This is a genomic window from Psychrobium sp. 1_MG-2023 (assembly GCF_030689115.1).
Classification (GTDB): Bacteria; Pseudomonadota; Gammaproteobacteria; order Enterobacterales; family Psychrobiaceae; genus Psychrobium.
In genome coordinates this window covers 1-57,671 of the sequence record NZ_JAUYVJ010000008.1, presented here as the reverse complement: position 1 = coordinate 57,671, position 57,671 = coordinate 1, and the positions used below count along the sequence as shown (strand labels likewise).

Genomic DNA, 57,671 nt, shown 5'->3' with positions numbered 1-57,671 from the left:
CTACTGTTTGGGTTGTCATGAAACTAAATATCAGCGTTATAATCGTATCGCTAAAGATTTAGATATTCCTGAAAATCTAATGAAAGAGAACCTTATTTTCACTGGTGTGAAAATTGGTAACTTAATTGAGAACGCTCCTACGGATGCAGCGTTAGGTAAATGGTTTGGTATTACGCCTCCTGACTTAACGCTAGTTGCTCGTTCACGTGGTACTGATTGGGTATATACTTACCTAAAAAGCTTCTATGTTGACCCAGAGCGTCCATTTGGTGTGAATAACACAATGTTACCTGGTGCGAGCATGCCGCACGTACTTCAAGGCTTACAAGGTGTTCCTACAGCAACGTTTGAGCTTGATGAGAACGGTGTTAAGCAAATTGTTAAGGATGAGAACGGTATCGTTATCACGACAACAGATGGTTCAGGCGAACTAAGTGTTGAAGAGTACGATAAAGCGGTTACTGATATCACTAACTTCTTACATTATGCTGGTGAGCCAAGCAAGCTTGAGCGTGAAAGCTTAGGTCGCTGGGTAATTGGTTTCTTATGTATCTTCTTCATCTTGGCTTACTTGCTGAAGAAAGAATACTGGAGAGATATTCACTAATTACTATTTCTAGTAATTAGCAAAATGGGAGCTTCGGCTCCCATTTTTTTGTCAAAATTTTATTTTTGCCAATTGCCCACATAGTTAACTGATAATGCTATAATCGGGAGGATTGTGATTATAGTACATATAAATTAAAAGATTTTGGAGAGTATCAATGGCCGTAACCGCCAATAAACGTTCAGTAATGTCACTCTACTCGGGTGTTAAAGACATGAAGAGTCATCAGGTTCGCATCGTGCTAGCCGAAAAAGGTGTTAATGTTGAAATTAAGCAAGTTGACCCTGATAACCTGCCAGAATCATTGATAGAAGTTAACCCATACAACAGCGTACCGACACTGGTTGATCGTGACTTAGTGTTATACAAAGCTGATATCGTGATGGAGTACCTAGATGAGCGTTTCCCTCATCCGCCGTTAATGCCTGTATATCCGGTAGCCCGCGCTAAAAGTCGCTTAATGATGCACCGCATCGAGTCTGACTGGTATTCTTTAGTTGAGTTAATTACTTTAGGCGGTTCTAAGTCTGAAGGTGCTCGTAAGCAACTAAGCGAAGAATTAACTGCGATTGCGCCAATATTTGCTGAAATGCCTTACTTCATGAGCGAAGAGTTCAGTCTAGTTGATTGCTGCCTTGCACCGCTATTATGGCGTCTACCAGAGTTAGGCATTGAACTTACGGGTAACGGTAGTAAAGAGTTACGTTTATATATGCAACGTGTATTTGAACGTGAATCATTCCAAGCATCATTAACTGATGCCGAGCGTGAAATTCGTTTAGGTTAATTACTATGGGTCCGAATCGTCCTTATTTGCTTCGTGCCTTTTACCAATGGTTACTCGATAACGATTGTACACCGCACTTAGTTGTTAATGCTGATATTCCCGGTGTTCAAGTGCCATTAGAGCATGTTAAAGATGGGCAAATTGTCTTAAATATTGCTCCTCATGCAATTGGTGATATTGAGATGAGTAATGAACGTGTGATTTTTAGTGCACGTTTTGGTGGTAAACCGTTTGAACTAATTATTCCAATGGCTGCTGTATTAGCTATTTACGCACGTGAAAACGGTGCAGGAACGATGTTTGAAGATGAACCTTTTTACCATCAGCAACTGGCAGAGGAAGTTGGTGTCAGTGATTTAGAGCCATTAACTGCGGTTTCTAGAGACTCTGATACTGAAGCTTCTGTAGATAAAAGTGATACTGATGAAGCGAAAAAAGAGCCGGTTAAAAAAGACCGCTCTTTTTTGAAAGTAATCAAGTAATTGTCATTACTCTAAACTATTCAAAGGAAGCGCTAAGCTTCCTTTTTTCGTTTAGACCACTGACACATAAACTCCCGCTTTAACAGCGCTAGTCGATTAGCAAAGTTTATAATTAGCCCTTTGATTGTGTGGCTATTACCAAATTGAACGCCAAATAAATCTTGTCGGTGGCTCATCCAGTCTGCTTTATATCGATCTGTGCCTGTAAGGAAGTCGATAGTGGTGACTTCATCTTTTTCAACGACATGCTCTGTTAAGAATGTGGATAAGATTGAGCCACACGAAAAAGCTTTATAAGCTTCGTCATAAGCAAGTTTATAGATATAGGCATGTTCATTAGCAACTAACCAGAGTTGCGCCGCCACAGGCTTCTCTTCAATACTTAATATACCTAAACGCAGCCAGCCTTGCTGTGAGGCAAGGTATATCAGTTGATTAATGAATTCGGGAAATGGCTCGCTCTTTTTCCAACTCTCGTTATAAACCGCGTGATACTGTGCGATCGCTTCATCTAATTGTTCGCCGCTTTGGTATAAATCTATTTGCCACTGATGTGATTTAGTAAGCTTTTTTGTTTTACGCTTAAGTGTGTTCTTTACTCTTGAAGAGCGACAGGTTAAATAATTGCTATATGTGGTGAGGTCAGGGTGATAATAGTTGTCTGTCAGCCAATAAGGTGTAGCGAAAAGGTTAATATTTGCAGCACTCTGCGAAAAGGCTTCCAACTGTGTGGGTTTTAGCGGTGAGATATCGATTAAATCCCAGCTAGTAAGCTTTTTTAATTCACCAAGTATTGCTGTTAATCCAGCAGCATGGTTGATCTGCGCATGGTTATAAATTAGATCATACTGCGGTGAGTAGTAATTGGTTAAGCTAGTTAGGGTGCGAAGCGTTAAACCATATTGCATTCGCGGTTGAGACAACAAAGGTAATATCGCAATAGTGTGGTTATTTTCGTCATTAAGGCAGGCAAAGTAGGGTTGTTGGTCTGCAGTTAATGCGTGCTCAGTAAGTACAGTAAACCAATCCTTATTGAGAAAAATATTGCTAGCCGTGTGCTGCTCAAGTAGCTCAAGTGCAGACGAAGAAAGTGCACTAAGATCATCGGCAAGCTGGAATGATAAGGGCGGGGCTATTACTGATGTGACGAGTGTATTGCTCTGTTGAAAACTATCTTCTATGCTCTTGTCACTGTCCATTTAGGGCCCTTAGTTTAATGTCTATTATTAAGGATTAGCACAAGAGTTGTACTCTAACAACTTATGGCAGAGTATTTAATGGATTTAAAGATATCAGCCGAACATAGGGTTCGGCTGTTAGAGAAGGGTTTGCGGTTTACTTATAGTCGTGTCCAATTTTGAATCTTATTCGCTTCTGGACTTAAGACCACCATTTCAGATCCCGACATGCGATCGGGTAAACTCATGCCTTCACTGTTTTTCGATAGTAGCCAAATGTTTCCTAAGCCAAAGAAGCTTGTACATAAACGGATAATGGCTTGGAAGGTTGTAATAGAACGGCCATCCATGCGTTGTACTTTTAAACGCCATGCTCGCATGCCAATTGTTTGACCGCCATGAGTCCAAAACCAAATAAAGAAGAAACATACTACAGCAATTAAATAGCCCGAGTAGACATCACTGGTGATCAAACAGCGTTGAATATCCATGGCGTCGTCACAGACTGTTGGGTTTAAGTTTGCCGCTAATGTTACAACTGCAAAACCAATAAAGTGAGCAATTGCATAAACTGCCATCGCAACTAAGAAATCATAAAGAAGTGCACCAAGGCGGCGCCCAAAACCGGCTCTTAAAAAGTCAGCGTGATCTTGATGTGTCATTGTTTTACAGCCTTACTGATAAATTTTGGCCATAGTTTATCAAAAGTACACGCACTTTGTTATAGCACAATAAGGATCAAGCGCTGGGAATGTGATAGTCAATTGACTAAATGCTGAGCATTTAACAATAATAGAGAAAATGATTCATTATTATTGTCTTAAGCCACTTGCCAAGATCAACATCGTGAGTATAATGCTTAGCCATACCGAGATAGTCTTATCTTGGTGCTACATGAAATGCCGGTATGATGGAATTGGTAGACATGACGGATTCAAAATCCGTTTCCTTCGGGAGTGGCGGTTCAAGTCCGCCTACCGGTACCATTTCGTGTAAGAACCTTGCCTAGTGCAGGGTTTTCTTGTTTTTATGCCTCTAAAAATTTTCCTTTTCATACCACTTCCTGTCGATATCCGGTAAAGCCATGTGCGGATTATGTGCGCATATAAATCCTACTTGATCCTAATCTATACCATAACCAACAATGTTAAGTGTTTACTCTTCTGGTCTTTCTCCGGTATTTTCCCTTTCTTTAGATACGCAATATACCAAATTACCCCAATTCGAATTGTAATCGAAGTGGGGTATTAAACTAGGTGAAACTGAGCAGTGTTCGTGATTTGCGCTAAGCAATGAGCAAGGAACGGCTCGAAGAAAGTCTCCAAAAATTCGGCTTATTGAAGACTAAAAAATAAAAAATTTCCTGTTCTATAATATTGTTAGTAAGCGCGGCGCTATTTTTGAGCTTTTTAGTTTTTGATTAAAAGCTAATAAAGACTCCTTGTTAACTTTTCTAACTACTTGCTCTTTCGTTATTGAACGTCGCTATACCTTACCACGTGAATTTGTTAGTTTCTTTGAAGCTCAGTTGTTCGTTAAACTTGAGCAGTAGTATAGATTTTTATGTTGTCGATGGTAGGTTAAAAGTTGTTGGGGGGTTCTCTTTGGTTGGTGGTTCTTGAGGCTAGTGCTACTTACATGTTTTGGTTATTTCTTGTTTGAGCGTTGCTGTCGGTCAGGGAGGTCTACGTTATAGCAGTATCGTAACCTTATATTTATCTTATGCATTGTTTTATAAAGGTTTTTAGTATGTGTGCGATAAGCTCGTATGGGATATACATATATTAATAGCTATTTTTACTATTGTAATACCCGTTGAAACAAGTTTAACTAAGTCAATTGGGACAGCAACATGAGAAAGGATTCGATATGAAAGTATATTACTTCGACTTTGAGAACTTGGGCTTTAAGGCTCTTGAGCCGCTCTCTGCATCCATAACCGACAAGGTCTTTGTCTTTTCAAATAATGAAGGCATTAAGCGCTACTGTGAGCGTTCTTTTTATCACTGCCTATCTGGTTACACAACAGGCCCTAATCAAGCTGATTTTTACATTATCGCCCATTTATCAAGGTTCCTTGAGTTAATGTCACAGAATGAGTTAGCTAATGTTGAGCTATTTATCTGCACGAAAGACAACCCGTTGGTAAGCGCCTTTGAGTTTCAATGTAACTTATATGGCGTTAATGCCATTGCTCCTTTTCAAATTGTTCCCGCTAATAATGTCGTTCAAATGACTACTGAAACGGGTGATGCTCAAGTTATATTATCTCTTTTAAATGAGCCGAAGTTAGGGGCTGAGTTAGAGCGTGAATCCAAACTGCGTCGCCCTGATTTTACCAAGTGCTTTAATCAGTTGATTGAAGAGGGGAAAGTTAAGCGTTCTACAAAGGATAAGAAGCATTGGGTTTTAGCCTCAAGTGCTTAGATATTTTACAGTAATTGTTATTTATCAAGACTATCTTGTGTCGATTAGGGAAATGGTAATGACATACCTAATGATTGACGCTTTAAATTAGCGATATAAAAACATTTACAGGCTCAAAAAGCCAGTATCGAAATACTGGCTTTTAAATAACAAGCTTAAGTTTGGCCTGTTTTAAGTCATCGATTACTTAGCAAAAACATTTGCTTCAGACACGGTGCCTTGAACTAAGCTAATGACTTCTTCAGATGTTTTAGTGACCACATCATAGGCTTCTTTAGTTGAAGCGGTTACTTTTTCTTGAAGTGCTTCAACGAAAACTTTCTGTGACTCAATAGCCGCTGCAAAATCAGTTTGCTCTGATAACGCTTTAGATTGAGCTACGCTGTCGTTCATGATTGTAGTCATTAATGCAGTTTGTTGATTAATCAGTTGCTCAACGGTTTTAGTATTCATTTCTACCAGGCTATTGAAAGGTTTCATAGCTGTTGTTACTTGATCTGCATTGTTGAAAGATTTAATTGCAGTATTAAATTGTTCAGTTAATTGTGTAAACATAATGAAGCTTCCTATAGTTATGCTGCGGTGCAGCATTTCGATTTGATGTAAGTATAGTTGGCTAAAAACTAATCGTCAATAGTTTTTTTGTTGCGGTGCAGCATTGTCGGTTGGAAGGACGTTTTCTTTAGGTTTATGTTGGTACTTTTCGTTGCATTTTTAGGTATGCTTTGTTGCGCACTCTTTGACGACAGAGCTACAAAGAGTGTTATAGATAGACTGGTATGAATTAAGTGATTTGAAATTAATTAATTTTTTTTATTCTGGTTTTGGTCGTTGTACTTGTTAAGAATTGTATAAACTGATCTGCTGGTAATGGCTTTGACCATAAATAACCTTGCCCAATTTGACAGTTTAAATTCGCTAGTTTGTTCATTGTCTTTTCATCTTCAATACCTTCAGCAACATTGATAATTCCTAGGCTTTCACTCATTTGGATGATAGCTTTAATGATATGGTAATCATGTTCTGATTCATTAACTTGGCGTACAAAAGATTGATCAATTTTTAGCGTTGATACATTAAATTTAGTGAGATAACCCAAATTTGAATAGCCAGTGCCGAAGTCGTCAATAGCAAAAGAGATCCCCTTGTTGTGTAACTCTTGCACTTGGGTTTGAATATGGTTGATATCATCGATTAACATTGACTCTGTTAATTCCAGTTCTAAAAAGTGAGCGGCTAAGCCTGCTTGATTTAGAGCTTTAAATATTAGTTGTGGGAGGTTGCCTCGCTTAAAGTCGCTGACAGAAAGGTTGATAGCGATACTTAAGTGTGGGAAGCCGAGGTTGTGCCATTCCTTGCAAGCTTTCGTTGCTTCAAGGCTGATCCATCGAGTAATCTCTGTGATGAGCCCAGACTCTTCAGCCAAAGTAATAAACACATCAGGTGAAACCATGCCGAAGTCGGGTCTATTCCAACGGATTAATGCTTCTGCACCAATGACGTCTCCATCTGTTAGGTCCACTTTAGGTTGATAATACAGTTCAAACTCTTGGTTCTTAATTGCTTGTTTTAAAGCCTTGGCTAATTGGTAGCGAGCTGCGGCAATGCTAGCCATTTCTTGTTCGAAGAATTGATAGCCCAAGTCACTGCTTACGTTATAAAGTGCAATGTGTGATTTCTTACGTAACGTGTCTAGATCACTGCCGTCAAAAGGTGCTGTAGCCACGCCGATGGCCCCTGAAACTTCGATATCGTACTCTGAGATTCTGAAGGGCAGAGTGATTGCTTGAAAGATTTGTTCGGTTATACCAATGGCTTCTTGATGGTCATGACACTCTTTTAAAATAACAAATTCATTTCCTTGAAAGTGGTAAACACTAGTACTAGCAGTTTCAAGAGTCCTAAGACGTTTGGCGATCTCAACAAGTAACTGGTTGCCAACACTATGGCCAAAAGTATTGTTAATTGAGCGTAAATGGTGAATATCTAATGTAATAAACGCTAAATCGTCACCACTTGCTGAGGCTTGTGCTATTAGGCCTGAAAGGTTCTCATTGCACAGTTGTTCATTTGGCAGTTCGGTTAATTGATCGTAGTTACCCCGCTGTCTTGCATTAGCTAGCTCGTTTGCAAGTGTTTTATTTTTTTTTGTTATTTTTCGCAATAATAGTTGAAAGTCATTTGCAAAAAACATTGCATTGAGAGTGAAAAATATAATAATCACCGACATATCGATAGATCTTGCCCAATAGGAGCCATCGTCGGTTTGTAACACGGGGGTAATTAAACCAACGGTTTTTGCATAGGATAAAAATACTAGCGTTGCAATGATAAATAACAACATAGGAATATATATAAGCCGACTGGTTAGCATGACTGAAATAACCATCAGGCAAGGCAGAACAATGATGGCAGAATTATAGAGTCCGCTATTATTCCATAAGATATAGACCGTTAAGATAATTAAGCCCCACAGCAGCATGGCGGTAATAATATTGGTTGTATCGGGCGTAATGAGATAATACAAGCCAATCACAACAACCAGAGAAGCGGTTAGAGCGTATGCGCTAGGAGTAATAACATCGGCACTGAAGCTGCGAATAGCTAATAATGAAAGTGCGATAAAGAGCAGCTTCATGACTAATCTGAGTTGATTAACTCGTTGTATAGAGCTGAAGAATGTTGATGACTTAATAAAGAATTGAGCTAATTGCTTATTCATCAGGCTAATCTTGCTCAGATGGAGTATCTTCATCGCTAAACGAAACGTAATGCTCAGCACTTTTTTTAGTTTTAGCTCGATACATTGCTTGGTCTGCACTTCTGATTAATGCTTCTAGCGTCGTTTGATCGTCAGGGAAGGCAGCCACCCCCATACTAGCACCAACACTAACACTCTTATTGGCGTTTGATAAATAATGTTGTTTTTCAATGTGCTGCTTTAGCTTCTTGCAGATTCCTTTAATGTCTTCATTTGATGTAACATTGGGTAGTACAACCACAAACTCATCGCCCCCCCAGCGTGAAGCAATGTCCTCTTTACGTAATGATTTAACTATCTGACTAGCGACATGGGTCAATATTTCGTCTCCAGCATCGTGTCCATAAATATCATTAATCGGCTTAAAACCGTTAAGATCAAGTAAGATGATGGCAAATGGCGTCCCATCGTTTATTAACTGTGTTAACTGATATTCAGCTGCTTGGCGGTTAAATAATTGCGTTAATTTGTCGTAATTAGCTTTATGAGAGAGTCGATCAATTTGCTGTTTACGCTTTGAAATGTCGTGCAGTGTTACCTGATTATATTCTTTAAAGTCTTTGCTAACCGTCGCGGTAATGACGGCCTGAACCCAAAAGCTCTTATCAGAGTTTTTGGCTTTTAGCTCAAACTCTCCCGTCGCCACTTCTTCATTGGAAAAGGCACTTTTTACGGTGAGTGCCAAAAGTTTCTTATCTGCGAATAAGTCTTGAAGGTAGGGGCCATAACTTTTCTTTAGTGGTAAACCTAACTTGGTTAGAAGTTCCCTAAATGATTGATTATATAGTAAAATGTTCCCGCTTGATTCAACAAGAGCAATCGGGTTTGTCGCGTTTTCAAATAACATTCGAAAACGATTCTCTAACACCTCAACTTCATTACGTAAGCTGCGCTCATTAAAAAACTGCTCTTCAGTTTTTTCTAGTAACTTATTTATATCATTGACTAAAACACCTAACTCACTTTGTTGATGGTTTTCTGGGGTTTTAATCCGTTGATCTGTACCTGGAACGGTATTATGTAACGATTTACCAATGCCAAGTATTGGACGAGTAATAACAAAAAAAGCAACCAAAATAGTGATAATACTGATAATGGTAACCTCGATCGTGAGGGCAACTGCATTATCAAAACTAATGGCATCCGCTTGGTCTCTGATATGCGTTAAATTAGGCATAATCGACAAACGGCCAACTTCTCTATCCTGTTCAAATGGGGAAAAGAGCCTAAAGGAGACGACATTTTCATTATCAGTATACCCTTTAGAGCTGATGTTAAGCTTTGAGGTGTTGATTGCCGCCCCATTAATAATATCATTGGATGTTAGCCCATTGATAACTTCGTTCGCCAGCTCACTATCTTCAAGGTATGTGGCTATCGATGCTGTCGCAGAAACTGTTTTATGCAGTTGTTCAATGGATTGATAACCGTCTGCTAAATTATTTTTGTAGTTGATGCTGTAAAAAAGTTGGGTCGATATAAGTCCTACTGCTGCTGCAGTAAAAATAATAACAATCGCTAAACGTAAAACGAGTCCACTTTTATTCATTTAATTCGTATACAACTTTTAAGTTTGCTGTTACTTGTGATCGAGGAAGGTATGAGATCGCCGACGTATCATTACTCATGTATGTTAATAAGCTCTCTTGATTGGGTTGTTCAATAGCGGCTCTTGCACGCCCAGTAAACTTTAATCTTGACCAGTACGCATTTATTCGGGCTAGTGACATACCCACGAGTTCTGAATAAAAAGCTTTTTTGATCTCTGATTTATTATTTAATTCAACTGGTGTGGCTTTATTACCATCAGGAAAAACAACATATTTCCCCATGAATAAGTCAATCACTTCCGAGTGATTCATTTTTTCAATAGGGTTGTTTTTATTAACGACAACAACTAGTTGCTCTGCGTGTGCAGGTACAGCCAGAACGAATGCAAAAATGATTGAGGTGATAAGTAATTTTTTCATTAAAACACAAAGCTCACATTAAACATTGTTGTATGAACAGTCTCTGCGGAACTATCCTGTGCTTTTTTTACCCATAAAGTGCCGCCATGCTCATTGATGTTGGTTACATTAAATTGCAATGTCGAAGCAATATTATTACTTAAGTTCCAACGCCAACCAATAGAACTGGTATCTTGGTTAGATGCGTAAAAATTGACTGCGTCAGTAAAAGCCATATATAACTCTGGAATTAGTGCAATATTGACATTGTCATCGCTGATATCAAATGCGTTAGAGCTAGTTGAGCTGTAAAGCATAAAGAAACTATGTTCATCATGCTGGTATGTTAGACCGGCGTACATACTAGAGATGGTAGGAATCAGTTTTACTTTGGCATCAATGCGTGAAAACTCAGCGGTAAAACGCCAGTTATCCCAATCATAACGGCCACTCACAGATGCGTAATTACTTTTTGCACCTTTAATCAATAACTCCTCACTGGTAGCGATACTGTTTGGCCAAATGAATTCGGGCATAAGAGCAACCTGAGTTGCAATAGCTTTATTTGAGTTTGCCTCATTAGCAAAGGTGACTTGACTGAAATTAGCGTTCAACGCCCAGTTAAACTTATCGTAAGATAATGATAACCCTAAGACATCTTTGATTTTTATTGTTTCGGTTACTGATTTCGAGGATATTTCTGCATCAGCCATTCCCGTAAAGAGCTTGGTCTTTAAGGTCCCATTATTAAGGCGATGTGTATAAGTGACATCGGCGCCATCGATACTGCGATAGGGGATTATTCCATAGACTTCATTTGGAGGGGTTGCCCAAGTATAGGCGAAATCGACATCTCTGAATTCAGTGAGCAAGAATAGATCGGGAGCTGTTCGGCCAATTCTAAAGGTCCATTGTGGGGACGCTTGGTAGCGAATGAATGCTAAGGTTAGAAAACGGTCAAAGCTAGGCTTGGTGACTTCTTTTAAAATGGTCTGCCCGATAAAATCAATATCATCGGAGATTGCCGCATCGACTTGTAAGCCTAATAGTGAATCTGTTTTAAAGTCTAATGAGCCAGAAAACGCTCCATCTTGACTACCAACATCTTTTCTATAGCCGTATAAGTCAGAATCAGAGTAAATAACACCCAGTGTACCAAAGCCACTAAACTTTATATTTTGGTTCTGTGCTAACAACGGTGCAGATAAAAGCACCGCATAGAGCGTAATGAATATAGTTCTTATTTTCATATAGATACGACTTTAATGCTAATGATATTTTTATATGATGCTAACCTAATAAAGGTCAAAAATCTAGCGTTCTTAATAACCCAAGCTATATAACTTATTACTGATTAGGTAAACACTTATTGGGATGGCTAAATTATAGTAGATATACCGCAGAGGTAAAATTTAATCACTCGGAGTTAATGGTTTCTTGGAATTAATTAGTTCTTCTTGAGCTCTTTAATAATGCACGTCTATCGACAGCTTTTATGATTTACATCAGGTTAATCTGCTGCTTATTTGACCATTGTTGTGGTTAAGTTGGCTATACTGTAGATGCGGAGTCTATTCAGAAGGTTGATGAGTTGTTAAATGTAAATATTTTAGTGCGCTACATGTGGCTAATTTCGGGTTGTTTTCTGGTTGCTTGTAGTGAACAAAATACGACGCCTAATACATCAAAAGAAGTCGTCATTGCGGTCTCCAAAACCCCGCTCTCAAGTCCGTTTTATGTCGCACAGAAGTTGGGCTATTTTGATAAGTTATGCGGTAATGTTGTTATTGATGATACTGTTGGAGGTAATAATTCGTTTAAAAAAGTCCTCGAAGGGCAAGCGGACTTTGCCACTAGTTCAGATTCGGTAATGATGTTCCAGGCCTTAAAGGGAACAGAATTTGTTAACTTGGCTACTTTTGTACAATCAGATAATGATGTGAAAATTTTGGCATTGCGCACTAGCGGCATAGTGACAGGAAAAGACTTAATCAACAAAAAAATTGGAGTGACAAAGGGGGCCGCAGGAGAGTATTTATTAAGTACTTATCTTGCGATGAGGGGGATTAAAGTCAGTGACGTTGACGTTATTGATTACGCCCCCAATGCATTAGTGTCGGCGCTGAATAACAACGATGTTGATGCCATAGTACCTTGGGAACCCTATGCTTATCAGTCAATAAGTTTACAACCTCAACAAATCAAGGCGATGAATACAAAAAACCTATATTCATTAACGTTCAATTTATTGTCACTGAAACTCCATGATAGCCAGCGTCAATCCGATGCGGCGTGTATTTTAAATGCTTTAGACAGAGCGATTCAGTACATAGCTAGCGAACCAGAACATGCCAAGCAAATTGTGATGGAACGCTTAAGTTTAACTCAAGATTTTATTGATTGGGTTTGGCAAGACTATATTTTTAAATTGAGCTTAAATCGTTCTTTGATTTTAAGCTTAGAGTCTCAAGCAGTATGGGCCATAGAGTCTGGGTTAGTCGACGTTAAAGTCGCGCCTAATTTTGGTTTGCATATTGAGACTAAGGTACTAGCGAAAATAAACCCACAAGCCGTCACAATACAGCATTAATGGATTAAATTATTAATATAATACAAGGTACTTATAAATAATGGGGCTAACGAAACGGTTATATTTATTAATCATTAGTGCTTGTGTATTCTTTGTATTTATTATTACAAGCTTATTGCTTTCTTGGCAATCAGTGAATCTCGCCCTAGAGCGCTTTAGTTATTCGCAGCAAGTGAATACGAGTGTAAATCTATTAGCACATAACATATTTACTAATAAGCTGCCGTCCTTTCGCGCTCAACCGCATTTTTGGGTTCAGAACCATAATAACTTTTCATTAATTTTAAATTCACCACCTGCTCTGTCTCCTAACATGCTCTCTTTACATAACAGTATTGTTAGCCAAAATCGCAGTATGTTAATTTTATACCAACAATTAATAGCGCTTGATGAAGGTGATATAACACAGGTTGTTAAAGAGCACCTGATTGAGCGCTTATTAATTCAAGTGGAGTCGATTAAAGAGGATTCACAACATCTCGCTAGTATTGTGAGTAACGATATTGAAGAAGTGACAACCCAACAGTTATTCATAAATGCAGTCGTGCTTACTTTTGGTGTTGCAGGCTTGATGTGGGCGGTACTGATAATTAACCGACTATTAAAAACCTCAATAGCAGATATACAGCGAGGTATTAATGAGATAAACATCGGTCAGGTCGCCAAGGTCGAACTATCATATAAGACGGAAGAGTTTGCGTTGTTCGCCGAAAAATTTAATCACATGAGTGAGCTATTAAATAAAACCACAGTATCAAGGGATAAATTACAAGAGCTTGTTGAACAACGGACAGAAGTATTAAAGCAATTATCTAATACCGACCAGTTGACAGGCGTTGCCAATCGACGAGCATTGTTTGAACGTGGAGTGATGGAATTTAATCGTGCTCGGCGACACCAATCGTCATTATCGATTTTGCTCTTGGATTGTGATTATTTTAAACAAGTTAATGATAATTACGGGCACTTAGTTGGAGACCAATTACTACAACACTTATGTCGTGTCTGTAAAAAAGAAATTCGTGAGGTAGACTTTTTGGGTCGATATGGCGGGGAAGAGTTTATCATTTTATTACCTCACTGTGATATCGCAGGGGCTGAAGAAAACGCAAGTCGTATCCAGAGTTCATTGAGGATTAATCGGTTCCATACCGACACGCATAATATTTCAGTAACGATCAGTATCGGAGTGGCAACGCTAGTTGATGGTTGTAATTCGTTTGATGAGTTATTACACAGCGCTGACAAGGCGATGTATTTAGCCAAAGAGAATGGCAGAGACCGGATTGAGTTAGCTAAATCATAATAGGCTATGTGTTTTGCTGACGATACTCATTGGGAGAGCGGTTGGTTTTTTGTTTAAAAGCACGAGCAAAAGTACTTGGCGAGCTGTAACCGAGTAAATAAGCTATTTCGGTGACACTCGCACTGGTTGTTGTTAGGTGTTGTTTAGCCAGTGAAACTCTCACTGAGGTCAATAAGCCTAGAAAAGACGCGCTTTCAGCATTTAATTTTCTTTGTAGAGTGCGTTTACTCATATTCATTCGGTAAGCCACGGCTTCCTCTGTAACACTTTCCTTGTCTAATCGCTCGGTAATAATATTAACCACCTCAACACACACCTGACTTTGTTTCATCGTTTTTAGATAGTTCTTTATCGCTATTTCGTTTAACTCAACCAACTCTGCATCATAGGTTGGAAGGAGCTCACTTAGTAATGATTTGGAGAATGCGATGCCGTTCATTGTACTGTTTGGGTATATCTTACATTGAAAAAATTCTTCATAAGCAGGTAATGAGTCAGTTATATCAAACGTAAAGTATACGGCAGTCGCTGGAATATTTTTGGATGCTGCTAGACGAAACATTTTTAAGAAAAATCCTACACCAAGCTGAATCGCACATGGGTGAGGGCTAACACGCTGTCTACTTTGTGGTGGAGAGTATTGGATGACTAATTCATCTTGTTTTTCGAGTAATTCTATTTGCATTGCCGTATTGATAAGTTGACTATTTTCAATAAAACGGCGTAAACCCTGTTCGAGATTGGCGCTTGCCATCCAAGCCATGCCAACCCCCTTTAAATAAGCTGGATGAAATAAAGAAGCAGCGATAAGTCCTAATTCAGGGTTATTCGTTGCTTTGACACAATGCTGCCATAACGTGGCCATATCCTCCATTGGGATGCGGTGATTTTTATCATCTATTGAATCAAACTCAATGCCGGCTTGTTTAAAAACGGCTCTAGCATCGATCTCATTCACCTCAAGTACTTGGATTAAAAGTTTTGGGATTGTAGACAATGTAGTTTGGCTCATAATTTATTTAACTTATTGAATAAATTGGTTTTGATTAGTTTTCTTGTTCAGTATACAAGGAATTCTATTAAGTTGTCGCATTTAGCACAACGTTTGGCATAAATTGTGGCGTAGTTATTTTATGGATTTGACATCATACACTCACAAAGCGAGTAGAGACTCTCTCTATTCGATATATTTACTGTTAAATAAAGGAGCTAGGTGATGAAATATATAATTAAAGTGATGATGATATTATGTGTGTCTGTAATGGTAAGTCAGGTAGCGCTTGCTCATAATAGTGGTGAGCGCCGTCAAGACAACCGCCAAGAGGCTCGGTATGATCATCGTGATGTGAAGCATCGTGCCATTCCCCACCGAGGTCATAAAGTGATTGTCGCTCCACGACATCGCAGTTTTCGTAATATTGTGATTATTAGGCCTCACGGTCATGCTTATATAGGTTACGGTCATTACCATACCGATAATGATGCTTGGAAGTGGTTAACGTTTACTGCAATTACTTTAAAGTTATTAGATAACCTGAATGAGCAAGCTCAGCGTGAACATGAAGCAGCGCAAATTACCGCAACGAACGCTAAAGTTGGTGAGAAAATTGATTGGCACACAAAAGACTCTTCAGGTTATGTAATGACAACGAAGGAAGGTACAAATAGCGCAGGACTTACTTGTCGCGAGTTTCAACAGCAAATCATTGTTGGTGGTAAGACTGAATCGGCTTACGGTACAGCGTGTCTACAAGCGGATGGTTCATGGAAAATGACCTAGTGACTTTTGTCATCAGGCAAGGTTAAATAGCGTTAATTAATTCAGTGTTAAAGATGAGATTTTTGGAGTGGTAATGAATAAAGTAATAACAGTATTGGTAGTGTTAATGATAGTTGGTTGTGCCAATCAACCTAGTTTATCAACGTCTGAGAAAAATGCTCAATACGCACAGTTTATTGTAGAAAATAAACTTGAAAGCTTAGATAAAATTAAAGGTTTTAGGTTTAATAGTTGGCAGTCACTAACGGATGATTACTTAATTATTTCAACATCACCTAAGCAAAAATATTTACTGCAAGTTAATGGCTATTGCCCTGATTTAACATTTTCACATAGTATCATATTGCATCAAGGAATGAGCTCAATGTTGAGTGCGAAGTTCGATTCGGTTTCAACCACTGAACAGCCACAATTTAAGTGTTTTATTAAAACGATTCATAAGCTTGACAAGCAACAATCGAAAACGTTATCGGCCATTGGTAAACCAATGGTAGATAAAGCAAAATAAATACACTTGATGAGTTACGTTTAACTACCTTTTATTTACTTAATAACGCTATACTTGAATACTTTACTCAAGTATAGCGTTATTGTTTTACTAGTTTTATTTTATTGTAGCGTTGCTAGCTAGCACCGTTACCTAAATGTATGAAATGGAAAATCGATGAGACATTCAACATTATTAACTTTTATTGTTATCAGTACCTTTTTCTTGTTGGGAGGCTGTGCTTCGACTACAAATCAAGCTAAGTCAGGCTTTTTAAAGAATTATGACGGTTTTGTTGACTCAAAAGAGCATGATTATGCCAAGGTGTATCGAGCGCCAGGCTTTGGGCGTGACACTATTGCTAAAGTCAAAGATATCAAATTAGTACCATTTGAAATGTGGCTCACGCCAGGGCCGAATACTACGTTTAATCCGAAGCAACTGGCTGAACTATCTATCTACTTTGACCAGGTTATGCGTGAGAAATTAAGCGCTAACAATTACCGTTTAGTCAAGTTTGCGCGTCGTGATACGTTAACAATACGAGGGGCCTTTTCAGGGGTACGTTTTGATGAACCAGAGCTGGCTCCAACGGATTTAATTCCATTTCGGATTGTCTTAAATGCTGGTAACGCTGCTTATTTGAAAATGACGGACAAAAAAGACGTTATTACCAAGGTTTCAGTAGAGATGGAGTTTCTTAAAGGAATTAAGAAGGAGCGGATTTTTGCGGTGATGGCAACCAAATATGTTGATGCTACCCTAGCCAATGACGGTCAAGATAACCTTACGGCTGTCAAGCAGTTGTTAGATGCTTGGGCGACTAGTTTTGTTGCTCGTTTAGTTGAAGTGCGTGAACAGCCTTAGATTATTAAGGCTAACCCCTAGAACACATAGAAATAGAAAAGGCTTACCATGAATAAGTATGGAAAATTCGCTCAAGCATTATGTGCTGCAACCTTTTGCGCAGTCACTGTAGCTGGGTGTGGTCAACAGGAAAAAATTCAAGACGCACAACCGCCACTACGACCTGTGAAAACAGTGGTATTAGAGTCGTTTGATAATGCCCGTGAATATGAATTCACCGCCGTTGTTGATGCTGCGCGTAAAGCAGACTTGTCGTTTAAGGTATCAGGTGAATTATCTGAGTTTTTGGTTAAACAAGGTGACTTTGTTAAGCAAGGGCAGGTTATTGCTAAATTGAACGATACTGATATTGCTATTCAATTAAAATCAGCCCAATCATCGTTTGATAAGGCAAAGTCGGATTTTGATCGCGCCAAGCAATTGATTAAAACTAGTTATATTTCAAAAGCAGAATTTGAACAATTAAGAGCGGCGTTTAATGGGGCTCAAGCCCAGCTTGATAGTGCTAAGAATAATTTAGCTTATACCACTCTTCACGCTTCTTTTTCTGGTGTGATTGCCAAAAAATACACTGAACGCTATCAAGAAATTAGTGCAAAGTCAGCAATTGTTCGTTTACACGATATTAGTCAAGTAAAACTGATCGTTAATATTCCTGAAAGCATGATGATTCGCTTGCGCAAAGATACAAATCAAGGGCAGGTTTATGCTGCATTTAATTCGATTGAAGGTAAGAGGTTTCCACTTACCTTTAGCGAAGTTGCGACCTTAGCTGATGAGCAAACCAAGACTTATGAAGTTACTTTTACTATGGCGGCGGTCAAAGAGCATTCTATCTTGCCGGGGATGACGGCCACGGTATTAGCTCAGATAAATATTCCTGATGCGACTGAACCGAGTTTTTATCTACCTGCAAACACGGTTTTAAAGGATAACAACAACCACTATGTTTATGTTGTATCTCGTCAGTCAGAAGGGGTTGGTAAGGTGAGTAAAAAAATCGTTACCATCGGTGATATTACGCCTTTGGGCATCGAAGTTTATACTGGCTTAGCTGAAGGTGATGCTGTGATTACTGCTGGTATGAGTAAAGTCTCAAACGGCCTTTTAGTGAAATTTTAAGCAGGGAATAGATAAATGAATATTACTCGCTTAGCGATCACTAATAACCGGACCACATTATTGTTGCTGTTGGTTATCTTGTTTTTGGGCATGAGTTCATTTAAAGAAATGCCGAAGGACTATGATCCCGGGTTTATTATCCGTACCGCGCAAGTTATTACTTACTTCCCCGGTGCTAGCCCTGAACGTGTTGAACTGTTAGTCACAGATAAGTTGGAAAAAGCAATTCAAGAGCTTCCTGAGTTAGATTTCGTCAACAGCGAATCTCGAACTGGTGTGTCCATCATTAGTGCTAACGTAAAAGAAAGTTATACCGAATTACGTCCAATTTGGGATAAATTACGCCGTAAAGTTGAAGGGGTACAAAGCAGTTTACCTAGTGAAGCGCAAACACCAATCATTAACGATGAATTTGGTGATGTGTTTGGCATTGTTTTAGGCCTAACGGCTGAAGGGTATAGTTACCGTGAAATGAAAGAGGTCGCGGATTTCGTAAAAGATGACCTATTACGCTTATCTGAAAGTGCCAAAGTTGATATTTTTGGTGAGCAAGAAGAGCGTATTTTTATTGAATATAATAATGCACAGTTGGCAGAGTTAGGCATTTCGCCAGGGCAGTTAAGTGATCAGTTAGCCAGTCGTAATATTGTTATTCCTGGCGGTTCAATTAATTTAGGTTCGGAAAAAATTGCTTTAGAACCTACGGGTAACTTTGAAACGATTGATGATATTAGAAAAACTATTATCCAAATTCCTGGTAGCGATCGTGTACATTATTTAAGTGATCTGGTCACCGTTAGCCGTAGCTATGTTGATCCTGCGCAAAGTAAAGTCAGCCTAACGGGTGAGCGTGGATTATCGATTGCTGTTGCGATGCGAGAAGGGGGCAACAATATTTTGTTGGGTCAACAGGTGACTGAATCGCTTGAGCGTTTCAATAGCATTTACCCAATTGGTGTTGAATTTGAATTAATTTCTTTTTTACCAAAAGATGTTGAAGCAAAGGTTGATGATTTCTCGAGTAACTTAATTCAAGCCGTATTGATTGTGACTATCGTGATGCTGTTTAGCTTAGGCTTACGTACAGGGTTAATCGTTGCTGTCTTGATTCCATCAAGCATGGTGTTTGGAATTTTAGTGATGTCAGTATTTAATATTGGTATTGATCAGATTTCATTAGCCGCATTAATTATCGCGTTAGGTATGCTGGTGGATAATGGCATTGTCATGTCTGAGAGCATCATGGTGCAGATGGAAAATGGTAAAAAGCCTATAGATGCTGCGGTTGAAAGTGCGGATGAGTTGAAAGTTCCACTCCTAACATCATCGTTAACGACAGCCGCTGCTTTTTTACCAATCTTTTTAGCAGAGTCATCAACGGGTGAGTATACGGCTTCATTATTTAAAGTAGTGACCATTACCTTATTATGTTCATGGATTTTGTCGATGACGGTGATCCCTATGTTGTGTGTTTATTTCATGAAAGTGAAAAAGCAGCAACAGTCTTTTGATACACCCATTTATTCGACATACCGCAGCGCATTGTATGGTTTGATCCGTTTTCGTTGGTTAACGGTTGGAGTAACGGTCTGTTTATTTGTAGTGGCTATTTGGGCGATTAACTTTGTGCCTAAGATTTTCTTTCCACCATCTGACCGTGCATTTTTTAAAATGGAAATAGAGATGCCAATGGGTACAACCATTGAGACAACGGAGTCGATTTCGCAGCAAATTGAGCGCTATATAGCGGATGAGCTACAAATTAAGGAAGCGGGGCAAGCGGGTGTCATTAATTGGGTTAATTATATCGGTAATGGTGGCCCACGTTTTCTATTGACGCATAGCCCGAAACCAAGCAGCTCAAACTATGCACTTTTTGTGATTAATTTGACTTCGCAGCATGAAATCGATCAAGTGATGGAGCAATTAGAAGCTTACACTTTTAATAACTTTCCTGACTTGCTGGTGAAATTAAGAAAGATTGAAAATGGTGCGCCAATAGCTAATCCTGTTGAAGTTCGAATTAAGGGGTCTGACTCAACCAAAATATTTGCAATTGTTGATCAGGTGAAGCAGCAAATGGCTATGGTTAGTGGTTTAAAAGCGATTAGTGATAACTGGGGCCTGCCAATTAAAAAGCTTCAAGTCGATATCGATCAAACCCGTGCCCGCCGTGCTGGAGTCTCGAGTAAAGATATAGCCATATCATTGCAAACGGGTTTATCTGGGCTGGAGTTAACTCAATACCGTGATGGGGATTTAGTGATCCCTGTTACTATGCGAACTAATGCTGCTGATAGGCAAGATATCGGTAAGCTTGAAGCGTTAGCCGTTTATTCGCAGGCGTCTGGCAGTTCGGTGCCTTTAACCCAAGTTGCAGATATTAAAGTGATATGGGAGCCTGCGAAGATATTACGTCGTGATCGTTTGAAAACCGTCACTGTCGGTGCACAAATTGATAGCTCTGTTACTGCAATGCAAGCGCTGGAGCAACTCGTGCCGTGGCTTGAGCAAGAGCAACAGAAGTGGCCATTAGGTTATAGCTTTGAGTTGGGTGGTGAGTTTGAATCCTCAGGAAAAGCTAATCAATCAATTGCTGATAAGTTACCGATTGCTGGTTTTATCATTATTTTATTATTGGTTGCTCAGTTTAATTCGATGCGTAAATCATTGATTATCCTTTTAACTATTCCTTTAGGAGTGATTGGAGTTGTTGCGGGTTTACTAATTGGTCAATCGTTCTTTGGGTTTATGACATTGCTAGGTATCATTTCCCTTGCAGGTATCGTAATCAACAATGCTATTGTGCTATTAGAGCGTATCAAGATCGAGCAAGAACAACTGCCTAGCGATCCTGCAAGGGCAATAGTTGAAGCGGCACAAAAACGGATGCGTCCAATAATATTAACCACTGCAACGACGATATTTGGTTTGATCCCTTTGTATTTAGGGGGTGGTGAATTTTGGGAGCCGATGGCTATCTCAATTATTGGTGGTTTACTGTTCTCGACAGTGTTTACGTTGGCGGTGATACCTGTGGTTTATGCTATTTTATTTAATATCAAACATAAGCCAGCTTAGTGGCAGCTTTCTGGTGGCTATACTGCTAATGTATAGTCACCCATCACTATAACTTTCAATACAATTATCCTAGATCATTTTTTTTTTTACGCATGTTGCATTATGATTAAGATTAATAGTTAACTCCTAATATAATATAGGAGCTTGCTGACGTTTTAACTCTTCATCAGTTCTCATAGGTAGATAATGGATAGTTTTGCTGCCCTACTTAATAATGTGGTACTTCTGTTAGCGTTAACCGTGATTTATGATGCGTTTAGTCTGGCTAACATTAAACAACAGCAATGGCGTGATTTAGCGACCGGACTTTTTGTTGGGGTCATTGCTATCTCAGTCATGCTTACTCCTTGGGAGTTGCGACCGGGTGTATTCTTCGATAGCCGATGGGTTTTAATCAGTCTTTGTGCTCTTTATTTTGGCCTCGTTCCTACCCTAATTGCGATAACCATGGCAGTTGCAATGCGTTTCTACCAAGGCGGCGGAGGTGCGTATGTAGGATCGTGGGTTATTTTATCGAGCGGGTTATTAGGCTTAATCGCGAAACAATGGTGCTTGCCCTCTATAAAACACATTAATTGGAAATCACTTTACCTTTTTAGTGTTGTCATTGAACTTAATGTATTGCTGTGTATGTTTTTAATGCCTGAAGCGGTGCGTTATCAGATCATCGCTTCTATAGCTCCTACACTGTTAGTTATCTTCCCATTAGCCTCTACACTCATTGGTATGCTGTTAAAACGCCAACAAGAGCGCAGAAATGATGCCGCTGAACTCGCTGAGAACAAACGATTGCTTGCGCGCGAAAAAGGGATTTTAAAAAGCTTAATCGATAGTATTCCAGACTTAATTTTTTATAAAACCTCAGAAAGTGAATACATTGGCTGTAATAAAGCGTTTGAGGGATTTATCGGTCACAGCGAAGACTTTTTAATAAAGAAAACAGATCATGATCTCTTTGATCCGGAGTTAGCTGATTTCTTTCGAGAAAAAGATCGTTTGATGTTGGCGGCAGGGGGGACTCAATCAAATGAAGAATGGGTAGAATACCCTGATAGTCGCAAAGTGTTATTAGATACAGTGAAAACACCACTACGAACCGAAAACGGTGAAGTCTTTGGCTTAGTGGGCATTAGTAGAGATATTACCTCTAAGCATCAAGACGCAGAACGAATTAAAGAAAGTGAACTCGTCCATCGAAGTATTATTCACACGGCTATTGATGGTTTTTGGGTGCTCTCTATTGATGGCGATATTACAGACACTAATGCGGCTTATTGTCAGATGTCTGGGTATAGCAGTGACGAACTACTGACAATGAGTATTAATGAATTAGACGCGAGTTATAACGAGCAAGAACTTAGCGGGATTATTGATTATATCATGGCTGGCGCCGAACAGCGTTTTACAACCCAGCACAGACGAAAAGATGGCAGCACATATTTTGTTGAAGTTAATGCCACGTACTGGCCCAATAATGGTGGTAAATTCTTTGTTTTTATTAGAGATATTACGGAACGGCAGCAGTCTCAACAGGTCTTGAAAGAGAGTGAAACACGCTTTAGGCATTTGTGTGAATCGATGCCTAAAATTGCGGTTCAGGGCTATGATAAAGAACACGAGGTTATCTTTTGGAATGATGCCAGTGAAACGCTTTACGGTTATAGCTCTCAACAAGCCATCGGAAATACGCTTGAATCACTTATTGTTCCTGAGAGTTATGTGAAAACAGAGACTCTGCGAATGAAACAGTGGTTTGATCAGGGAAGTGCAGGGGCTGCCGAGGAAGTGGTTCGTCAAAATGCTCAGCAGCAGCACATTAATGTTTTTTCAACTCGTGTCTTAATTCGTAATTTAAATAATGAAGTTGAATTATATTGTATCGATATTGATTTAACGGCCCAAAAGCTCGCAGAGGAGCGAGCCATTGTGTTAACTCAAGCGTTAGAACAAAGTCCCATTTCTGTGATGATTACGGATAAAGAGGGGTTTATTGAATATGTTAATCAAGCTTTTATTGCTGAGAGTGATGGAGCTGAAGGTAATGAACTGGTAGCGATTGGCGGGCGTTCTTCACTGTTAAGTGCCCATGAGGGCTTTGAGGATGGTTATGAAGGTATTTGGAAGACAGTAGCTCAAGGTAAGCAATGGCAGGGAGAACTTGAGATAAAACAGGCTAATAGCGAATCATTATGGCAACTTGTCAATGTCACTCCAATTTTCAGTAGCAATGGGAATATTAATCACTATTTGACGGTTAAGCAGGATATCACTCAACAAAAGGAACAAGAGTTAAAAATTGTTCAGCAGGCTCATTTTGATAACTTAACAGGCTTACCAAACCGTTTTCTTGCGCTTGATCGTTTAAGGCATATGCTAGCTGAGGCCAAGCGTCTTAACCACAAACTCGCCGTGTTATTTTTAGATTTTGATGACTTTAAGAAAGTGAATGATACGCTCGGACACTCGGCTGGCGATGAGTTATTAGTTGAGGCGTCTTGTCGCTTACAAAATGCAGTGCGAGAAAGCGATGTCGTTGGGCGCTTAGGTGGAGATGAGTTCATTATTTTAGTCCATGTTGAAGGGGAACCGAGTCAACTTTCAATTATTGCAGATAAACTATTAGAACAATTTAGGACTCCTTTTGTTATAAGTGGACGAGAGTTTGTATCAACAATTAGCATTGGCATTGCTATTTTCCCTGATGATAGTCAAAACCCACAGGAGTTATTAAGACAAGCTGATTCTGCAATGTATCACTCTAAAGAGTTAGGGCGTAATACTTACAATTTTTACACCGAGCAAATGAACTTGGACATAGCAAGACGTGTATTAATTGAAGAACAACTCCGCTTAGCACTAGCACAGAATGAATTGTTTTTGTGCTATCAACCACTGGTCGACTTAAATACACTCGATGTGATCGGAGCCGAAGCGTTATTGCGTTGGAATAATTCAGTATTAGGTAATGTGACTCCAGATGAGTTTATTCCAATTGCTGAGCAAACGGGTCTTATTGTAGACATAGGTTCTTTCGTTTTAAGAACTGCATCAGCAGCATTGGCGAGGTGGCGCAGCCAAGGCTTTGAACACTTGCGCGTATCAATCAATGTTTCTCCACTTCAATTTAGAGAAGGCTTGTTACTTAAAGAAGTTCAGACCTTGCTAACACAAGTTAATTTGCCATCTAGTGCGATAGAGCTTGAGATCACCGAGGGGGTATTAATTAGTGGCTACGGTGATGTTTCATCAACACTTCATGGTTTAAATGATCTTGGGATTAGTATTGCGATGGATGACTTTGGTACGGGTTATTCATCATTGAGTTATTTGAGGAAGTACCCATTTGATACGTTGAAAATAGATAAAGACTTTGTTGATGATATTTGTCTTGATGAGGCTGATGCTAAGTTGGTGGCCGCTGCTGTATCAATGGGGCACGCGCTGAAACTAAAAGTATTAGCGGAAGGCGTAGAAACCGCTGAGCAGTTGGAGGCGTTAGTTAAGTTAGGTTGCGACCTGGGGCAAGGATATTTGTTTGGTAAGCCTATGCTTATTGAAGACTTTGAGCGGCAAGTTTTTGAACCGCGTTTGGGGGATGTTACTTCGAAGTAGCCCTAAAGTGTTACATTATATTTTTTGTTGGTTATTTTGTTGCGTTTTTATTGTGCCTTTACTATGCTCAGTGAATGATTAAATAAAAGGATTAAATAGACATGGAAGTTGAAATGATTTTTCTCTTACTCGCACTAGCGAGTGTTGCAACTTATATTATTAGCCAGACAAACCTTATTCTTCCTCAGAAACTGTTGAAGGTTGTGGTTTGGTCGATATTTATCGCTTTAATTATGGTTACTTGTTTTATTATATTTACCACCTATAGCAAAGGAGCAGCATTGCTTTTAGCTGTAATCGCGATGTTGTTTACTTGGGTCTCAGCTTCCCTTATTCGAGATAAACTTTATCTAAATTGATGTTATTGGCTGATACCATAATACTATCAACACTCATTGCCCAAGAACGAAAGCCAAATTATCCTAATCATTAACTCGAATACTTTGGCTTATCATACTTTATTCGCTTATCACTGCTAGTGCTGGTGCCTTGAAAGAGATCCCTGCCCACCCATGTTGGATAAAGTTTCGAATGTTTAAGTGATCTTGTCCGTGGGGATTTTCTAACACATCTTTGCGGTAGTAATCGCCAAAGCATGCCAAAGTCTGTTCAGTTGTTAAAGCATTTAATTGTGCGAAAGCAAAGATTTTACACGACCCTTCATTAGTACCTGCTTGATTTTTAATATCACCATTAGTGAAGTCTGTTGCAGTGTAATGATAGTTGTCATTAATAACATCCATCACTAGTGAAAACTCAACCGCTGTTGGCTTGTCATTGATTAATTCAATGAGTTGATTTAATTTCATATGTATTCCCTATAAAAAAGCCCGCAATTCTCACCGCGGGCTTTTAACAATGTAGTAATCAGTTATCGCTTATTATTTGTTACTTAGTGCAGCGTTTAGTGTTGCACTTGGGCGCATGATTTCTTTAACTTTTGCTGAATCTGGGTGGTAGTAACCACCTGGCTCAGTTGCTTGTCCTTGAACTGCGCTTAGCTCTGCTAGAATCTTCTCTTCATTATCGCTTAGCTCTTTAGCTAGCGTTGTAAATTTAGCTGCTAATTCGCTATCTTCAGTTTGCGTTGATAATGCTTTAGCCCAGTATAGTGCTAAGTAGAAGTGGCTTCCACGGTTATCTAATTCACCAGTGCGACGTGATGGTGACTTATTATTTTGTAATAACTCAGTTGTCGCGTCATCTAATGTTTTAGATAAAATAGTTGCACGTGCGTTACCTTGCTTAATGCCCATGTCTTCAAGTGATACAGCCATAGCCATAAACTCACCTAAAGAATCCCAACGTAAGTGGTTTTCTTCAGTGACTTGTTGTACGTGGCGAGGTGCTGAACCGCCTGCACCTGTTTCGTACATACCACCGCCTGTTAGCATAGGTACGATTGATAGCATCTTAGCTGAAGTTCCTAATTCCATAATTGGGAATAGGTCAGTTAGGTAGTCACGTAAAACGTTACCAGTGACAGAGATAGTATCTAAGCCACGACGTTGACGTTCCATAGAGAAACGGATTGCTTGTACGTAATCCATTTTGTAGATTTCTAAACCTGTTAGGTCATGCTCTTCTAAATACTTATCTACTTTTTTGAGTAGTTGCATATCATGAGCACGTTCTGGATCTAACCAGAAGATTGCAGGTGTGTTTGATTGGCGAGCACGAGTTACACCAAGCTTGACCCAGTCACGTACTGGAGCATCTTTAGTTTGACATGCACGCCAGATATCGCCTTTCTCAACATTGTGCTGCATTAATAAGGTACCGTCTTGATCAACGATACGCATGATGCCTGCTGCTTCAATTTCATAAGTCTTATCGTGTGAACCGTACTCTTCCGCTTTCTTAGCCATCAGACCAACGTTAGGCACTGTACCCATCGTTGTTGGATCAAATGCACCGTGCGTCTTACAGAAGTTGATCATTTCTTGGTAAATACGTGCGTAAGTACTTTCAGGCATTACTGCTTTAGTATCTTTCGGGTTACCATCTGGGCCCCACATTTGACCAGCATTTCGGATCATTGCTGGCATAGATGCATCAACGATTACGTCACTTGGTACGTGTAGGTTAGAGATGCCTTTAACAGAATCAACCATTGCCATTTCTGGGCGAGATGTATAACAAGCTTGAATGTCACGCTCGATTTGCTCGCGTAAAGTACGAGGTACTGCTTGGATCTTGTCGTAGATATCAGCTAAACCATTGTTCGGGTTAACACCTAACTTTTCAAATGTTTCAGCGTGCTTTTCAAAAGCATCTTTGTAGAAAACTGATACCGCATGACCGAATACGATAGGGTGCGAAACTTTCATCATTGTTGCTTTAACGTGCAGAGACCACATTACACCGTTATCACGACAATCATTGAGTGATTGTTCGAAGAAGTCGCGAAGGGCTTTGCTGCTCATGAACATGCCGTCGATTACTTCGTCTTTCTCTAGTGCAACTTCTTTTTTAACTTCAACGTTGCCAGCAGGGTCTACATATTCAATACGTACTGTTGTTGCTTTATCGACAGTGACAGACTTCTCGCTTGAGAAGAAATCGCCGCCACGCATGAAATCTGCGTGAGAGCGTGAAGCCATGCTCCATTCGCCCATTGAGTGTGGGAATTTTTTTACGTAAGCTTTTACTGCCGGTGGAGCACGACGGTCTGAGTTACCTTCACGAAGTACCGGGTTTACAGCACTACCTAACACTTTTGCATAACGCGACTTTACTTCTTCTTCTTCAGCGTTTGCTGGTGTTTCAGGGAATTCAGGAAGATCGTAACCTTGCTCTTGAAGTTCTGCGATACATGCTTTTAATTGAGGTAGAGAGGCACTGATGTTTGGTAATTTTACGATATTAGCGTTTTCGTCTTGAGTAAGCTGACCTAAAAATGCTAAACCGTCTTCAACACGTTGTTCTTCTTTTAATCTGTCGTTGAATCCGGCTAGTACACGAGCGCTCAATGAAATATCACTCAATTTTACATCAATTTCTGCAGCTGAAGTGAATGTTCTAAAAATTGGTAAAAGTGAGCAGGTGGCTAGCGCGGGCGCTTCATCGGTCATTGTGTAATAAATGGTATTTTTGTTAGACATTTTGTTTCCCTAGTCTGGTGGCTAAAGTCATAAGCCGTGTATAGCTAAGTTGTGCAATGCTTGCAACGAGCTTATGAATGTTTTATTGCTTGTACAGATTGTGTAATAAAATAACACGTCTGGACGAAAAAGACGGTAAACCTGTGCTAAATTCGACTAAAGGTTAATGATTATTGTAATTATTATTACGTTAAACCTGAATAGCCTAGCGATCGGCACATTGAATGATAGATATCATACTATTTTACAACTTAGATTCAATTTTATCTGCAAATAGAAATGAAAAAAACTAGATGAAAGGGTAATATTTGCTAAAGTTATTAAATAATAAGCCTAGAAAGCTCCTGCTATAAAACAGTTTGAAAGTTATGAGTGAAAGGATGCCTATTTTTAGATTATATTCATATAGGCTTCTATCATAAGGTTCTTTAAAAAACTGTTAATTATGGTAATCTAGCGCAAGTAATTTCTTCCTAACCAACGCTTAAGGTATGGTAAAAATGAATAAATACAGGGGGCTGGTCTCACCTATTCTTGTTTTTTTGTATTGTTTTTTAGCGTTGCTTATTCTTTCTTTTCCTGTTCAAGCAAAACCCTCAACAGAACGCCAGATTGAGTTCTCAGGTTTTGCTCGAGTCATTGCTGGCCAAGCAAATGATAAGCTTGTTGAGTACGACCAATCCTTAGATTTTACACCAGATAGTTTACTGGGTATCCAGGGGGATTTAGCATTAACAAACTCATTGTCTGTCACAGCCCAATTGGTTGGCAGTTTTGCCGACAAAAAGAATTCAGGCTTGGAGTGGTTGTACTTATCATATCAACCAGACTCGCCTTGGAGTTTTAAACTTGGTCGGCAACGCACCGCATTCTTTAATTATAGTGATGTGCAAAATGTAGGATACAGTTACCATTGGCTTAAACCACCCAATGAAGTTTATGCGTCATTTATGTTCTCTCATATCGATGGGTTGGCAGCTACGTATAGAGCAACATTCCCTGACGCTACTTTTTCTATTGAGGGGACTTTTGGTCAATTTAAGGATGAATTAGCATTTGAAGATCGCAGTTATCTTACTGAAATCAGAGACGCAGCGAGTTTATTCTTTTCATTAGAGTTTGAAGACCTCACCGTAAGGGCTGGCTACTCGACTGCAGACTTTGATATTGACGACCCGGTCTTTGCTTTTGCTCAAATGCAGTTTCAACAGGCTGGCTTTGATGAATTAGCTCAAACTTTTGTTATCGCGGATACATTGGAATATTATCAGGTCGGCTTTAGCTATGATAAATTTGACTATTTTTTAAAAGGTGAGTGGATCAGGTTAACTCATGATCTTGCGTGGATTCCTCACCGTGAAGGCTACTATATCAGTGCTGGCTATGTGTTTGCTGACTATTTGTTCCACTTAACCTATGCGAAACGTGATGACACACTATCGCCCATAGAAGTTGAGTTTAGCCCTATACCTGAGTTACAGCCAATCGCTGGGCTGTATCAGATGATTTTAGGGCAACTTGTTATAAAAGATCAGGAAAGCTTAATACTAGGCGTTCGCAACGATCTTACTGAGCATGTTGCATTAAAAGCCGAGTTAAATTTTACAACAATGGAAAAGTATTCATCCCCCTATCAACCTGACTCTATTTTAGGCTTGATTGGTATAGAGTGGGTATTCTAATGAAAAAGTTAACATTATTTATCACTCTATTAATCCTTATCGCTGTCAGTCCATTAAGCGCTAATGCGCAGCTATTAAGCTCGACTAATATTTGGGTTATCAGCCAATCTAACGAAAAGCATCATTTTACTTTATCCCAGATAAAAAAGACCTATCTGGGGCTAAAAGTCGATTTGGATAGCGGTATAGCGGCACAAGCTGTTGTTATGCCTAACCATACTGCTATTCGAGGTTTATTTAATGCTAAAGTTATCGGACTAACGGACTCTAGGATTCGTTCGTTTTGGGCTCAAGTGAATTTCTCTGGCCGTGGAAAAGCGCCTCTCGAACTACCAAAGCAACAAGATATATTTGATTATATCTTAGCGAACCCAGGAACAATCAGCTTTGTCGTTGAAGGCACCCCTTTACCTCAGGGAATAAAAGTTATCTATAAAACTAATTAATAGGTTTTAGATAAAGAAAAACGGCTTTGATTTATAATCAAAGCCGTTTTTATCGATTGAGATTAAAATATCACCTTAACTCGCGACGTAAAATTTTACCTACAGGAGTCATCGGTAGCGTATTACGATATTCTAATTGACGAGGTAATTTATAGGCTGTGAGCTTTTTGCGGCAAAAATCTTTTACTTCATCAATACTTAATTGTTTATCACCTTTTGCAATAATGAATACTTTTACGGTTTCACCACTATGATCATCTGGAACACCTATTGCTGCGCAGTTCTCTATTTCTGGGTGAGTGGATAAGACGTCTTCAATTTCATTCGGGTATACATTGAATCCTGATACTAAGATCATATCTTTGATACGGTCAACGATAGACACATAGCCTTGCTCGTCGATAACTGCAACATCTCCTGTCTTAAACCATAGGCCATCTTTCGTAAAAGCGTCTTTGGTTGCTTGCTCTTGTTGCCAATAACCTTTCATAACCTGTGGCCCTCGGATACAAAGCTCACCACGTTCGCCAAGAGCGACTTCATTCTCGTTGTCATCAATACACATGACGGCTGTTTCTTGTAGGGCTTGACCCACTGTACCAAGTTTTTCATGACCATTTAGTGGATTCATTGTGACGGCTGGAGAGGTTTCTGTAAGCCCGTAAGCTTCTGAGATACTTGAACCGGTCATTTCTTTCCAACGAATAGCTGTATCTTCATGCAGTGCGGTACCGCCTGAGAGAGTAAACTTCATTTTACTAAAATCCAACGTCTTGAATTTTGGGTTAGCCATTAGAGAAACAAAAAGGGTATTCAAACCAATAAAACCAGTCAGCTGCCAAGGTTTCATTGCTTTAATAAAGGCGTCTGTGTCACGAGGATTTGCAATTAAAACACTGTGCATTCCTAGATGGAAAAATGCCATTAAATGAACAGTAAAAGAATAGATATGATAAAGCGGCAAGGGGGCAACAGCACTCGCGTTGGCTAAGTTAATTAAACGATTGCCCTGATTATCCTCTTGTTCTAGCATTGTTGCTGCTTGGAGCATGTTGGCAACTAAGTTGCGATTCGTTAATTCAGCACCTTTTGAGACACCTGTTGTACCGCCCGTATATTGCAAGACAATAGTGTCATCACTTCCCTTCATGTGGGTTGGCTCAAACTCTTTATTATAGTGTTGTTGAATAATATGCCGGAATGAATGAGCGTTTGGTAATGAATAAGAGGGAACCATCTTCTTGATGTATTTGACTGCTGCATTAATAGCAACGCGTTTCATTGTGGGCAACATATCGGCAAGGCTAGTGACGATGACTGTTGAGATATTGGTTTGAGGCAGAATATTCTGTACAGATTTTGCAAAAACATCCATGCATAGTAGTGCTTTGACATCTGCATCATTAAACTGATGCAACATTTCTGATTCGGTATAAAGCGGGTTTGTATTGACTACACGTAACCCTGCGCGTAACGCGCCATACATGGCGATAGGGTATTGCAACACATTAGGCATCTGAATCGCAATGGAGTCACCAGGCTTTAAATTAGTATGTTGTTGTAAGTAGTGAGCAAAAGAAGCACTTAAAAAGTCAATGTCTTGGAATGTGAGAGTATGCCCTAAGCCTGTAAATGCGGGACGTTGGGGGTAGGCTTTAAAAGCATGCTCTATAACATCAATGACGGTCTCATATTGTGAGACATCTATAGTATCTTTTATGCCAGGAGCGCGCTTTCCGTTCCAAAATGATGCGTCCATAATGTCTCCTTTAATTCTTAAGATTATTATTAATTGCTAATGCTAATGTCATTTCTGCTAGCTCATCGATTGATAACTCTCCGTGTGGTTTATACCAGTTGGTTGTCCAACTGATAGCCCCTGTGAGTAACTTGCGTAGTACCATTGGTGTGGTATTGATGAGCTGCTGGTGGTGTGCTTGAGTTAATATATCAAGCCATATTTGTTCATATTCATCACGTAGTTCGAGAATTTTTTGTTTGTTTTCGTTTTCTAAAGATCGCCATTCATAGACTAGTACTGCCATCGCAATGCCGTTATCTAAAATAATAGCTTGTAACTCAGATAAGATCAGGGCGTGGAGTTGCTCTTTTAACGTTTCGTTCAAGCTAAGTGCTAAGCGTAGCCGTGCCATATTCAATATAATCGCTTGTTCCATCACTGCGCATAGTATGGCTTGCTTACTAGCATAGTGATGAAAAATACTACCAGATTGGATACCAACTTGGTTCGCAATATCGCGTACCGTTGTTTTGTCATAACCCTTGCTTTTGAAAAGCTCCGCAGACGCCTTTAGCAGTCGTCCTTTGGCGCTACTTTCATCAACGAGTAACCCGTCATCGATTAGGCTTTTGACTAAAAGTGAAGCGTCACTGTCATTAAGTGGAACGTAAGGCATTGAACAATCCAAAGTGAAGTTTATATTGAAATAAGTGGAATTAGCCTTTTGGCTAATTCCACTTCATTCTGATGATTGAAACACAGGCCAACAAACTAAGCAAGTGCTTGGTTTGTTAACTTATCTTAGCTAGTTAACAGTTGACCAATAGCGTATTCAGTCTTATAAATTTGGTGTTTCAGTAATTTTTTGGGAGGCGAATAGTTTCGTTAAATCATTTTCATTAAGGGCTTTATGGAACAGGAAACCTTGACCGTAATCACACCCCGACTGCTGTAATAACTCTAGTTGCTCAGGAGTCTCAATCCCTTCTGCGATAACTTTTAAACCGAGTTTATGTGCCATAACAATGATGATTTCACATAACATAAGCTCTTGTGAGTTACTCACGATTTTATCGACAAAGCGGCGATCAATTTTGATGAAGTCGAGACTGAAATGCTTGATATAGCTTAATGATGAGTAGCTAGTACTAAAGTCATCTAAAGCAATTTGTAGTCCTGAGTTAGTTAACTGCTTGAGACGTTCGCTGATATCGGATTGCTGTTTCTGCAATAGTCTTTCCGTGACCTCTAAAACAACAGTATCATCGGCTAAGTCAACTTCTTTTAGATAATCCAACCACGCAGCCAATTCTTGTTCACTTTGCTCAAATTGCTTTGGTGAAGTGTTAATATGAATGCTTAGATCTGGATTAAATTTTGTTTGCCAAATTTTTAATTGATGGACCGCTTGCCTAAAAACCCAGTCTCCCAACTCGATAATGGTATCGGTTTCTTCAGCAATGGTAATGAACTGTTCGGGAAGTATTTCACCTAGCGTTGGATGTTGCCAACGAACCAAGGCTTCAATACTCACTATTTCGTTACTATTAAGGTTTAATATAGGTTGATACGCTAAGGTAAACTCTTGTTGTGTCAATGCTTTATGGAGGTCTTTGTTTAGTTGAATACGATCCATTGCTTGTTTATGCATGGTTGCCGTGTAATATTGAAATTGATTACGACCGTTCTCTTTGGCTTTACTTTTAGCCGCCTCTGCCCGTTCTAGTAACTTATTGATTGTCTGGCCGTCAGTCGGGTAAATAGCTAAACCAATACTCGCTGAAAGGTAAAAGGTACTGACTGACATTTCAAAGGGCGCGTGTAATTTTTGTAAAATGGAATTGACGATTTTATCAATATCGCTTTGTTGGTTAATTCCTCCGATAAGAATGGCAAACTTGTCATCATATAACCGAGCGACAGTGTCGGTGCCTCTCACGCAATGTTTTAATCGAATCGCTACCTGCTGTAATAACTGATCCCCGGTTTTAGTGTCATGGCTGGTATTAATTTCTTTAAAGCGGTCAAGATCTATGTAAAGCATAGTTACTTTGACGTTTTGGCGTTCCGCTTGTTTTAATTCCTGCTCAAATCTGTCGTTAAATAATTGACTGTTAGGCAACTTGGTGAGTGTATCTAAGTTAGCTTGATTCCACGCTGTTTGTTCTGCTTTTTTGCTTTCACCTAATGCGTAATCTAATTTCTTATTATGCTTTAAGATATGGATTGTAATGTAAGTCAGAATGACAGATAAGGTTAAAGCTATCGCCAATACTCGGTACAGCCATTGATTATTTTGATGCTTCTCTGGAGTGTAAATAAAGCCATCCAGCGAAACATTCGCGGGCAACATCCCTAGCTCGACATAGGTTTGTGCGATATGCTGCCAACGCCCTAAGCTCATGTAGCCGAGCTCGACAAGGGTCGGTTGTAATAGTGGAATCATTTTCTCAGCTTCAAAAGCTAAAAATTCCTGTGTATAGCTTGTTGGGTACTGGCTTAATATTAATTCAACGGTTTGCTGTGGATTAGCCATCGCGTATTGCCAACCTTTAAGGCTCGCTTCTTTAAATGCTTTAACTCGCTCTGGGTTGTTTTTAAGCTCTTGCGTACTGGTAAATAAATTATCACCATAAAAGTCGATACCAGCAGAACGAGGAGTGTAAGCATGGTATTCGACACCTTCTTTATGAAGAAAATAGGTTTCATTCGTTACATAGGCTGTCATTACATCGACATTATCGTTAATCAAATCATATGGATTAAAGCTGTGTTCATGAAGCTGTAATTGTGCAGTGGAAATGCCTTCTTGCTTTAAATAAGCAATAATTTCATCGGATTGTCGTTCCAGCATGATAGAGCCATTAATAATATCATGAATGCTCTGGGTACTACTTTTTTGTTTGGTGATGAGTACTTGAGGAGAATGTTGAAAGATAGCTGCGAGTACACTAACAGGCCTCCCTTGATGAAAGGCTAGTATTAAGGAGCTAGTTCCGACGCCATATTCCGCTTTACCTGTGCTTACCAGGTCTACGACATCAGTTTCTGGTGCTGCGGGGACAATATCAACGTCAAGGCCAACTTCTTGGTAATAACCTTGTTCTTTAGCCGCGTAATAACCAGCAAATTGAAACGCATGAACCCACTTTAATTGTAAGGTTACTTTATCGAGAGGCTCAGCATGTACTGGGAAATATGACAATAAAAAACATATGCAAACGAGAAAAAAGTGATAAATTTTCATACGTTATAGTTTTTCCTTACTGTTAATTAAAGTAAGTCTAATAAATATAAGTATAGCACGGAGTCGCTGTAATATATTTATAAACAATACTCATGAATCGTACTATTATCAACCTTGATTTAACGCTTTCATCGCTTCAATATTGATGATTCCGGAGCGATTCAAGGTAATCTTAAAGCGCTGAACATGAACTCCATTATCGGTGGTTTGAGTGAGTACAGTATTGATTTGATATCGTCTTTCAACACCTTGTTGACTGACCTTATTGCCATCAAGGGAATATAAGCGACCTTCTCCTTTTTTTAAGTAGCGCACAAAAGGGGCTAAATTAAAGGTGACTTGCTGTTGAATTTCATCGTAGCCAGGTAAAAACTTTTTAGCGACAACGCGAGTTTCACTGCGGAAATGCAACAACTGTGCTGCCAACTTGTTTTGCTGCCGTCGTTTATTGAACTGTTTATGCACCAGTTCGGGTAAATGCTTATCTTTTATATACTCTAACCAGATTAACTGGTTCGCAACTTTTGTTTTGGTAGCGCTATTGCTATAACTGTGTTGCCATTTGGGGCGGCCATGTTGAATCTTACGCCAAATCAGTTGGGTTATTTCATCTTTAAACGTTTCCCGTAATCCGTAAATTAGTCCGAGAATGGCGACTAATAACAATGTTACTTCAGCGAATGAAGAGCGAGCATTTAAGACGAGAGTCATAACCAATGCCATAATAATCGCAGTTACAGTTCCTCTGACGAGACGCTTTAGGTTTTTATTTAGGTGTTTAACATCTTTTTTAAAAACAACACCGTATTCAATAAGGCGCTGGAGTAAGCGCATTTTATTGGTGATGCGATTGGGATCATCCAAGGTGATTTGAGAATTAAACTGTTGTTCTTTGCGATATTGCTTTTCACTGCGGCATAACTCTAATAGTTGTTCTCGGTAATCACTGTCGTCACTCGTTTTAGGGGCTTTAGCCAAGAGCTTTAAAAACGATTGCTCGACATGCCAGCTTAAATAATTGTCAGCGTTTTCATAATAAGACAGGAGCTTTTTATCATTTGGGCTATTACGACGTAACTTTCTTAACAGATTAATTGACTGCTGAGCTAACTCACAAGCTAGCGGGTAAAAATCGGCAGAATCTTTTTGTTGTAATGCTTGCTTGATGTCGGTATCAAGGGCCATTTTAATTTGATAGCAAAATAAGTTGAGATTGACTCGATAGTCATCCTGCTGCCCTTTTTTTGCGCTAATAAAACGACTGCGTACCAGCGGTAAGTGAAGCTGATCTGAGTAATAAGCTGAACGTGTTTTGATACTACTATGAAAATAGCTTTGTTCATCCAACGTTTGTGGGCTAATCCCCATTTCATTAGGTAAAGAGAAGTATAAGTCGACACGATGCTGCGCCATGGGTAATAGGCGGTGATTTAGGGTGAAAGATAGGTTTTCATCTTGGCTTAATTCAACTTTATTCACTATCTGTATGTGGCTCCTATTCCGTCAGAGGGGTTAAGTATTACATGGTTATGTGTTAGTGGCTAACTAAAACAGTGCTTAGTGAATAGAGCGAGAGATTTGCTATGATTTTGAACAGTTAAATGAAAGACACTTTAGAATAGTTAGATTGTTAATTGCACCACTTGTGCTTCAATATTTTCACTATATTATGTGGGCAATGGATTTAACTAGGTTCTTTTGAGGTATTTATGGCTAGCTTACGCCGTATCATTTTAATTCACACGCACTTACCCGGAGTTGTTGAGTTATCGCTAGATGGCCACACCAATATCTGTGGTACCAACGCATCGGGTAAAACGACTTTGCAACGATTAGTTCCGGTCTTTTTTGGTGAGTTACCAAGTAAGGTGGTGCCCAAAACACGCAGTAAGTTTGGGGATTTTTACCTGCCTCAGTCCAATAGTTACTTGGTCTATGAATACCAGCGTGAAGAAGGGCAGGTATGTCAGGCTGTCTTAACACATTCGCCAAAAGATGGAGTGCAGTACCGTTTTGTGGATGGCCCTTATGATAAGAGCCAACTACTGTATCAAGATCGTGATGGTAAAGTGAATGCGTTTGAGCCTGATCAGTGGTTAGCCCAGCTTAAAGTCCAGCAAATTGATAGATCACCGAAGCTTAATGCGACTAGTGAATTTCGTTCGATTATTCAAAATGATGTGTCAACGCTGCGCGGTAATACCAAAGATGGAATCAAATTGCGCCAATTAGCTGCACGTTACTCATTAGTTGCCCCCCGCCATAAGATTCGCCATCTTGAGAAATTGGTTAGTGCAGTGCACGCCAAAGAAGGCAAAATGGATACGCTTAAGACGATGTTGGCGGCGATCTTTGAAGAAGATGGATTAGTTCAACCGACCACGCGGGTTAAAAATACTAAAGCGCGTGAGTGGATTAAACAAATACGACAATCAATGCGTTTAAGTACTTTGGAGACACAACATGGCGATATTGAACAAATCGCTAATAAGCTTAATGTGGTCGAAGGGCAATTAGTACAATTAACCCCTTTACTGGTTGATGATTTAGGATTGAGTCGTACTCAGCATGCTGATCTGGATCAGCAAGAGAAAACGCTACGTAAACAAGTATCTGTTTTAAAAGGTGAGTTTAACCAGCGTGAAGCCGAGCTTAATAGTCAGTTAAGTCAAATTAAGGCCGAGTTGCAGACGACTGAGCAACGCCTAGATTTTATCCAAGGACGTTATGATGATTACATTGACAGTGATATGGAGCAGTTAGCCAGCGATGCAACCGCTTTGCCATTATGGATTGAACAATTAAGCGAGCAACAAAATCACTACCGAATTTTGCTTGAACAATATGGTGATTTGGAGCAACAGTTAAATCAGCAAAAGATCAGCCTGACCGACTCTCTTGAACGTTTGCTTCTAAAGAATCAAAAACAAATACGCGCTATTGAAGGCGAAAGAGAGCACACTCGTCAACTGCAAAGTGATAAACGAGATAGCTTACAAGAGCAATATAACGAGCGTAAAGAGCAACTAGCAAGTGAGTTTGACCATCAAATTTCAGAGTTTAGGCATCAACAAATTGAGCGCCAAACTCAGATTGATAACATGGGGCCGACACAGCAAGAGCAAGAAGAGCTTGCTTTAGCGGATAAAAGACTTGATTTGGTTCAGGATAAATGGCGTGAACTTAATCAGCTGGCGAATAAAGAGCAACGTGCGCATCAGCAAGCTCGCGAACAGCAGCAACACACGCAAAATGATCTAGAACAAGCACGTACAGTGGTGCACCAGCTATCTAAAAAGTTGCGCTTATTAGAGCAGCAAATTAGTCCTGAACAAGGCAGCTTACGTCACTATTTACGCGCGCACGTTGAAGGTTGGGAGAATACTGTTGGCAAGGTGATTAATGAGGAGTTGCTAGAACGTAGCGATCTCCAGCCACAATTAGGAGATGCTCAGGGAGCTGATTTATTTGGTGTTAAGGTTAGCCTTGCAGACATTGCTGCGCCTCATTACGCTCAAGATGAAGCCGCTTTGAGTATTGAAAAAGAGCAGCTTTGCTTGCGTCTTAGCAGTGCACAAGAGCAGCAGGGAGCTGCGGAGGCGGCTCTGACTTCACAACATCAAGTAGTAAAGTCGTTACTTGAACAGCATCAACAGGCAACGCAACGGGTTGCTGAAATTGTTACGGAAGTTGATTTTGCGAAAGAGTCTAAGGCTAGACTTCAACAAGCCATGCAGGCCTCATTAACTAAGCGTCGAGAAGAAGCGAGTGTTGGTTTGAAAGAAGCTAAGACACAAATCGAGCGCTTAAATCAAACGAAACTACAAAATTTAACACAGCTGAAAAGTGACCATCAACAGCAGATGCTGGAATTTAAAGCGGATTGGCAGCAAGAAATTGAGTACTTTTCGCAACAAATTGGTGAATTAGAAGCTCAAATTGATAGCAAACGTCAAAGCAATAAAACGCAAATAAAGCAGTTAGAAGATGCTTTTAAACGTGAGTTAGCTGACAAAGACATTGACCCTGCGACGTTAGAACAGCTAAAGACTGAGATAAAGCGCTTAGAGAAGAAAATCAGTGAGGTACGTTCGCGTCAAGATGAACTTCGTGAGTATCGTCACTTCATGGAAGTTGAATGGCAAAAGAACCGTCCTCGCTATTTAGAGCAAGAGGCAAGCTTAAAGTCACAGCGTCAGCAAAGTGAAGCACAATTAGCTCAGCAAAAAGCACAATTTAAAGTGGAGCAACAGCAGCTAGAGTCACAACGTGATGAGTTGCAAAGCCAAATGCATAGTTTAACTAAGTTAATCGAACGCTTAATGCTAGTCGTTGCTCGTTTAACCCAGCTGGTACTAGATAATTCATTGGCGGATGGCCTGAGCGCAATTAATGGCGATCAAAGTGAACGTTTAAGCCGTGCTATACAAGGCTTGGAGCAGCGTAGTAAGACTCAAACATCGTTAAAAGAGCAACTTAATCAGTTTGAAGCACAATTGGCTCTCGATGCCCAAAAACAGTTTTTAGATTTAATGACGAGTGAGCTTTCTCGCCTCGACCAAGAGGCAGATTTACGCCAACGATTACCAATCTTTAGTGACTTATTACGTATTTTAGCGGATCAACAGCGTCAAATTTTAGAGCAGGGGGAAACCATTGGTGGCGATCTCCATAAGTTCTTCACTGTATTTAGTGATATTAATCGTCGTATCTCTGGACAAAGTAAACGTTTGACTGCTGCCGTAGCGGATGATTTAACCTTGGATGGAATCAAGCGTTCGGAGGTTAGAATCATTTCAACGGTTGATGAGCTAAATTTTTGGTCACCATTGAAGCGTTTCGCCGCACTGTATGAGCAATGGCGTGAAACAGGCAAAGAGTTACCAAGTGACGAATACATTGATGCGCTAGCAGATGTGGTTGAGCTATTACGGGCTGATTCTAGTTATTCGATTGAGTCATTGCTACGTCTTGAGCTGCATTTAAATGAAGGCGGTAATGACTTAGTGATCAAAAATGATCGCCAATTACTTGAGTCATCAAGTCACGGTATGGCTTACCTGATCTTATGTAAATTTTTATTGGCATTTACCCGTTTGTTACGTGGTGAGGCGAATATCGCAGTACATTGGCCAATCGATGAGATAGGTACGTTAGCTTATCATAATGTTGAAAAGCTGTTTAATGCCTGTGACAGCAACAATATCTCTATCGTCGGGGCGTTTCCTAATCCAGAGTCAGACGTTTTAACCCTATTTAAACACCGTTACTTAATTGATAAACAGAAAAAACGTTTACAACGTATTGAGCCAAAAACAAATCGTATTGAAGCGCGATTGACCCAACAGCTTAATGCTGTACAAGGGGTGACAAATATTACTAAGGAGCTTAGCTAATGATTGAACATGGCCCGTTACTCGAAGCCTTATTAGCTGGGGCAAGTATTTGTCAGGTCACCGATGAAGAAGCGTTTCGTCGATTACAAGATGAGGTTGTTAGAGAAGAGCTTAATCATTTTCTACGTCCATTAAATAGGCGATTAGCGCAAAGTCAGGATGGCAGCGTGTTTTTTCTGGCCTATCAAGAACTCAATAGCACCGCCCGTGAACACTTAGGTAAAGAGTTTAAGCAAACGGTGCAGTCGTTATTGCCGCTTCTTGAATGGATGCAGCTAGTTCAGGAAGCGCTAGGGCGAGATGGTTCGCTCACCGCCGGGGATACGATCAAGTTTCAAGAGTTTGCACTGCGCACTGAAGATAACCAATCTTTACGTCAACGTTTTAATCAGCTGGCAGCCGATCGTTTCTTTAAATCAAACAGTGAGCAACTTGACCAACAGTTAAAGCAAGTCTTTAAGCGTCTAAAAGAAACTGGTTATTTACAGCAGCCGCATAAGGATCGCCAATATTATATTGTGACGGGGAAGATTGAGCAGCTGATTGAATTAGTACGTTTTATTAAAGACGAAGAATCACTTCCGCTTGATGATATGCCACAGCAAGAGTCGATGTTTTGATGGTGAGTTTAGTACCAAAAAAAGTAACTGGCTCAAACCAAAGTCCGCAGAGCCGTTTACATGCGTTGGGGGTTGAGCGACTAGGCTTGATAGGTAAGCACAGTGAACAGTTGATGCGCGCGTATTTACGAGGTCACTTTGACGAAGTTAGTGTCAATGAAAACGTGCTGGATAAGCTGGTTAAAGCGCGAATTCTACATCGCCCAGATGAGCAACAACCACTTGCCTTGCGACCTGATGTTAGTCGATTGATTGCCAGTCTGACTGAGGATGAACGCAAGCGCCAAGTTAACGCTGATGTTGCAGGGCAGATAGAACAAATTCGCACTCAGGTGAAACATTTCTCTGATGCGCAATATCGAGGCGATTATGTCGCCAGTGAGCATCACTTTCAGCTGTTAAGTGAACGTGTCCATGATATGACTGGGCAATTTAGCGATGCAATTGATAGTTTATGGAATCGCCTTAACTCTGACTTTGGCTTTGTGAGTAACCTTGCCGATAAAATTCGCGAAAATGAATTGGCACAAAAACAGTTACGCCGTTTACTCGATGGTTTTGAATTAATTGACTTTAATGAGCTGATTGAACTGGCACAAAACAGTGGGCCACTTCGAAAGTTATTAGTTAGTCAACTGCAAGTGACGATATCAGATCATTCAAGTTCTTTACTTGAAGTGCAAAAGCGTCTCGTTGAATTGATGGCGCGCTTTAGACAGCAGCAAGAGCGTGCGCAATTAATTACTAATATGGTAGCCTTTTTAAAGCAGCATCCAAACTTTATTGTCGGTGATTACACAAATCGAACACAGGTACCCGAATTAGTGAATCAAGCGGCGCCAATTATTGCTAGTGCAAGCATTGCTTTAGATAAAGTTGGGGAGCAGCAAGCTTTAGGTGATATGGTTCGTACTTTGGCCATTAGCACCAATGATTACAGTGAACCATTAGCAGCGGGCACCGAATTTGAACTTGAACAGGAGCTAGTGGTTGAAGCTCGTCATCAGCAGCTTAAAGAGGATGTCGAGAATTACTTTATAGCCGTGTTTGATGTCACTGAACCATTGAGCGCATTACAGCATCTAGCCCAACAGGCTTTAGAGTGGGATGCCGAGATGTGGTTATTCCAAGTGATAGCGGAGTTTGAAGGTTTAAACGCTAGCGTTCGTCAGCGTTTTACACTGCAAAAACTGTTAAAAACCGTCGATATGTTTAATCAGGTTGAAGTGATTGAAGATGTCGTACTACAAGTAAATCTACCTCAGTTAGTGGGGGAACCTTAGAAGCTGGTGGTATAAATTTGCCCCGTTATGTCCTTTTGAGTTCGCTTTAATTGGCAAAACTGGGCTCTTTCCTTGATTTAAATTCCGTTAGCTTGTTCACTTGGCGTTAAAAGAGTCGTTGATAAAATTAGCCAGTGTTAGATAATGGCATCATTAGACTTTTGGTAATATTCTCCCATGGCGCAACAACAGCAGTTCAAATCTAAAAATAAGAAACCGTTTAAACCCGATACGCAAGTCGAGGCGTTAAAAGTTCCACCACACTCATTAGAAGCTGAGCAGTCTGTGCTTGGTGGTTTGATGCTTGATAATGAGTCATGGGATCGGGTATCGGAACTTGTAGTTGCCGATGATTTCTACCGGAAAGACCACCGCATTATTTTCCGTTATATGCATGACTTGGTCGAAAGTGGTAATCCGATTGATCTAGTGACTTTATCTGAAGCGCTTGAGCGTGAGAATGAGCTTGAGTCGGTTGGTGGTTTTGCCTATATCGGTGAGATGGCAAAAAACACGCCTAGTGCAGCGAATATTTCAGCTTACGCCAATATCGTACGAGAACGTGCGGTGGTGCGGGATATGATTGGCGTTGCGAATGAAATTGCTGAAGCTGGTTTTGAACCAGAAGGGCGTGATAGTGCTCAACTATTAGACTTTGCCGAGGGTAAAGTATTTAAGATTGCTGAAAAGCGCACTAATGCCTCAGAAGGCCCGCAAGATATTAAGCAAATCTTGGGTAGTACTATTGATAAAATTGAAGAGCTTTATAATAACCCGCATGATGGTGTTACGGGGGTTTCAACGGGTTACGGTGACCTCGATAAGATGACGGCGGGTATGCAGCCATCGGATTTGATTATCGTTGCGGCTCGTCCATCGATGGGTAAAACAACGTTTGCGATGAATTTAGCTGAATATGCAGCGATGAATGAAGATAAGCCTGTGATTATTTTCTCTCTAGAAATGCCCTCTGAATCGATCATGATGAGAATGCTGGCATCGCTAGGGCGAGTTGACCAAACTAAAGTACGTACAGGTCAATTAGAGGATGACGATTGGGCACGCGTATCATCGACGATGGGCATTTTACTTGAGCAAGGTAAGATGTATATTGATGATTCGTCGGGTCTAACACCAACCGAGGTTCGTTCAAGAGCGCGTCGTATCGCACGTGAGCATGGCGGTGTATCAATGATTATGATTGATTACTTGCAGTTAATGCAAGTCCCAGCACTCGCTGATAATCGTACTTTAGAAATTGCCGAAATTTCACGTTCATTAAAAGCCCTAGCGAAAGAATTACAATGCCCGGTTGTAGCATTATCACAGTTAAATCGTGGTCTAGAGCAACGTGCGGACAAACGCCCGATTAACTCAGATCTTCGTGAATCAGGATCGATTGAGCAGGATGCTGATTTAATCATGTTCATTTATCGTGATGAGGTTTATAACGATGATAGTCAAGACAAAGGCACGGCCGAAATTATTATCGGTAAGCAGCGTAACGGACCTATTGGTAAATGTCGTCTAACCTTCCAAGGTCAGTTTTCTCGATTTGATAACTATGCTGGCCCCTCATTTGATGATGAGTATTAAGGGTTAATATGAGTACTGTTAATGCGCTAATTAGCCGCAAGGCAGTGTTACATAATTTTAATCGTATAAACTCTTTAGCACCGCATAGTAAAATTATTTCTGTGCTTAAGGCTAATGCTTACGGGCATGGCTTACTAGAAATGGCTAATATTTTAACTGACACCGATGCCATTGGTGTGGCGAGGCTTGAAGAAGCATTAGCCTTACGAGCTGGTGGTGTTGTTAAACCTATTTTACTACTTGAAGGTTTTTTTCAGCTATCCGATATAGAAATTTTACTGACAAATAATTTACAAACAGTCATTCATAGCCTTGAACAGGTAGAAATGCTTGAGCAGATCAGCTTATCCGGTCAGCTTAATGTGTGGTTAAAAGTTGACACAGGGATGAACCGTTTGGGGATCCATGCGCGTGAGTTTGAAGATATTATTCGTCGATTAAAAAATATCGATTATATTGCTCAACCCTTCAACTATATGACGCATTTTGCTTGTGCGGACGACCTTAATAACCCTTTTACTCAGCAGCAAGCAGAACAATTTTATCAATTGGTTGATGGGCAGGTAGGCGAACTTACCTTGGCAAATTCCGCAGCTATTTTAGCCTGGCCACAAACCCATGCTGATTGGATTAGACCTGGATTATTACTTTATGGCTGTTCTCCGATGATCAATCGCACCGGAAAACAAGATGGCTTTGAGCCTGCGATGACATTAACCTCAAGTGTAATTGCTATAAAGTCATTACAGGCGGGCGAGAAAGTAGGTTACGGTTCGAGTTGGTCTACCACGCAAGATACAACGTTAGCTGTTGTCGCTATTGGGTATGGCGACGGTTATCCTCGGCATGCGAAAACAGGCACTCCTGTACTCATTAATGGTCAGCGATTTCCGATTGTCGGTCGTGTATCGATGGATATGATTACCGTTGATATTGGCCTGCAGCATCAAGTTAGATGTGGCGATGATGTCACTTTATGGGGGGCTGAACTGCCTGTTGAGGAGGTGGCTCAATATGCTGACACCATCTGTTATGAGCTTATTTTACAGCTCACGTCGCGAGTTAATATTCAGTTTATCGATTAAAAAAATAACAATTGGCCTGTGTAATGAAATTTAAATGGGCTAATACGGTCTTATAGAACACGAGATGATTTTTTAAGTAAGTGTTACAATCATTTATTAGACAAAAAATTGAGAATGAAAATGAAATTAGTTAAATCATTATTAGTCACGGGGCTTATTGCAACATTATCATTTGGAGCATTAGCGAACGCAGACTCTTCAAATAAGCTTAAAACGATGCTAACGGCGAAGTTGGGCTTATCCGTTAGCTCAGTCAAACCAATGCCGATTGATGGTTTATTCGAGGTAATGACTGACCGAGGTATTTTTTATAGCTCACAAGATGGTCGTTACATTATGCGCGGTAATATCTTCGATACAGTTAATGGTTTTACAAATTTAACTGAAGGGGCTATGGCCAAGATGCGCAATGCTAAATTAGAAAGCTATGCTAGCTCAATGATTGTTTACCCAGCAAAAGACGAACAATATACAGTAACTGTATTTACCGATGTGGATTGTGGTTATTGTCGCCGCCTCCATTCTCAAATGCAGCAATATAATGATTTAGGTATTACGGTGCGTTATATGGCTTACCCTAGAGGTGGGCAGGATTCTAAAACGTGGGCATCAATGGAATCATTATGGTGTAGTAGTGATCAACGTAAAGCTATGGATGATTTAAAGTCTGGCACTGAGATTGCTCAATCGGTATGCCCGAACCGAATTCCCGATCATTATCAGTTAGGTGTCGAATTTGGCGTGACAGGTACACCAGCGATTGTCCTTGATGATGGTACACTTATCCCAGGTTATCAACCGCCTGCGAAGTTATTAGAAGTATTAAAAAGTTAATAAAAGAAGAGAGCCAAAAGGCTCTCTTTTTAGCTGTCTAACTCTAACTCTACTTTCGTACATCCTTTTTGGCAACTGATGTAAGCGACGCCTTCTACTGGCGGGGTTAGTGTTAATACTTGTTGGCAGTGCTCACAGTTAACTTTTTCACCACGGCATACTTTCTTGATGATGTTACGTTGTTGATGAAATGAGTTAGCGGCATCTCTGTTTTGCTGTGAAAAATCTATTTTTATCATAATTCTGATTTGACGTTATGCATTAAATTAAGCTTAATTATAATGATTGGCTACTGGTAAGGCTAGTGGATCTAACCAATGCAGTGCGTCATCTCTATTATTGAATACTTTAATAGGTATGTTGACATCTCTAGGGACTGAAGCCATAAAGTTGGCACTGAGTGTTGCCATGTTAGTTGGGGCGTAAATAGCAATACGTTTTATTTGCTTAAGAGTGCCACACTGGGTTTGGGCATTAAACTCCGTGGAGTAGGCATTGGTCTTATTGATGAGTAAACCAAAAGGATGTTGAAAACGAGCAAGTAAATAACCATGAAATTCGCTAACCATGGTTGTTGTTATCTCGATACCACCATCCACAACGACCTCGGCAAGGTCGTCATTAATAATAAAAATTTTCCCGAAAGATAAGTCATGATATTCCATTATCGTCACCTATTAAGCTTGTTGATTATTATGGGGCAGTTTGTAATTAGGTCAGTTCTTGCTTAACCGCATCTATAATCGTTGCGGGCTGCTTTAGATATAACGCATGGTTTAATAATACACCTTTATCACCCGTTAGTAATAGTAATGCTGGAAATGATGTTGTGCCAATAAAATCTTGCAATTCAGTTACATCGGATAAAGTGTCTTGTGCTTGGTTGTTTAGTTTATCTTTAAATATCTTAGCAGATGGCGATAACTTAAGCTGTTCGATAATTGGATCGAAGTCACTTGCCTGAGTAAATTCCACGCCTGAGCCAAAGTGTAATTGTTGTAATTGCGTTAGTGCAGGTAGTAACTTGTTTGGTTGCTTGTGCTGAATCCAAGCTAAAAAGTTCGCGCTTAGGGTTGCGTCTTTTGTTTGATTGGCTTGTGCTTGGTAAGATTGGCCAAAGGTGACAGTACTTTGATCTGTAATAGCGCTTAGTTGCTTCGCTGATAAGTGATCTCTGCCATCATAGTGCGCACAATGCCACGCGTAAATTTGCAAGTCTGGGAATGCTTGTTCCAGTTGAATAACTAAAGGTGTACAAGCATAACTCCAAGGGCAGTGTGAGTCATAAATAAAATATAAACTAGGGTTCATTAAAGAGATCCTTGATCAGCAAAGAGACGCATGTTGTTTTTGATTACGAACATTATTAACCCTCGATCTTAGTCAAGTTAGTCGTTGTAATCAATGGCTTCCTTGTTTATTGATCACGCTTTGCTACTTCTTTGCCTGATCATTTGTGATGCGTGTTATTCTATGGCTTTATTTTTATTTGTAAGGTTTTGTTGTGACTCCTATCATTGAGCGCCGTAAGGCAGGAGACTGTTCTCATCTTCATTTTATTTCGCAGCCATTATTGCAGCGAGTTTATGCCGCAAGGGGGATCTCTCAAGCGAGTGAGCTTGAGTACCAACTCAAAAACTTACTTAATCCCAATACTCTAAAAGATAGCGATAAAGCCGCTCAACTGCTATTTGAAGCCATTAAGTCTAATAACAAAATCACTATTGTTGGTGACTTTGATGCTGATGGCGCGACATCTACCGCTTTGTCATTGCTAACATTACGTCGTTTTGGTGCTACTAATGTTGATTACATTGTGCCTAATCGCTTCGATTTTGGTTATGGTCTGTCAACCCCGATTGTTGATATTGCCCATCAGCAAGGCACGCAGTTGATTATGACGGTGGATAATGGGATCTCGTCTATCGATGGGGTTGCGCGGGCGCAAGCATTAGGAATAAAAGTAGTTGTTACCGATCATCACCTTGCGGGTCAGCAACTGCCACAAGCTGATGCAATCGTGAACCCGAATCAACCTGACTGCTCATTTTTGAGTAAAAACCTGGCGGGGGTTGGTGTCGCGTTTTACGTGATGTTGGCACTGCGTGCATTAATGCGTCAGCAAAACTATTTTGCCCAGATGAATATACCTGAGCCAAATATGGCTGAGTTTCTCGATATTGTGGCGTTGGGTACTGTGGCCGATGTGGTGCCGCTTGATAGTAATAATCGTATCTTGGTTGAGCAGGGAATTACACGGATCAGAGCTGGTCGTTCACGTGTCGGTATTCAAGCGTTATTGGAAATCGCGAATCGTAATATCAGCCGCTGTGTGGCTAGTGACATGGGCTTTGCCATCGGCCCAAGGCTTAATGCCGCCGGACGCTTAGATGATATGTCGCTGGGTATCGAATGTTTAGTGACTGATAACCCTAATCATGCGAAAGAAATTGCTGCAGAGCTAGATGGTTTTAATAAAGATCGACGTGCCATTGAAGCGGGCATGCAGCAAGAGGCGCTGAAAATTATTGAGCAACTGCCATTTAGCCAAGGGGAAGGGGATATCCCTTATGCATTTGCATTATTTCACCCTGAATGGCATCAAGGAGTGAGTGGGATTGTCGCCTCAAGAATTAAAGAAAAGTTTCACCGTCCTGTTATTGTGTTTGCCGATAGTGGCGATGGAGAGCTCAAAGGCTCTGGCCGTTCTATTGAAGGGTTACATTTACGTGACTTACTCGAGCGCATTAATACATTGGAACCGGGGTTAATTCTAAAGTTTGGTGGCCATGCAATGGCGGCTGGCCTCTCAATTAAAGAAAGTGATTTTTCTCGGTTTGCTGAGCTTTTTGAGCAATTAGCCGCACAAACGCTCACCAGCGATCAGCTCAGTGGTAAGATATTATCAGATGGTGAACTAAGCGCTGGCGAGTTTAATTTAGAGCTTGCGACTCAGTTACGTCATGCAGGCCCATGGGGGCAAGGTTTTCCTGAGCCGTGCTTTGATGGCAAGTTTCGCGTGATTCAACAGCGAATAGTCGGTGAGAAGCATTTAAAGCTGGTGTTAGAGCCGGAAGGTTCTAACCTCGTGGTTGACGCTATCGCGTTTAACGTTGATACGCAAGTGTGGCCAAATCCAAATATCGAATGGGCAGAGGTTGCATATAAGCTTGATGTTAATGAGTTTAGAAACCAGCAAAGTTTGCAATTGATGGTTGAGCATATTACGCCACACTAATGGCTATAGATGATAAAAGGGCAGTGATGGTTACATCACTGCCCTATTTTTTTAGCCTCTGGTGAGAGACTGGGCTGTCGAAGCGGCTTCACTTGTTTGCTCAACGAAGGGCTTGGGCGCTTGAAAGCGGCGAGCAGTTAGGGCTAATACCACAGCACTAAGCAATAAGCCGATTTCTACGCCGATTGTTTGTTGATACCCTGCCTGCGATAAGGCGACAATTTTGTTTTGAAACAATACCCAGTCCAAGATGACGGTACTTATGAGTACAACGGCACTTAGGTTTAGCTGAATAGCAATGAGCTGTCTCGATTTTTCCTGGTTTTTAGGTAATAAAAATGCCACAGCACTGACTAATAACCCTAAATAAAAGCACAAAATAATAATATCCATACGCTCAACTATATTAATAGGAACCAAGCGCTCACTCATAAATGCAACACTGGTTGCCACGACAATCCCGACGCTGCCAACATTGGTGACGTAGCGAGCCATTGAAATTGCTCGCGCTGAATGATGGCGTCGTTTTTGTTGTTTCTCTATCCATAATAAGTTGCCAGTGACAATCAGGGCGCAAACAGCCAGACCTAGAATGAAATAGATTACGCGCAAATCTACATTGGCAAAGTTTGCATAATGCAGTTTCTTGAGTGTGTCCAGTCCCAGAACCAGTGTATTTGGGTTGCTGTCATCATGAACCGTTAGAGTGTGCCCATCAGCAAAAGAGTGGGTTGTCGTATATTGATAGCCAAACTCTTTTTCACTATTAGCACGGACTTCGATAACACCACTGGCATCACCGTAGTTATAAAATCGAATACGTTCTGGTTGTAATTGATATTTTGTTTCAAGATTTGACACTAGCTGCGCTAGATTGGCTCTTGACACGGGTTTGTCTTGCCACTCTGGTGCGATTTGGACTATCCCTGCATCATTCAAGAGTGCATCTTGATCACCTTTATAGAGAAGTAACGCAAAGGCTATTTGGTAAATAATGACTAAGTTAAAGATTAAGCCAGTAATTGCATACATGACGGTAAATGGAATGCTGATAACCCCGACCACATTATGCATATCTAATAGTTGCGTGCGTTTATGTTCGCCATTGCGATATTGAAAGAAGTTGGCGATAAACTTTCGTGCATGGATAAATATGCCAGATATTAGGGCAAAAAAGAAAAACAGGGTGATAAAACCAACAATATATAAGCCCCATGGCAAGTTTAGATCGTAGTGTAATTGGTATATAAAGTTGGCTAATTGAAACTTATCTCCTTCACTAATCACTTTGCCTGTCACGGGATCTAATAACAAACTGTCATAGTGTGGCTCTTGTGGTCGATCTTTTATATCGATATAGGCCCGATAAAAAGGAGAATGCGGCTGCGGCATGACTAAGGTGATGTGTTCTTTTCCATCGTAATCACGCCCCGCTAACGCATTATCAAGTATTGTATCAACGCTTACCTGTTGCTGATCTTTATGGTGAACGTCAAAATGAGGCTGCATTGACCACAAATTTATTTCACTGCGAAACAACGCAATCGAGCCAGCAAAAAATACGATAAACAATAAGCTAGAAATGATTAGGCCAATCCAACTATGGGCTTCAGTGAGATTTTTAATTAATTGTTTACTTAACATCGTTACACCAGAAATAAAGCATTCATTGCTACTGAAGGGACAAGTAAGATAGCGCATCGTTTTAATGCTTGTTTTGCAGATTCACTGGCATAGCACCATGTCATCACCCCTACCCAAATGGGGAAAGCGCATAGTAGTCCGATGAACAAACGGGTATCAATGGCGAAAGGCATTAAGTAGTTAATGTTTAACATCAATGAAATAGAGACAATGCAACCTACGAAGATTGCGATTAATGTTTTAGGCCACATAGTTATGCTCCGAGTAATGAGATGAACAGCAGGATGATTAAGCCATGGCAATACAAATGAGCGACTTTCAATTTGATATGGCCTAAAGTCAGTACAACGCTAATCCAGAACAGCATGACTAGACTCAAGCACAAGAGAATAGAGGCAGTAGGGGAGTAAGTTCCCATCAGTAAATAACTACTGACAACAAAGGAGATAATAAACACGGGCCAGGTCACTACTTTGGCTGCAGGATTAACTAAAACCTGTTGCTTATTACTCGATAAATAGGCAGCTAGACTACCCGTCCACAATGTTAACAAAGATAAAAAGAGTACTATATTCATACGTAATGCAAATGGTAATGATTTGTAATTGCGTGTAGTTTAGTTTGTTATCTATTTAATTGCTATAACAAATGTCAATTATTGAGTGTTTTTTCTTCTCATTATTTTCCTTGCTTAACTGATTTTTATTTGTATAATCCCTCCGAATTTTACTTGATGGTAATTGTTATCATTCGTATTTATGTTGAGGTGTTATGAAGGTTCGTTATTTGGTTGGTGCGATACAATTAGCTATTTTTAGTGGTTTTTCTGGGCAGGCAGCTGCTTTTTCTGCGGAGCAAACGGATAGCAAGATTGAAAAAATTATTGTGACTGGTCAAAAGATCGATCGCACGATTCAAGAAACTGCGACCAGTGTTGTCGTGGTGACTAAGAAGCAGATGGAAGAGCAAAACATTGAAACTTTTTATAATGTGATAGAGCGCTCTGCTAATGTTTCTGGCAGTTTGGAAGAGGGTGGCTTTAGTATTCGTGGGATTGATGCCTTCAATGTGTCGGGTGGCGGCAACAGTTACTTGGCGAGTGTTTATGTCGATGGCGCGGCATTACCACGTCGAATGATCCAAGAGGGCGGCTTCTCGACTTGGGATGTCAGTCAAGTTGAATTATTACGTGGTCCTCAGTCGACTTTACAGGGGCGCAACGCACTAGCCGGTGCTGTCGTGATGAAAACTGAACGTCCTGCTTATGAACCTGAAGCTAAATTAAGACTAACCGTTGGTGAACAAGGAAAACAAGGCATAGCGTTTGCTGGTGGCGACGAACTCGTCTCTAATGAAGTGGCATTTCGTTTTAGTGCTGAAAAAGCCTCTGAAGATGGCACGAACTATAATATTACTCGTCAAGAAGACAGTTACCCACAAGAAAATGAGACCTATCGGTTAAAATTTTTATACGAACCAGAGAGCCTTCCAGGTTTTTCGGCACAATTGGGTTATACCTATAGTGAAACTTTCCAAGGCTCCCCTGCAACTAGCACTATTTCAACTGAAACAATTAAAAATCGTTATGATATAGATGATGTTGCTACTGAATTAACAACAGAGAATCACCTCTACAACCTAGAGCTTGAATACGAAATTAATGATTATTGGTATTTGAATGCGGTCACTAGCTATACATTATCGAACTATTCATATCAGTGGGACGGTGATGGCACGGCTGAGCCTATCGGTAAATTAAATGGTGACCGTGATGATGATACATTAAGCCAAGAGGTTCGTTTTGTGTATCAGGATGACTCGATTTCTGCTGTCGTTGGTGCATATTTCTCAGACTTACAAGTCGATGATCAAAGCAGTGGAGAACGTTCCTCTAGCTTGAAGCAGTTAGGCGTGCCAAAGCTATTAGTTGCTCCTGCAGAGTTTGGTGGTTTGGGTTTGCCTGAGAGTTATGCCTCGCATATTCTATCTTTCTACGAGGGTTTTGATCCTGCTGTACTTAATGTACAAGGAGAGAGTGACAACATTGTTAGTAATGTTGCCCTTTTTGCTGATGCGACAGTCCGGCTAACAGAACAATGGGATCTAATCGCAGGTTTACGTTTTGACCGTGAACGTCAAGAAGTTGAGGGACATACTAATGTTGTCGTTAGTAATAAAGATAAGTTGCCAACGCCGAGTGAGCTAAATGTCGATCCAACAACAAAGCAGATCCTAACAGGGCTCAATGCACAGTTATTTGCCATGGCTGCCGCCGCATCACAGCAAGAACCTTTAGCTAAAGAAACGTTTAATGCCTTTTTACCAAAACTTGGGGTTAGTTATCATTGGAACGATGATATAACCACCAGTTTTATTGTCCAAAAAGGTTACCGTTCGGGCGGTGTGGGAACTAATACTGCAAAATCGACACGCTATACTTATGATCCTGAATATACGTGGAATTATGAAGCGTCATTCCGATCGGTATGGCTTGATGGGAGTTTAAGTGCTAATGCTAACGTGTTTTATCTGGATTGGAAGGATCAACAAGTTAATGTTCAGCTAGGGACCAATCGATTTGACTCTGAAACAAAGAATGCTGGTTCTTCGACGGTTAAAGGTTTTGATACTGAACTGTTCTATCAATTTAATGATGAGTTACGTATTTCTGCTGGTGTTGGCTATGCTAAGACTGAATTTGAAGAGTTTGTTGTGACGTTACCTACCGCTACCTTCGATTTAAGTGGGCGTAGTTTTGCCGGTGCTCCGACGTGGACGGGCAACTTGGGCTTAACTTATCAAAACGCAGAGGGTTGGTTTAGTAATATTAATGTTAATCATAGTTCGGACTCAAATACGATAAATAACCCTTGGACTGGCAATGTTCCTGAAACAGATAAACGCTTTGATGCACAAACGCCAGCGGTAACTTTAGTTAATGCTAGGGCGGGATATCAATGGGATAACTATCAAGTCCATTTAACTGCGACCAACTTATTAGATAAGGAATTCTTAACGTACCCTGACACTGGATACGATAGTCAAACCTACGGTAAGGAACGTCAAGTTAGCCTTCAGCTTCAAGCACAATTTTAATTCCACGTTTTGCTAGGTAAAGCCAATGCCGTTTCTTGTTAAGAAGCGGCATTTTTATTGGTGAAAAATAGCTATTCAACCTCCCTCCATATTCACATTTATCCGTTCAGTGGGTATATCTTCGCCTGATTTTTAGTTAGAATAGACGGCTTTTTTTAACCTTTAACCTTAAAGTTGCTTTAATGTTCGAAATCAATCCTATTAAAAATAAAGTTGATGATTTACGCCAACGCTCGGATGTATTAAGAGATTATCTTGATTATGAGCATAATAGTGAGCGTTTAATCGAAGTTACTCGTGAGCTGGAAGACTCTGCTGTTTGGAGTGAACCTGAGCGTGCACAAGCTTTGGGTAAAGAACGCGCAAGCTTAGAGGCTATTGTGAATACCATTGACTCGATGGAAAGCGGCCTTGAAGATGTTGAAGGGTTGGTTGAATTAGCTGTTGAAGCTGAGGATCAAGAAACCTTCGATGAAGCACAAAGCGAACTTAATGACCTTGAACTGCTATTAGAAAAGCTTGAATTTCGCCGAATGTTTAGTGGCAAGAATGATGAAAATGATTGCTATATGGATATTCAGTCGGGCTCTGGCGGTACCGAAGCGCAAGATTGGGCCGAAATGGTTCTCCGAATGTATTTGCGTTGGGGCGAAGCAAAAGGCTTTAAGGTTGAGCTTGTTGAAGTGACCGCAGGTGATGTCGCAGGAATAAAAGGCGCAACCATTAAATTTGCTGGTGAATATGCTCACGGTTGGCTGCGCACTGAAAGTGGGGTTCACCGCCTAGTACGCAAATCACCGTTTGATTCGAGTTCACGTCGCCATACCTCATTTTGTTCAGCGTTTGTTTATCCTGAAATTGATGATGACATTGAAATCGATATTAACCCGGCTGATTTACGGGTAGATACCTATCGTGCCTCGGGCGCGGGTGGACAACACGTTAATAAAACTGACTCGGCTATTCGTATTACGCACTTACCGACCAATACCGTCGTTCAGTGTCAAAGTGATCGCTCACAACATAAGAACCGTGCCTCAGCCATGAAGCAGCTGAAAGCGAAGCTGTATGAATTAGAAATTGATAAGCAAAATGAAGATAAGCAAGTACTAGAAGATGGTAAAGCAGACATAGGCTGGGGTAGTCAAATCCGCTCTTATGTTTTAGACGCTTCTCGAATTAAAGATTTACGTACAGGAATTGAAAGCTCTAATACGGGAGCAGTTCTTGATGGTGATCTCGACAAATTTATCGAAGCAAGCCTGAAGTCAGGTTTGTGATAAGTCCCAAGCAGACTTAAAGACAATGGCGCATCAGTGCCAACTAACAGACATTATATTTAAATATTGAATAACAGGAACACACTTACCATGAGTGACCAAAACAGCCCTGAAAATGAAGTTGAAGTAGTAGACGTAAATGAGCTGATAGCTCAGCGTCGTGAAAAGCTCAATGCAATGCGTGAAGCAGGGCAAGCTTTCCCTAATGATTTTCGTCGTACCGATGTTTCTGACGATTTGCATATCGCTTATGGTGGTAAAGAAAAAGAAGAGCTGGAAGAGCTTAATGTAGAAGTGGCAGTGGCTGGTCGTATGATGACTCGTCGTATTATGGGTAAGGCTTCATTTGCTACTATCCAAGATATGGGTACACGTATACAGGTTTATGTGGCACGTGATTTATTACCAGAAGGCTTCTATAACACCGAATTTAAAAAATGGGACTTAGGCGATATCATCGCGGCTAAAGGTACCCTATTCAAAACAAAATCGGGTGAATTATCAATTCGCTGTTCTGAAGTACGCTTGATGACTAAAGCATTGCGTCCTTTACCAGATAAATTCCACGGCTTATCAGATCAAGAGACTTGTTACCGTCAACGTTACTTAGATCTAATCGCTAACGAAAAGTCTCGTGAAGTATTTAAAACGCGTTCAAAAATTGTTGCGTTTATCCGTAATTACTTAACCCAAAAGAACTTCATGGAAGTTGAAACACCAATGATGCAAGTCATTCCTGGTGGTGCGACAGCTCGTCCATTTAAAACACATCACAATGCATTAGATATGGATATGTATCTACGTATTGCACCTGAATTAAACTTAAAGCGTTTAGTCGTCGGTGGTTTTGAAAATGTATTTGAAATTAACCGTAGTTTCCGTAATGAAGGTTTATCAACCCGTCACAACCCTGAATTCACTATGCTTGAATTTTATTGGGGCTATGCGGATTACAACATGTTGATGGATTTAACTGAAGACATGTTACGTGAACTAGCGATAAGCGTTAAAGGTACGTCTGCGGTACATTATCAAGGTAATGATTTTGATTTTGGTAAGAAGTTTGATCGCTTGACTGTTGTTGAAGCTATCTTAAAATACACACCGGGCACTACTGTAGAGCAAGTAAATGATCTAGAACAAGCCACTGCGATTGCAAAAGGCTTAGGAATTGAAGTTAAAGATAGCTGGGGCTTAGGTAAAATACAGATCGAGATATTTGAAGAAACAGGTGAGCATCAACTAATGCAACCGACGTTTATCACGGAATACCCAGCTGAAGTATCACCATTAGCACGTCGTAATGATGATAATCCGTTTATTACTGACCGTTTTGAGTTCTTTGTTGGTGGCCGTGAAATCGCTAACGGTTTCTCAGAATTAAATGATGCTGAAGATCAAGATCAACGTTTCCTTGAGCAAGTGGCACAAAAAGATGCTGGTGATGACGAAGCGATGTTCTATGATGCTGATTACATCACTGCACTAGAGTACGGGCTACCACCAACAGCAGGTGAAGGTATCGGTATTGATCGTCTAGTGATGTTATTCACAGATGCACCATCAATTCGCGATGTTTTATTATTCCCACATATGCGTCCAAGTGCATAAGCGAATAAACAACTCATCATAGAATTAAGAAGCCCTGTCAATTCAGGGCTTTTTTATGTCGATAGGTTTGAGAGAATGAAAGTAGCGTATAGAGTTATTCAAGTAGAAGGTGGTTATGATCTAGAAATAACCCATCAGCAAGATACTGCTGTGTTGTTTATTGGTGATAAACAACAAGCACAAACTATTGCGCAGCAGATCATCGCACTGGCAGAAGAGCGAAATGTAACTATTTTAGCGGCCTGTGCACTGTTTAATCAGGGAACAGCGATGTACCCGAATGAATTATTACCGTATTAACTTATGCTAGAAACCGTCTTCCAGTCACTAATTATGTTTATTCTTACAGTCACTAATTATGTTTATATTGAAAAATATTTCCTGGCAGGCTTAAGCTATGCTCCGCTCTAAGGGGGCAAAACGGCGCTAAATAATCTATTTGATGTGGTTTTAATGTTGTTTTGCTGGCTTTTTGAACACTTGGTAAATAAATTTAAAAAAGCCCTTGCCATGTGTCAGAAGATCCCTATAATGCGCATCCACTGACACGGGGAAGCAACTGCTAGAGCGCTAAGACACTAAGAGTCGAGGTAACTTGAAAGGCACTAGCAACACGAGTTAGCGAAGGAAAACGATTAGTTTAAAACGTTTTAAATCACTTTTTAAAAAGTGTTTTAAAATAAAGTAAAATTAAGTGTTGACTTCAACACTGGGAAGCGTATTATGCACCTC

Annotated in this window: 46 protein-coding genes and 1 tRNA gene (1 of these 47 running past the window's edge); 27 read left to right on the top strand and 20 right to left on the bottom strand. The window is 40.2% G+C overall.

Translation table 11 applies throughout. The features are described 5' to 3' along the window. The 3 genes from Q8W26_RS05930 to Q8W26_RS05920 all read left to right on the top strand — a co-directional run. Positions 1-607: the 3' portion of a cytochrome c1 gene (locus Q8W26_RS05930; protein ID WP_101214279.1), read on the top strand. It extends 140 nt beyond the left edge of the window; 607 of the gene's 747 nt are visible here — the last part of the coding sequence; its start codon lies off the left edge, out of view; the stop codon is at positions 605-607. Positions 608-764: 157 nt separating this feature from the next. After that, the gene (sspA, locus tag Q8W26_RS05925; RefSeq protein ID WP_101214278.1) at positions 765-1,394 is read left to right on the top strand and encodes a stringent starvation protein SspA; all 630 of its coding nucleotides are present in this window, start codon (positions 765-767) and stop codon (positions 1,392-1,394) included. A gap of 5 nt (positions 1,395-1,399) precedes the next feature. Beyond that, a complete protein-coding gene (locus Q8W26_RS05920; protein ID WP_101214277.1) occupies positions 1,400-1,876 on the top strand; it encodes a ClpXP protease specificity-enhancing factor in 477 nt (158 codons plus the stop codon). A gap of 32 nt (positions 1,877-1,908) precedes the next feature. On the opposite strand, the gene Q8W26_RS05915 is transcribed toward Q8W26_RS05920, so the two are convergent. Continuing rightward, entirely contained in the window at positions 1,909-3,075 is a 1,167-nt protein-coding gene (locus tag Q8W26_RS05915) for a GNAT family N-acetyltransferase (RefSeq protein WP_101214276.1), read from the bottom strand. A gap of 140 nt (positions 3,076-3,215) precedes the next feature. Then, positions 3,216-3,716: an RDD family protein gene (locus tag Q8W26_RS05910; RefSeq protein ID WP_101214275.1), complete on the bottom strand. Its 501-nt coding sequence runs from the start codon at positions 3,714-3,716 to the stop codon at positions 3,216-3,218. Between the two features lie 239 nt (positions 3,717-3,955). Between Q8W26_RS05910 and Q8W26_RS05905 the strand changes: the two genes are divergently transcribed. Together Q8W26_RS05905 and Q8W26_RS05900 are read left to right on the top strand one after the other, a co-directional pair. Continuing rightward, positions 3,956-4,040, top strand: a tRNA-Leu gene (locus Q8W26_RS05905). 883 nt (positions 4,041-4,923) lie between these two features. After that, positions 4,924-5,481 carry a hypothetical protein gene (locus Q8W26_RS05900; RefSeq protein WP_101214274.1) on the top strand — a complete coding sequence of 186 codons (558 nt, stop codon included), beginning with the start codon at positions 4,924-4,926 and terminating at the stop codon, positions 5,479-5,481. Positions 5,482-5,664: 183 nt separating this feature from the next. Here the strand turns inward: Q8W26_RS05900 and phaP are convergent, their stop codons facing one another. The 5 genes from phaP to Q8W26_RS05875 form a co-directional block, all read right to left on the bottom strand. Further along, positions 5,665-6,036: a TIGR01841 family phasin gene (gene phaP / locus Q8W26_RS05895; RefSeq protein WP_101214273.1), complete on the bottom strand. Its 372-nt coding sequence runs from the start codon at positions 6,034-6,036 to the stop codon at positions 5,665-5,667. Positions 6,037-6,280: 244 nt separating this feature from the next. Then, positions 6,281-8,203 carry a bifunctional diguanylate cyclase/phosphodiesterase gene (locus tag Q8W26_RS05890; protein ID WP_305472705.1) on the bottom strand — a complete coding sequence of 641 codons (1,923 nt, stop codon included), beginning with the start codon at positions 8,201-8,203 and terminating at the stop codon, positions 6,281-6,283. A 4-nt stretch (positions 8,204-8,207) separates the two neighbouring features. Continuing rightward, positions 8,208-9,791 (bottom strand): sensor domain-containing diguanylate cyclase, encoded by a 1,584-nt coding sequence (locus Q8W26_RS05885; protein WP_101214271.1) that lies wholly within the window; start codon positions 9,789-9,791, stop codon positions 8,208-8,210. Next, a complete protein-coding gene (locus tag Q8W26_RS05880; protein WP_101214270.1) occupies positions 9,784-10,212 on the bottom strand; it encodes a hypothetical protein in 429 nt (142 codons plus the stop codon). Before Q8W26_RS05880 ends, Q8W26_RS05885 begins: the two co-directional genes overlap by 8 nt. Continuing rightward, positions 10,212-11,441 (bottom strand): porin, encoded by a 1,230-nt coding sequence (locus Q8W26_RS05875; RefSeq protein ID WP_101214269.1) that lies wholly within the window; start codon positions 11,439-11,441, stop codon positions 10,212-10,214. The genes Q8W26_RS05880 and Q8W26_RS05875 overlap by 1 nt, the downstream gene beginning before the upstream one ends. 371 nt (positions 11,442-11,812) lie before the next feature. Between Q8W26_RS05875 and Q8W26_RS05870 the strand changes: the two genes are divergently transcribed. Both Q8W26_RS05870 and Q8W26_RS05865 read left to right on the top strand, forming a co-directional pair. Further along, the gene (locus Q8W26_RS05870; RefSeq protein WP_153071490.1) at positions 11,813-12,781 is read left to right on the top strand and encodes an ABC transporter substrate-binding protein; all 969 of its coding nucleotides are present in this window, start codon (positions 11,813-11,815) and stop codon (positions 12,779-12,781) included. 40 nt (positions 12,782-12,821) lie between these two features. Beyond that, complete coding sequence (locus tag Q8W26_RS05865) at positions 12,822-14,087, top strand: GGDEF domain-containing protein (RefSeq protein WP_101214267.1); 1,266 nt, start codon at positions 12,822-12,824, stop codon at positions 14,085-14,087. A 4-nt stretch (positions 14,088-14,091) separates the two neighbouring features. On the opposite strand, the gene Q8W26_RS05860 is transcribed toward Q8W26_RS05865, so the two are convergent. Next, positions 14,092-15,099, bottom strand: a complete 1,008-nt coding sequence (locus Q8W26_RS05860; protein ID WP_101214266.1) for an AraC family transcriptional regulator — start codon at positions 15,097-15,099, stop codon at positions 14,092-14,094. A gap of 204 nt (positions 15,100-15,303) precedes the next feature. On the opposite strand from Q8W26_RS05860, the gene Q8W26_RS05855 reads away from it, so the two are divergent. From Q8W26_RS05855 to Q8W26_RS05825, 7 genes are all read left to right on the top strand, one after another. Next, a complete protein-coding gene (locus tag Q8W26_RS05855; protein WP_101214265.1) occupies positions 15,304-15,867 on the top strand; it encodes a hypothetical protein in 564 nt (187 codons plus the stop codon). Positions 15,868-15,940: 73 nt separating this feature from the next. Beyond that, entirely contained in the window at positions 15,941-16,375 is a 435-nt protein-coding gene (locus Q8W26_RS05850; protein WP_101214264.1) for a DUF6491 family protein, read from the top strand. Between the two features lie 156 nt (positions 16,376-16,531). Beyond that, positions 16,532-17,221: a DUF3313 domain-containing protein gene (locus Q8W26_RS05845; RefSeq protein WP_101214263.1), complete on the top strand. Its 690-nt coding sequence runs from the start codon at positions 16,532-16,534 to the stop codon at positions 17,219-17,221. 48 nt (positions 17,222-17,269) lie between these two features. Then, the gene (locus Q8W26_RS05840) at positions 17,270-18,343 is read left to right on the top strand and encodes an efflux RND transporter periplasmic adaptor subunit (protein ID WP_101214262.1); all 1,074 of its coding nucleotides are present in this window, start codon (positions 17,270-17,272) and stop codon (positions 18,341-18,343) included. Between the two features lie 15 nt (positions 18,344-18,358). Next, positions 18,359-21,424, top strand: a complete 3,066-nt coding sequence (locus Q8W26_RS05835) for an efflux RND transporter permease subunit (protein WP_101214261.1) — start codon at positions 18,359-18,361, stop codon at positions 21,422-21,424. Between the two features lie 186 nt (positions 21,425-21,610). After that, positions 21,611-25,036 carry an EAL domain-containing protein gene (locus Q8W26_RS05830; protein WP_101214260.1) on the top strand — a complete coding sequence of 1,142 codons (3,426 nt, stop codon included), beginning with the start codon at positions 21,611-21,613 and terminating at the stop codon, positions 25,034-25,036. Between the two features lie 101 nt (positions 25,037-25,137). Continuing rightward, a complete protein-coding gene (locus Q8W26_RS05825) occupies positions 25,138-25,395 on the top strand; it encodes a hypothetical protein (protein WP_101214259.1) in 258 nt (85 codons plus the stop codon). Positions 25,396-25,494: 99 nt separating this feature from the next. Here Q8W26_RS05825 and Q8W26_RS05820 read toward each other — a convergent pair whose 3' ends face one another. Further along, on the bottom strand, positions 25,495-25,845 hold the full coding sequence (locus tag Q8W26_RS05820; RefSeq protein WP_101214258.1) for a HopJ type III effector protein: 351 nt from the start codon (positions 25,843-25,845) through the stop codon (positions 25,495-25,497). Positions 25,846-25,917: 72 nt separating this feature from the next. Then, positions 25,918-28,140: an NADP-dependent isocitrate dehydrogenase gene (locus Q8W26_RS05815; protein ID WP_101214257.1), complete on the bottom strand. Its 2,223-nt coding sequence runs from the start codon at positions 28,138-28,140 to the stop codon at positions 25,918-25,920. A gap of 500 nt (positions 28,141-28,640) precedes the next feature. Between Q8W26_RS05815 and Q8W26_RS05810 the strand changes: the two genes are divergently transcribed. Together Q8W26_RS05810 and Q8W26_RS05805 are read left to right on the top strand one after the other, a co-directional pair. Then, a complete protein-coding gene (locus tag Q8W26_RS05810; RefSeq protein ID WP_305472697.1) occupies positions 28,641-29,822 on the top strand; it encodes a porin in 1,182 nt (393 codons plus the stop codon). Continuing rightward, complete coding sequence (locus tag Q8W26_RS05805) at positions 29,822-30,268, top strand: hypothetical protein (RefSeq protein ID WP_101214255.1); 447 nt, start codon at positions 29,822-29,824, stop codon at positions 30,266-30,268. Before Q8W26_RS05810 ends, Q8W26_RS05805 begins: the two co-directional genes overlap by 1 nt. 70 nt (positions 30,269-30,338) lie before the next feature. Here Q8W26_RS05805 and Q8W26_RS05800 read toward each other — a convergent pair whose 3' ends face one another. The 4 genes from Q8W26_RS05800 to Q8W26_RS05785 all read right to left on the bottom strand — a co-directional run bounded on the left by Q8W26_RS05800 (position 30,339) and on the right by Q8W26_RS05785 (position 36,735). Beyond that, entirely contained in the window at positions 30,339-32,027 is a 1,689-nt protein-coding gene (locus Q8W26_RS05800) for an AMP-binding protein (protein WP_101214254.1), read from the bottom strand. A 10-nt stretch (positions 32,028-32,037) separates the two neighbouring features. Then, entirely contained in the window at positions 32,038-32,685 is a 648-nt protein-coding gene (locus Q8W26_RS05795; protein WP_101214253.1) for a TetR/AcrR family transcriptional regulator, read from the bottom strand. 162 nt (positions 32,686-32,847) lie between these two features. After that, positions 32,848-35,214: an EAL domain-containing protein gene (locus tag Q8W26_RS05790; RefSeq protein ID WP_305472694.1), complete on the bottom strand. Its 2,367-nt coding sequence runs from the start codon at positions 35,212-35,214 to the stop codon at positions 32,848-32,850. 150 nt (positions 35,215-35,364) lie between these two features. Next, on the bottom strand, positions 35,365-36,735 hold the full coding sequence (locus tag Q8W26_RS05785) for a hypothetical protein (protein WP_101214251.1): 1,371 nt from the start codon (positions 36,733-36,735) through the stop codon (positions 35,365-35,367). A gap of 230 nt (positions 36,736-36,965) precedes the next feature. Here Q8W26_RS05785 and Q8W26_RS05780 point away from each other — a divergent pair, with 230 nt between their 5' ends. The 6 genes from Q8W26_RS05780 to dsbC all read left to right on the top strand — a co-directional run bounded on the left by Q8W26_RS05780 (position 36,966) and on the right by dsbC (position 46,070). Then, on the top strand, positions 36,966-40,652 hold the full coding sequence (locus Q8W26_RS05780) for an ATP-binding protein (protein ID WP_101214250.1): 3,687 nt from the start codon (positions 36,966-36,968) through the stop codon (positions 40,650-40,652). Then, entirely contained in the window at positions 40,652-41,272 is a 621-nt protein-coding gene (locus Q8W26_RS05775) for a hypothetical protein (RefSeq protein WP_101214249.1), read from the top strand. Before Q8W26_RS05780 ends, Q8W26_RS05775 begins: the two co-directional genes overlap by 1 nt. Further along, positions 41,272-42,555 (top strand): hypothetical protein, encoded by a 1,284-nt coding sequence (locus Q8W26_RS05770; RefSeq protein ID WP_305472691.1) that lies wholly within the window; start codon positions 41,272-41,274, stop codon positions 42,553-42,555. Before Q8W26_RS05775 ends, Q8W26_RS05770 begins: the two co-directional genes overlap by 1 nt. A 177-nt stretch (positions 42,556-42,732) precedes the next feature. Further along, positions 42,733-44,151 (top strand): replicative DNA helicase, encoded by a 1,419-nt coding sequence (gene dnaB, locus Q8W26_RS05765; RefSeq protein ID WP_101214248.1) that lies wholly within the window; start codon positions 42,733-42,735, stop codon positions 44,149-44,151. Positions 44,152-44,159: 8 nt separating this feature from the next. Then, positions 44,160-45,236, top strand: coding sequence for an alanine racemase (gene alr / locus Q8W26_RS05760; protein WP_101214247.1), 1,077 nt, complete (start codon positions 44,160-44,162; stop codon positions 45,234-45,236). Between the two features lie 120 nt (positions 45,237-45,356). Beyond that, positions 45,357-46,070 carry a bifunctional protein-disulfide isomerase/oxidoreductase DsbC gene (dsbC, locus tag Q8W26_RS05755; protein ID WP_101214246.1) on the top strand — a complete coding sequence of 238 codons (714 nt, stop codon included), beginning with the start codon at positions 45,357-45,359 and terminating at the stop codon, positions 46,068-46,070. Positions 46,071-46,099: 29 nt separating this feature from the next. On the opposite strand, the gene Q8W26_RS05750 is transcribed toward dsbC, so the two are convergent. The 3 genes from Q8W26_RS05750 to Q8W26_RS05740 are packed head-to-tail and all read right to left on the bottom strand — an operon-like array spanning position 46,100 to position 47,381. Beyond that, positions 46,100-46,309, bottom strand: a complete 210-nt coding sequence (locus Q8W26_RS05750) for a hypothetical protein (protein WP_101214245.1) — start codon at positions 46,307-46,309, stop codon at positions 46,100-46,102. A 33-nt stretch (positions 46,310-46,342) separates the two neighbouring features. After that, the gene (locus tag Q8W26_RS05745; protein ID WP_101214244.1) at positions 46,343-46,735 is read right to left on the bottom strand and encodes an STAS/SEC14 domain-containing protein; all 393 of its coding nucleotides are present in this window, start codon (positions 46,733-46,735) and stop codon (positions 46,343-46,345) included. Positions 46,736-46,781: 46 nt separating this feature from the next. Continuing rightward, positions 46,782-47,381, bottom strand: coding sequence for a protein-disulfide isomerase (locus Q8W26_RS05740; RefSeq protein WP_101214243.1), 600 nt, complete (start codon positions 47,379-47,381; stop codon positions 46,782-46,784). Positions 47,382-47,574: 193 nt separating this feature from the next. Here Q8W26_RS05740 and recJ point away from each other — a divergent pair, with 193 nt between their 5' ends. Continuing rightward, positions 47,575-49,308, top strand: coding sequence for a single-stranded-DNA-specific exonuclease RecJ (gene recJ / locus Q8W26_RS05735; protein ID WP_101214242.1), 1,734 nt, complete (start codon positions 47,575-47,577; stop codon positions 49,306-49,308). Between the two features lie 51 nt (positions 49,309-49,359). On the opposite strand, the gene Q8W26_RS05730 is transcribed toward recJ, so the two are convergent. From Q8W26_RS05730 to Q8W26_RS05720, 3 genes are read right to left on the bottom strand one after another with little or no spacing between them, the layout of a single operon-like run. Continuing rightward, positions 49,360-50,952: a PepSY domain-containing protein gene (locus Q8W26_RS05730; protein WP_305472687.1), complete on the bottom strand. Its 1,593-nt coding sequence runs from the start codon at positions 50,950-50,952 to the stop codon at positions 49,360-49,362. Positions 50,953-50,954: 2 nt separating this feature from the next. After that, positions 50,955-51,203 (bottom strand): hypothetical protein, encoded by a 249-nt coding sequence (locus Q8W26_RS05725; RefSeq protein ID WP_101214240.1) that lies wholly within the window; start codon positions 51,201-51,203, stop codon positions 50,955-50,957. Between the two features lie 2 nt (positions 51,204-51,205). Next, the gene (locus tag Q8W26_RS05720) at positions 51,206-51,529 is read right to left on the bottom strand and encodes a hypothetical protein (RefSeq protein ID WP_305472686.1); all 324 of its coding nucleotides are present in this window, start codon (positions 51,527-51,529) and stop codon (positions 51,206-51,208) included. A 194-nt stretch (positions 51,530-51,723) separates the two neighbouring features. On the opposite strand from Q8W26_RS05720, the gene Q8W26_RS05715 reads away from it, so the two are divergent. From Q8W26_RS05715 to Q8W26_RS05700, 4 genes are all read left to right on the top strand, one after another. Then, on the top strand, positions 51,724-54,048 hold the full coding sequence (locus Q8W26_RS05715; protein ID WP_101214239.1) for a TonB-dependent receptor: 2,325 nt from the start codon (positions 51,724-51,726) through the stop codon (positions 54,046-54,048). A gap of 182 nt (positions 54,049-54,230) precedes the next feature. Then, positions 54,231-55,328, top strand: coding sequence for a peptide chain release factor 2 (gene prfB, locus Q8W26_RS05710; protein WP_101214238.1), 1,098 nt, complete (start codon positions 54,231-54,233; stop codon positions 55,326-55,328). 90 nt (positions 55,329-55,418) lie between these two features. Continuing rightward, on the top strand, positions 55,419-56,939 hold the full coding sequence (lysS, locus tag Q8W26_RS05705) for a lysine--tRNA ligase (RefSeq protein WP_101214237.1): 1,521 nt from the start codon (positions 55,419-55,421) through the stop codon (positions 56,937-56,939). A 75-nt stretch (positions 56,940-57,014) separates the two neighbouring features. Further along, positions 57,015-57,239, top strand: coding sequence for a hypothetical protein (locus Q8W26_RS05700; RefSeq protein ID WP_101214236.1), 225 nt, complete (start codon positions 57,015-57,017; stop codon positions 57,237-57,239). Positions 57,240-57,671: the final 432 nt, after the last annotated feature.

Excerpts from the sequence above, each read along its gene's own strand:
- Q8W26_RS05900 (WP_101214274.1), top strand. The coding sequence starts at position 4,924 with ATGAAAGTATATTACTTCGACTTTGAGAACTTGGGCTTTAAGGCTCTT.
- Q8W26_RS05840 (WP_101214262.1), top strand. The coding sequence starts at position 17,270 with ATGAATAAGTATGGAAAATTCGCTCAAGCATTATGTGCTGCAACCTTT.
- Q8W26_RS05795 (WP_101214253.1), bottom strand. The coding sequence starts at position 32,685 with ATGCCTTACGTTCCACTTAATGACAGTGACGCTTCACTTTTAGTCAAA.
- Q8W26_RS05910 (WP_101214275.1), bottom strand. The coding sequence starts at position 3,716 with ATGACACATCAAGATCACGCTGACTTTTTAAGAGCCGGTTTTGGGCGC.
- Q8W26_RS05770 (WP_305472691.1), top strand. The coding sequence starts at position 41,272 with ATGGTGAGTTTAGTACCAAAAAAAGTAACTGGCTCAAACCAAAGTCCG.
- Q8W26_RS05890 (WP_305472705.1), bottom strand. The coding sequence starts at position 8,203 with ATGAATAAGCAATTAGCTCAATTCTTTATTAAGTCATCAACATTCTTC.
- dnaB (WP_101214248.1), top strand. The coding sequence starts at position 42,733 with ATGGCGCAACAACAGCAGTTCAAATCTAAAAATAAGAAACCGTTTAAA.
- dsbC (WP_101214246.1), top strand. The coding sequence starts at position 45,357 with ATGAAATTAGTTAAATCATTATTAGTCACGGGGCTTATTGCAACATTA.
- Q8W26_RS05855 (WP_101214265.1), top strand. The coding sequence starts at position 15,304 with ATGAAATATATAATTAAAGTGATGATGATATTATGTGTGTCTGTAATG.
- Q8W26_RS05805 (WP_101214255.1), top strand. The coding sequence starts at position 29,822 with ATGAAAAAGTTAACATTATTTATCACTCTATTAATCCTTATCGCTGTC.
- Q8W26_RS05745 (WP_101214244.1), bottom strand. The coding sequence starts at position 46,735 with ATGGAATATCATGACTTATCTTTCGGGAAAATTTTTATTATTAATGAC.
- Q8W26_RS05820 (WP_101214258.1), bottom strand. The coding sequence starts at position 25,845 with ATGAAATTAAATCAACTCATTGAATTAATCAATGACAAGCCAACAGCG.
- Q8W26_RS05920 (WP_101214277.1), top strand. The coding sequence starts at position 1,400 with ATGGGTCCGAATCGTCCTTATTTGCTTCGTGCCTTTTACCAATGGTTA.
- Q8W26_RS05725 (WP_101214240.1), bottom strand. The coding sequence starts at position 51,203 with ATGTGGCCTAAAACATTAATCGCAATCTTCGTAGGTTGCATTGTCTCT.
- Q8W26_RS05750 (WP_101214245.1), bottom strand. The coding sequence starts at position 46,309 with ATGATAAAAATAGATTTTTCACAGCAAAACAGAGATGCCGCTAACTCA.
- phaP (WP_101214273.1), bottom strand. The coding sequence starts at position 6,036 with ATGTTTACACAATTAACTGAACAATTTAATACTGCAATTAAATCTTTC.
- Q8W26_RS05720 (WP_305472686.1), bottom strand. The coding sequence starts at position 51,529 with ATGAATATAGTACTCTTTTTATCTTTGTTAACATTGTGGACGGGTAGT.
- Q8W26_RS05845 (WP_101214263.1), top strand. The coding sequence starts at position 16,532 with ATGAGACATTCAACATTATTAACTTTTATTGTTATCAGTACCTTTTTC.
- Q8W26_RS05870 (WP_153071490.1), top strand. The coding sequence starts at position 11,813 with ATGTGGCTAATTTCGGGTTGTTTTCTGGTTGCTTGTAGTGAACAAAAT.
- Q8W26_RS05875 (WP_101214269.1), bottom strand. The coding sequence starts at position 11,441 with ATGAAAATAAGAACTATATTCATTACGCTCTATGCGGTGCTTTTATCT.
- Q8W26_RS05885 (WP_101214271.1), bottom strand. The coding sequence starts at position 9,791 with ATGAATAAAAGTGGACTCGTTTTACGTTTAGCGATTGTTATTATTTTT.
- Q8W26_RS05730 (WP_305472687.1), bottom strand. The coding sequence starts at position 50,952 with ATGTTAAGTAAACAATTAATTAAAAATCTCACTGAAGCCCATAGTTGG.
- Q8W26_RS05740 (WP_101214243.1), bottom strand. The coding sequence starts at position 47,381 with ATGAACCCTAGTTTATATTTTATTTATGACTCACACTGCCCTTGGAGT.
- Q8W26_RS05830 (WP_101214260.1), top strand. The coding sequence starts at position 21,611 with ATGGATAGTTTTGCTGCCCTACTTAATAATGTGGTACTTCTGTTAGCG.
- Q8W26_RS05780 (WP_101214250.1), top strand. The coding sequence starts at position 36,966 with ATGGCTAGCTTACGCCGTATCATTTTAATTCACACGCACTTACCCGGA.
- Q8W26_RS05715 (WP_101214239.1), top strand. The coding sequence starts at position 51,724 with ATGAAGGTTCGTTATTTGGTTGGTGCGATACAATTAGCTATTTTTAGT.
- Q8W26_RS05915 (WP_101214276.1), bottom strand. The coding sequence starts at position 3,075 with ATGGACAGTGACAAGAGCATAGAAGATAGTTTTCAACAGAGCAATACA.
- Q8W26_RS05825 (WP_101214259.1), top strand. The coding sequence starts at position 25,138 with ATGGAAGTTGAAATGATTTTTCTCTTACTCGCACTAGCGAGTGTTGCA.
- Q8W26_RS05810 (WP_305472697.1), top strand. The coding sequence starts at position 28,641 with ATGAATAAATACAGGGGGCTGGTCTCACCTATTCTTGTTTTTTTGTAT.
- Q8W26_RS05860 (WP_101214266.1), bottom strand. The coding sequence starts at position 15,099 with ATGAGCCAAACTACATTGTCTACAATCCCAAAACTTTTAATCCAAGTA.
- alr (WP_101214247.1), top strand. The coding sequence starts at position 44,160 with ATGAGTACTGTTAATGCGCTAATTAGCCGCAAGGCAGTGTTACATAAT.
- Q8W26_RS05835 (WP_101214261.1), top strand. The coding sequence starts at position 18,359 with ATGAATATTACTCGCTTAGCGATCACTAATAACCGGACCACATTATTG.
- lysS (WP_101214237.1), top strand. The coding sequence starts at position 55,419 with ATGAGTGACCAAAACAGCCCTGAAAATGAAGTTGAAGTAGTAGACGTA.
- Q8W26_RS05865 (WP_101214267.1), top strand. The coding sequence starts at position 12,822 with ATGGGGCTAACGAAACGGTTATATTTATTAATCATTAGTGCTTGTGTA.
- Q8W26_RS05800 (WP_101214254.1), bottom strand. The coding sequence starts at position 32,027 with ATGGACGCATCATTTTGGAACGGAAAGCGCGCTCCTGGCATAAAAGAT.
- Q8W26_RS05815 (WP_101214257.1), bottom strand. The coding sequence starts at position 28,140 with ATGTCTAACAAAAATACCATTTATTACACAATGACCGATGAAGCGCCC.
- Q8W26_RS05850 (WP_101214264.1), top strand. The coding sequence starts at position 15,941 with ATGAATAAAGTAATAACAGTATTGGTAGTGTTAATGATAGTTGGTTGT.
- prfB (WP_101214238.1), top strand. The coding sequence starts at position 54,231 with ATGTTCGAAATCAATCCTATTAAAAATAAAGTTGATGATTTACGCCAA.
- Q8W26_RS05880 (WP_101214270.1), bottom strand. The coding sequence starts at position 10,212 with ATGAAAAAATTACTTATCACCTCAATCATTTTTGCATTCGTTCTGGCT.
- sspA (WP_101214278.1), top strand. The coding sequence starts at position 765 with ATGGCCGTAACCGCCAATAAACGTTCAGTAATGTCACTCTACTCGGGT.
- Q8W26_RS05700 (WP_101214236.1), top strand. The coding sequence starts at position 57,015 with ATGAAAGTAGCGTATAGAGTTATTCAAGTAGAAGGTGGTTATGATCTA.
- Q8W26_RS05775 (WP_101214249.1), top strand. The coding sequence starts at position 40,652 with ATGATTGAACATGGCCCGTTACTCGAAGCCTTATTAGCTGGGGCAAGT.